This is a genomic window from Streptomyces inusitatus (assembly GCF_014651115.1).
Taxonomy (GTDB): domain Bacteria; phylum Actinomycetota; class Actinomycetes; order Streptomycetales; family Streptomycetaceae; genus Streptomyces; species Streptomyces amakusaensis.
On record NZ_BMWG01000008.1, the window covers coordinates 188594 to 246264 of the forward strand.

Here is a 57671-nt window from a genome sequence, read left to right on the forward strand (position 1 = left end):
CAGGCCGACGACGAAGAGGACGGAGAAGACCAGGATCACGGCCCAGACCTGGACCCAGCTGCCGTCGGCCGGGGCGAGCTCGGCGCGGGGCCAGGCGATGTTGACGGCCTCGAAGAGCAGCCACACCACGGCGAGCACATTGACCACCAGGCCGGCCCTTCCGAGCCTGAGCCGTCCCGCGGCGGGGTTCCAGCGGCCCGTCAGCCGGGCGACGAGCGCCACGACCGCGACGGTGAGGAAGATGAAGTAGAAGCCGCCGGAGCCGAAGGCGATCAGTGTCGCGGCGGCGTTGCCGTTCAGCCCGAGGAGGAGTCCGAGGCTGGCGAGCACGGCCGTCGCGATGAGCGAGACGTAGGGGATCTGGCGCGGCCCTACGGTGGCGAGCTTCGCGGAGAAGGGCAGCTGGCGGTCGCGGGCGAAGGAGAAGACGGCGCGGCCGATGTACGTCTGGATCGAGATGGCGCAGGCGATGAACGCGATCAGGACGAGGAGGATGAAGGGCTTCTCGCTCCAGCCGCCCAGCCCCTCGGTGACGGCGGTGAAGACCGGGTCCGCGAGGGCCCCGGAGACCGCTTCCTCGGGGTCGCGCAGCGCGAGCGTGACGGCGAGCCCGGTCAGCAGGACCGTGAGGGCGACGAAGAGGTAGGCGCGCAGTAGCGCCCTGGGCACATTGCGTCGCGGCTGCTCGGTCTCCTCGGCGACCTGGGTGGTCGCGTCGAAGCCGAGGAACGCCCAGCCGGCGACGGCCAGGGCGGTCAGGAAGCCCGCCAGGGCGGAGCCGCTGGAGGCCGATTCCGCGCCGAGCGTCTCGAAGAGGATCCCGAAGCCGTTGTTGTGCACGAAGAGCAGCAGGAACACGCTCACCGCGATCGAGGCGACGCCCTCGGCGATGATGCCCGCGTTGAGGAAGTGCTTCACCGGGTTGACGCCGAGGAGGTTGATCCCGAGCGCCACCGCGACGAAGACCACGCCCAGGAGCACATGGGCGGCGCTCGACAGAGTGCCTTCGCCGAAGAGCATGTGGAGCCAGGCGGCTCCCAGGTAGGCGACGGTGGTCAGGGATGCCACGGCGGAGGCCAGGTAGATCCAGCCGACCAGCCAGCCGAGCCGTGGCCCGCCCAGCCGGCGCACCCACTGGTAGACCCCGCCCGTGACCGGGAACTGGGACGACAGCTCGGCGTAGACCAGGGCGACCAGCAGCTGGCCGAGGAAGGCGACGACGACCGCCCAGATCCAGGCGGGGCCCGCGAAGACGAAGCCGAGCTGGACGACCGCGTACACCCCGACGACGGGGGAGATCGTCGCGAATCCGATCGCGAACACGGCCCACGCGGACAGGGTCCGTTTCAGCTCTTGCCGGTAGCCGTACTCGGCGAGTTCCCCGGCATCGGTGTGAGTGTCGTGCACGTTGGTCTCCTGTACAGGTGCTGTGCGCCGGTCCGCGTACGTGGGGCTGTGCCCATGCCGTGGGATCGAGGGTCGGCACGGGCACAGCCCCAGGCGCCGGTTACGAGGCGGAGCGGGGATTCGCTCCCCCGGTGTCGGGCGGGATGCCGCCCCGAGCCGCGGTTCTCCGCGACCCCACCCGCTATTGGTCACCTGGCCAATTGCTGATTGGTCACTCACTCAATAACATTCGCTCCATGACGTCAAGGGATTCCGGCACACGAACCCGAAAGGCGCCGACCGAGCGCCGCCAGGAGATCGTCCGCGCCGCCGCGCTGGTCGGGCTCGCCGAAGGACTGGAGTGCATCACGCTGCGGCGGGTCGCCGACGAGCTGGGGGTCCAGCCCGGGCTGGTCAGCCACTACTTCCCGGCCGCCGACGCCCTGGTGGCGGAGGCGTTCACCAGCGCCACCGGGGCCGAGCTCGACGGCCTCCTCCCGGAGGAGCCCGCGGGCCCCGGGCACGAGACCCCGCTGAGCACTCTGCGGCGCTTCTTCGTCCTCATCGCGAGCACCGAGTTCGACAACGTCAGCAAGCTCTGGCTGAACGCACGGCATCTGTCGCGCTATCGCCCCGTGCTCCGCGACCACGTCGTCGAGCAGGAGCTGCTCTGGTGCCGCCGCGTCGAAACCCTCATCGCGGCGGGCACCGGCGCGCGGCTCTTCCACTGCGAGAACCCTTGGGAGGCGGCCGTGCACATCCTCGTCGCGATCGACGGAAGCAGCGCCTACATCAACACCAGCGCCGACGCCCGCACCGCCCCGATAGCGGACCTGGCCCGCACCGTCGCGGAGAGGGAACTCGGACTGCCGCCCGACACCCTGGCCACCCCCTGAGGCTCCGGACGGCGACTCGCACCGCCCGGACCCCCTCCAGGGCTCCCGCCCGGTGGCCGCTCAAGGACTCCCGCCCGGTGGCCCCCGACGGCGGTGAAGGACACTGTCCGTACAAGCGGGGTCACCGCACGGTGGCCCCTCGGTCCGCCTGCGGAGGAGCGGGAAATGGCTGTTGCCTGGCGCGGTGCTGTCTTCTACGCGTTGACCGTGGCCCTCGGGTCCTGGGCGGCCGGGGCGCTGGTCGGTCTCGCCTGGGCGGTCGCCGCGTGGGACGGCTTCGGGTTCTGGGTGTCGTGGTGGGTCACGAACCCGACGGTCCATGTGTTCCTGGCCGTGACCGTCCTCGCCCTGACCCTGGTCCGCCGTCTCACCGCCCCCGCGCCCGTGTGGCGGGTCTCGCTGATCGACGGTGGCGCATACCTGCTGGTTCTGCTGCTGTCGGCCGGTCTCTCCTCCTGGTGGGCAGGGTCCGAGGCACCGGCCGACGACGCGTTCGTCATGGCGGTCTTCGCCATGATCACCCTTCAACTGCCGTCCGCGTGGCTGCTCGTGTATGTGCGCGCGCGGCGTCTCGGCGGCGTCCCCGTTCGGACCGCCGGGCGGTGACGGCCCGTCAGGGGGTGCCGATCGATCGCAGCATGTTCAGCCGGGTCGCCCGGCGGGCCGGCCAGATCGCGGCGAGGATGCCGACGGTGAGGCCGAGGAGGAGGTGGAGGCCGAGCCGGGCCCAGGGGAGGTCGGTCTCGTAGGCCGGGAGGGACGCTCCGGCGAGGCTGCCGCAGGCCCAGGCGAGGAAGACTCCGGTGCCGATGCCGAGGAGGGCGCCGAACAGGGAGATGACGACGGACTCCAGGCAGACCATGTTTCTGACGCCCTTGCCGCCGAGGCCGATCGCGCGCAGGAGACCGATCTCGCGGGTCCGCTCGAAGACCGACATGGCCAGGGTGTTGACGACGCCGAGGCCTCCGATGAGGACGGTCATGGCGAGCAGGCCGTACATCATGCCGAGCATCTCGTCGATCATGCCGGACTCGGCCTCGGTCAGCTGCTCCTGGTCGCGCACCTGGAGGAGGGGGCTGTTGCCGAGGGCCTGGCGGATGTCCTGGTCGAGGCCGCTCGCACGGTGGCCGGGGGCGGCCTTGAGGAGGATGCTGTCGAGTTTCCCGCCGTCGGCGTGCGGAAGGACGTCGTCCATGGCGCCGATGGCGTGGCCGATGGCACGGCTGTACTGGTAGACGCCGACGACGGTCAGCTTCTGCCGGTGGGCGTCGAAGCCCAGGGCCCCGGTGAAGGTGTCGCCCGTCGACAGACGGGTCCGTTCGGCCAGTTCGCCGGAGAGGGCGATCCGGCCCGGGCCGAGGTCGGTGAGTGAGCCGCTGCGGAAGGCCAGGTCGGACACCTCACCGAGGCGTCGCGGGTCGGCGCCCGCCAGGGTGGTGAACTCACCCCGTACATCCAGGACCGAGGAGGCGAGGGGCGTGGTGTCCGTGACGCCCGGGATCCTGGCGACACGGGTGGCCAGGGCGGGGTCGATGCCGCCGGACCCGGCGTTGGACACCTGGTAGTCGGCGGTCAGCCCGCGTACGGCCTCGTCCCTGACGGCGGCCTCGATGGAGCCGCCGGCCACATTCAGACCGGTGATGAGGGTGAGTCCGATCATCAGGGCCGAGGCGGTGGCGGCGGTACGGCGCGGGTTGCGCAGCGCGTTCTCCCTGGCGAGCCGTCCGGTGACGCCGAAGAGCCGGGCGGTGACGGCCCCGATGAGCAGGACCAGGGGGCGGGAGAGCAGCGGCGCGAGCACGACCACGCCCGTCAGGGTGAGCACCGAGCCGAGCGCGGCGATCATGATGTTGGTCTCGCTGCCGTCCTTCTGGGCGGAGAGATACAGCATGATGAGGACGCCCAGGCCGGCGAGCAGCCCTCCGAAGATGTCGCGGAGCAGGGTGCCGGAGGGTGAGGGGGCCTGGTCGACGCCGCGCAGCGCCTCGACCGGCGCGATCCGGGCGGCCTTGCGGGCCGGGAGCCAGGCGGAGAGCACGGTGACGCCGACGCCCACCACGAGCGACCAGACCCATGCGTTCGCGGAGATCACCAGAGGGCCGTCCGGAAGTCCCGCGCCACCCGTGTTGAGGAGCGGTCCGAGGCCGGTCGCGATGCCCAGGCCGAGGGTGAACCCGGCCGCCGAGGCGAGGAGTCCGAGAAGGGCGGCCTCGATCAGCACCGCGCGGACCACCTGCCGCCGGGAGGCCCCGACGGCGCGCAGCAGCGCGGTCTCCCTGCCGCGTTGCGCGATCAGCATGGTGAAGGTGTTGGCGATGATGAAGACGCCCACGAACAGCGCGATCCCCGCGAAGACCAGGAGCATCCGGGTGAGCCCCTTGGTGCCCTCGGCGATCTGCTTCGCCTGCTCGTCCGCGAGCCGGGCGCCGCTGGTCGCCGTGATGCCCTCGGCGGGCAGCAGCGCGCCGACCGCCCGGGTGAGTCGCTCGTCGTCGGTGCCCGGAGCCGAACCGACGGCCAACTCGTCGAACCTGCCCGCCCGCAGGAAGAGCCGCTGCGCGGTCCCGGTGTCGAAGAGCGCCAGGGTCCCCCCGGCGGTGACGCGCGGGTCGTCGGTGTCGACGGTGCCGACCAGCCTCTTGGCGAGGGTGGGGCCGTCGACGGCGAAGCGCACGGTGTCGCCGACGCGGTAGCCGGCCTTCTCGGCGGTACGGCGGTCCAGCGCCATCTCGCCGCCGTTCAGCGGGCCGCGTCCGGCGGCGAGGGGATAGCGGCTGTCCCGGCCGTCGCGCCCGTTGTCCGGTGCGTAGTTGGTCGCCAGATTCTGCCAGCTGTTGTCGGCGTTGAGCGGCCGTCCGTCGCGGGCCGCCAGTGTGGCGGTGCCGTTGACGACGGGGTGCACCGAGGCGACACCGGGTACGGTACGGATCCGGTCGGCGAGATCGCTGGTCAGCGCGGTGGTGCGCCCGCCGCCCGCCTCGCCGTCCGGTGCGGTCCCGGTCTCGGCCCGTTCGGTCTCGGCCTGTACGGATACGGCCACATTCTCCAGGCTCTTCGCCGACGCGCCGCGCAGCGCCTGGACGGTGGTGTCGCCGAAGACGAGCGTGCCGGAGACGAAGGCGACGCCGAGCATGACCGCGAGGGCCGTCATGCTCAATCGGGCTCGGTGCGCGAGAACATTGCGCAGGGCGGTACGGAGCATGGTGGTCCCAGTCCTGGTTCGCGTGACGGAGCTTGTCCGAGCGGTGGCAAGCGGTGGTGGTGAAGGAAACGGGTCAGGAGCCGAAGCGCCGCATCACGTCCAGGACGCTCTCGGCGGTCGGGGCGAGGAGTTCGTCCGTGATCCGGCCGTCGGCGAGGAAGATCACGCGGTCCGCGTAGGAGGCCGCCACCGGGTCGTGGGTGACCATCACGACGGTCTGGCCCAGCTCTCGTACGGAGTCGCGGAGGAAGGCCAGGATCTCGGAGCCCGCGCGGGAGTCCAGGTTGCCGGTGGGCTCGTCCGCGAAGATGATCTCCGGGCTGGAGACGAGGGCGCGGGCCACCGCGACGCGCTGCTGCTGTCCGCCGGAGAGCTGGGCGGGGCGGTGGCCCAGCCGTTCGGAGAGACCGACCTTCGCCACGACCGTGTCCAGCCACCGCCGGTCCGGTTCACGGCCTGCGATGGCCATCGGCAGGGTGATGTTCTCCAGCGCCGTCAGCGTGGGCAGCAGATTGAACGCCTGGAAGACAAAACCGACCCGCTCCCGCCGTACCCGGGTGAGCTGCCGGTCGTTCAGGGCGGACAGTTCGATGTCACCGATGCGCGCGGAGCCCGCGGAGACCGAGTCGAGACCGGCCACGCAGTGCATCAGCGTCGACTTGCCGGAACCGGACGGGCCCATGATGGCGGTGAAACGGGCGCGTTCGAACTCCACCGAGACCGAGTCCAGAGCGACGACCTGGGCCTCGCCCTCGCCGTACACCTTGCTCAGGGCGGTGGCCCCGGCGGCGGACACCGCCGGTGGGCGGGCGGGCACGGACGCGGCTGTCTGCGTCGACATTGCGGCTCCAGCGGTGAGGGGAAGGGGGTGCTTCCATCCTCGGCGCGCCGTGCGTCCGAACCGTCGGCCTCAGGGTGTGAAGGGAGCGTCTGCCGAAAGGCGGGTCGGCGGGCGCGCGTAGCACTTCGGGCGTACGGCCGGCTCTGTCTTTCGGCAGAGCCGAGGCGCGGGGCAAGTGCGCGGGGGCAAGTGCGCGAGGCCGAGGCTCGGGGCCGAGGCTCGGGGCCGGTGCGCGCGGGCCCGCGCCTGGGCTCAGGAGACCAGCCCCGCCCGGTACGCCAGTACCGCCGCCTGTACCCGGCTTTCCGTGGCCGTCTTCTCCAGAATGGCGCTGACGTGGGTCTTCACCGTGCCCACACCGATGCCCAGCCGCCGGCCGATCTCCGCGTTGGCGAGGCCCCCTGCCAGCAGCGCCAGGACATCGCGCTCCCGGTCGGTGAGGGCGGCCAAGCGCTGATCGGCCCCGCCGTCCGACGCCTTCCCGGCCCCGGGCGCACCGGCGGTACCGACGGCACCGGCGGTGCCGTTGAGCATCCGCTCGATGACGGTGCCGGTGACCCCGGGCGAGAGGACCGCGTCACCGACGGCGGCGGCCCGTATCGCGCGGATCAACTCTTCCGGCCCCTCGTCCTTGAGAAGGAAACCGGTGGCACCGGCCCGCAGCGCGCGGGTCACATTCTCGTCGTCGCCGAAGGTGGTGAGCATGACGACCCGGGGGCGGGGCCGGAGGGCCAGGAGCCGTTCGATCGTGGCGAGCCCGTCGAGCACGGGCATCCGGATGTCGACCAGCGCCACATCGGGGCGGGTCTCGGCGGCGACCCGTACGGCCTCCTCGCCGTTCACCGCCTCACCGACCACCTCGATGCCCTCGGCATGGCGCAGAATCAGCCGGACGGCATGCCTGATCAGCTCTTCGTCGTCCGCGAGCAGCACCCTGACGGGGCGGCTCCCGGAAGCGGGAACCTCGGTGGACTCGGTCATGGGGACTCCCACGGTGGTGTCTGCGACACCACCGGCACGGTGAAGTGGTCAATCGCGGCCAATGTGTCGCCGCGGAAACAGTATCGGGTGATCTTGATGTGCCCCGGGCCCTCGGCGGCCCGTCCGGCGGCGGGCCCCATGGACTTCGGCGCGGCGCTCCCGGGCGTGGGCACGAGTACTTCGTCCTTCACCCACGGATAGACGCAACTCGTCACGGACCTCGGGCGGGCCGGCTCGCGGCCCGTGGCCGCCGCGCGGGCCAGCGAATGGTCCCCCTCCCCGACGGCCTCCATCTCCTGGCGGGACATCCCGATCCGGGGCGGCTCGTCGTAATCGACGGGGTCGTCCGTCCGTATCTGGCCGACCAGGATCAGACCGAGGATCATCATCAGCCCCACGCCCGCGAGGCCGAACAGCCCGGTCAGCGCGCTCACAGCCGCACGGAGGACGCCTCGGGCCTCCCGGTCGGGCCCGGGCCCGGGTCCCACTCCGGGCCCGATCGGCGGTTCGGCCTGCGGGGCTTCGCCCGGGGCTTCGATCGCCGTCTCCGGATCCGGTCGATCCGGTCGCACCGGGATGCGGGCCGTGACCGCGAAGCCCCCCACCGACGTCGGGGCCGCCTCCAGGGTGCCGCCGAGCAGCGACACCCGCTCCCTCAGCCCGACGAGTCCGCGCCCTGTGCCCAGACCGGCCGACTCGCCGCCGGTCATGGGCGGCAGCCCGTTCCGTACGAGGATCTCCACCCGGTCGCCGGTGTGCGTGACCGCCACGGCGACATGCGCTCCGGCGGCGTACCGGTGCACATTGGTCAGGGACTCGCGCACCACGCGGTGCACCGCGCGCCGGACCAGGGCGGGGTGATCGCCGAGATCGGGGCCGTCCCAGGTGAGGTCGAGATGGATGCCGCCGAGGCGGGACTCCTCGGCGAGGGTCTCGATGTCGGACCGGGTGCCCGTGGTGTCGGTCAGGGCCCCGGTCCCGGTGTCCCGCCCCAGCGGACCCAGAACGCCGAGCACTTCGCGGAGCTCGCGCATCGCCTCGCCCGCGGCCCGGCGTACCCGCGCCGCCTCGTCGCGCAGCTCGGGGGACTCCTTCCGCAGGGCCATCTCCAGTCCGCCGCTGTGCAGCGACACCAGGCTGAGACGGTGGCCGACCAGGTCGTGCATCTCCGCCGCGATCCGGGTGCGCTCATGGATCCGGGACTCGCTGGCCGTGAGACGGCGGACCGTCTCCGCGGCGACGGCGCGTTCGCGCAGGGCCCGCAGCAGCCTGCTCTGCTGTTCGTTCGCGATGCCGACGAGGGCGGGCACGATCAGTACGGTGGCGGCGAGCATGCCGCCGAGGACGAGCCCGACGGCGTGGCCGACCAGACCGTGGCGCGGGGCGAAGTCGTGGATGCCCACCCCGTACCGCGGCGCGGAGACCGCACAGACCAGCATCGTCAGGGCGGCCGACGCCAGCAGTACGGCGGTCCGGCGGCGGTGCGACACGAGCTGCCTGGCCGTGGTGTACGCGATCACCGCCACCGGCAGCCCCGCGGCAGGCAGCAGACCGAGGACCGCGGCCGCGCCGAGCAGGCTCGCGATCGGGTGGCGGCGGCGGACGGCCAGCAGGGCGAGGACGACCGCCGCCAGAAGGAGCTGCGCCGCCCCGGGGAGCGAACCGCTCAGGTCCCACTCGTTCAGCGGGTCGGGGAGCAGTATCAGCAGCGCGCCGCCGGTCACTTCGGCGAGCGCTCGCCACATGCCCCGGCTCTTCTCGCCGGGAGCCGCGAAGGGGCCGCGTGAGGTGAAGGTCATCAAATAATGATGAAGGGTGATGAAGGACGCCCGACAGCGCCCTTCATCACCTGCCGGTGCCGGTCGGACATCCGCCGGTGCCGGTCGGACACCGGTCAGATGCCGACCGTGGTGAAGGGGCGGCACCGGAACGGCTTGGAGTGCTCGGGGTCGAGCCGGTTCAGGACGAGCTGGGCGACGTTCGGGTCGACGGCCAGACCGAGATGCCCGGCAGAATCAAGCCCGCACTTGTCCTGGAGCACGATGTTGGTGACGCCGTCCCCCGTGAGCAGGCCGTTGGTGTACGGGGTGACGACCCTGTCGTAGCGGGTGACGATGCTGGTGTACGTCGGCCCGGGCACGGCGACGGGACCGTCGTTGAGCTTGGCGAGAAAGGCCGAGCCCGGCAGATAGTCCGTACAGGCCCCGCATCCGACGCCGGTCAGCAGACCCTGGAGTTTCAGCGCGGCGGCCAGGCTCGCGAGGCCGTTCAGCGTGGTGCCGCGGAAGTTGGAGCCGAAGCCGACGAAGTCGTCGACCTTCGCGGCCCCGCCCAGATACTTCATGTAGTACGCGGGGACGGTGGTCCCCTCGGAGTGCCCGACGATGTCGACCTTCGCCGCCCCCGTCGCGGCGCGCACACGGTCGACGAAGCCGCCCACCTCGGCGGCGCTGTCCGCCATCGGGGCGAGCCCGCCGGCGAGTCCGCCCAGCACGGTCTTTCCGTATGTCTCGGAGAAGACGCAGTAGCCGGCCGAGCGCAGAGTGGGCGCCAGGGTCAGGAAGTTGTCCCAGCTGTTGCCGCCGAGCCCGTGGACGAGGACCACCGGCTCCGGGTGGGCGGCGCTGGGCCGGCAGGACCAGTTGTTCCACCCCGACCGGGGCGGGGCGTCGTCGGCCGAGGCCGTCGCGGTCAGGGTGGTCGAGGCGAGTACGGACAGCGCGAGCGCTGCCAGGAACGTGCGGAGCTTTGCCATGGGGCGACTCCTTGTTCAACGAGTGGTTACCCGGCAGTAGAGCACGCACCCTTATTAAGAACAAGGCATCGTTTCCAAAAAAGGACATGCCGATTCGACCCCCCGTCCGGGAAGGATCGGGAGGGGTGTCAGGAGTCGCCGAGTCCGGAGCTGACCACGGTGTAGAAGCGGTCGAGCCCGTCCTGGAGGACCGCGCGATCGGCGGGCCGCGCGGCATCGGCTTCCGTGCTTGCGCCCGTGCCTGCCCCTGCGCCTGCCCCTGTGTCCAGAAGCCAGTCGGCGATGATGTCGAAGAGGCCGCCGATCAGCCCCATGGCCACCGCGTGCGCGTGCGGGCCGGTCGCGATGCCCAGCCGCCGCCAGACCGTCTCGACGAAGGAGGCCGCCCACCGGCGGTTGGTACGGCGGTGGGCCTCGGCCAGCGGTGTCACGGCCCGGCCCTCGCCGAATGTCACGCGCGCCACCCGCACGTCGTCCACGAAGGCGTCCGCGAAGTGGCGGATGAGAGCCCGCGCGGCCCCGCTCTCGTCCCGATCGCCGCGTTCGTCCAGCTCGTCCAGCGCCGAGGTGAGACGTCCGGTCACATCCACGACGATACGGTCGAGCAGCGCCAGATACAGGGCCTCTTTGCCGGTGAAGACCTCGTAGAAGCTCTTGGTCCCGACGAACGCCCGCTTACAGATCTGTTCGATCGAGGTGTCCTGGAACCCCTGGGCGGAGAACAGCTCCAGTCCCGCGTCCAACAGATCCTCACGACGCCTCGCACGCCGCTCCACGGCGTTCAGCCCCCGGATCCGCCGGCCCTTCACACCCTCGTCGTCCCCCGCCTGACCAGCCATCGGCCCAACATACAGGCCCTCCCGCCCCGGCCCGCGCGACCCGTGCCGCCACGTCCACACCCTCACTTCCGACGGGTGGCCGCGGCGGCCAGACCGGAACCGAACAGAAGGAGCGCGGCCGTGGCGGCGAGCGGGGAGCCGCTGGGATGCGCGGGCCACATCCAGAAGTACGGCGATCCGCCCGGGCCGAGCCCGATCAGGCCGCACAGTACGGGGACGGCGGCCACGGTGACCGGCCCGTACCGCGGTTCCGCGCACCGCTGGACCAGCAGCCCCAGCCCCAGATACCCCAGGACGTTGCGGGCGACGGCGAAGCCCAGGGGGAAGTCGATGACCACGGCCTCCAGCAGGGCGATCGCCACCGTCGCGGCACCGGCGAGCGCCAGCGCCGCCGCCCGCAGACGCGGGACGTTCCGCACGGCGGTGACATCCGTCGTACGCGGTGTCCGGCTCATCGCGTACAGCAGTACGCAGACGGGCAGCACCGGCAGGACGAGGGGTACGGGAATGCTCCCGGTCGTCCCGCCGAACAGCGCGAGTGTGGGTATGGAGGAGGTGGCGAGCATCGGCGCGACCACCAGACACGCCACGAGCGTCACCACGCAGGCGACGGCGGCGTGGGCGCGCAGCCACCAGATCATGAACCGGCCCTCGCCGCGCGGGTGTACGAGGAGGGCGACAGCTCGGGCTTCTGCGAGCAGTCCAGTACGGAGCGCAGATTGCGCTGGAACCACGCCTTCTGCGCCTCGGCCGGCATCGCGCGTACCTTCTGGGCCAGTTGGGCGGCCTCGTCCGACCCGCTCGACGCGGCGGGTTCGACGCCCACGACCTGTGCGAGCCACGCGTCGAGGGCCGAGGCGGCTTCCGAGCCGGGGTAGGTCTCCCCGGGCTCAAGCGCGCAGGCGGGCGGCCCGGACGGGAGGAGGCTGGTGGCCGTCACGATCAGGACGGTCTCCCGGTCCGGGACCCGCCAACTGAACTCCACGCGTTCGACCGGGGTGAGGCCAGCCTTTCGGAGCTTGTCTCCGGCCTCTTTCGACCAGCGGACGAAATCGTCTTCGTGCTCGTACTGTTCGGGCCAGAGACAGACCTGCGGAGCGCTGCCGCTGCCGCTGCCGCTACAGCGCAGGAGCGACTGGTCGCGGTTGTGTTCCCCGTCCAGGCCGAGCGGGAACGCGACAGCGATCGACGCGGCGACTCCGGTGACCGCGACCGCCATGGGCAGCACGAGCCGTGCCTTCCCTTGCCGCGCCGCGATCAGGATCAGCGCCACCGTGATCACGGTGGCCGAGAACAGGGCGGTCGCGCCCAGGCTGCGCGGTGCCGGGACCTGGTCCAGGCGGCAGCATTCGCCGATGCCCTGGCCGTTGAGGTGGCGCAGCCAGGCGGGTTCGGCGAGGGCGGCAGGCCAGAAGCCCCAGAAGTAGCCGAGGATCAGCATCAGCGGCGGGCCCAGCAGCCGTGGGAGTACTCCTCCCAGCAGGAATCCGAGGGCGATGTGGGAGAGGACCACCGAGTACCCGACGGCGAGGACCGTCAGGTTCGGCCGGCCCGGGATGTCGAGGAGCGCGGCGTCCGAGAAGATCGCCAGGGAGATCAGCACGCCTGCCAGCCCCAGCAGCGCCATGGGGGCGAGCTGCTCGGCGGCGATCCGCAGCGGGCCCCGGGACGGTGCCCAGGTGCTGACGGCACCCCGTTTGAGCCGTGTCGCCTCCCAGGCCGCACCGGCGCCGCAGACGGCGCTGATGACACCGAGGAGCCCGGTGGACTGCGCGGTCACCGACTCCCAGTACTCAATCCCCCCGCCCGTGTTGCCGGTGCTGAAGAACAGCAGTCCGCCGATGAGCAGCAGCGCCGCCCAGACGGCGGACCCCGAGCGCAGAAGAGTCGCGAGACGCATCGCCGTTCACACCTCCCCTCGGACCAGGCCCCGGTACGCGGCCTCCGCCCGTCGCTCGGCCGCGACCTCCGGCGGGGCGAGCGAGAGGAAGTCGCCGATCGCACCCCGGAAAACCGGCGCGCCCCGGTCCAGGACCACCACCGCCTCGTACACATCCGCCAGATCCTCGGTCTGATGCGTGGAGACGATCACCTGCGCCGTCCCGGACAGCTCCCCCACGAGATCACGGAAGACACCACGCTGTACGGGGTCGAGTCCGGCCGTCGGCTCGTCCAGCAGGATCAGCTCCGCCCGGTGCACCAGCGCCTGGGCGATGCCCAGGCGGCGCAACTGCCCGCCCGACAGCTCATGACTGCGCCGGTCCGCCAGTTCACTCAGCCGGACCCGGTCCAGCGCCCGTACCGCCCGGTCCCACGCCCGGCGCTTCGACAGCCCCTTGAGCCAGCCCGCGTACGCCGCCTGCTCCCGCACGGTCAGCCCGGGCACCGGCTCGATCCGCTGCGGCAGCCAGCCGACCCGGCGTCTGTACTCACCTCTGTCGCGCGACCGCGCACTGTCCAGCGAACCCCAGCCGACCCGGCCGGTCTTGGGGGCGAGGGCCGAGGCCCCGAGGGACAGCAGCGTGGACTTGCCCGCGCCGTTCGGCCCGAGCAGCACCGTATGGCCGGTGGGTAACTCCAGGGTGAGCGAGTCCAGGACGGGGGTACGGGCGCGATAGCCGAAAGTGCAATCCGTATAGCGCAGCGACACAGGCGTTTCCCGGGGGTAGGGGGAGATGGACTGACTGCCACGGCACGGCAGCCACGGCACGGCACGGCGGCGCGGCGCGCGGACCTGGCACGTCGGTCCGGCGGTCCGTGATCCAAGCGGTCGGTGTCGAACGTCGACGGTATGTACGGACACCCCTGGGCCCGGTATCGGTTCCGCCGATACCCGTCTTACGGCGGAGGCGCTGCCATCTGCTCGTAAGCCGCCCAGATCAGCGGCGGGAAGGCGCTGCCCCGCTCGGAGTCGTCGCCGCCCACACCCTGCATGGGCAGAAGGTGGGGCACATCGGGCTTGGTGCGGAACATGGTGATCGAGGTGCTCAGTTCCTCGTTCATACCGATGAACCAGGCTGATTTCATACGGTCGTTCGGGCCCGTCTTGCCGGCCCAGGGCGGGAAGTAGTGCCTCAGGCCCTCCGGGTCCTTCGACGCTCCGACGGTGGTCCAGCCCACCTGGCGGAGCGCCGAGCCGACGATCGAGGCGGTCTCGGAGCTCATCGCGCGGTGCTTCTGGGGAAGTTCGAAGCCTTCCACCGCGACGCCGTCGCGCTCGACCTTGGTCACCGAGTAGGGCTCGGTGGCTTGGCCCTCGTTGATGAAGGTCGTATAGGCGCTGGCCAGCCGGACGGCGCTGGGGGTGGAGGTGCCGATCGAGAAGGTCGGCTCCAGCTTGGCCATGCTCTCCTCACGCAGTCCCGACGCGACCGCGATCTTCTTGACATTGTTCAGCCCGACCTTCTTGCCGGTCTCCACGAACGGTGTGTGGTCCGATTCGACCAGGGAGGCGTGGAGGCTCATGAGCATCGACGGCACCCCCTCCGAGCTGGGCGTCAGGGGGACCGGGCCGGTGCCCCCGCCGGAGCGCTCCCCCTCGGCGATGCCCTGCTCCAGGGCGGCCGCGTAGACGAAGGGTTTGAACGCCGAGGCCGCGGGGACGCCCGAGGTGTCCGCGTTGTTGCTGAAGTGCTCGATCGCGTCGGAGCCTCCGTAGACCGCGACGATCGCTCCGTCCTCGGGGCGCACCGAGGCCGCGCCGACCTGCACATGGCGGTCGTCCGCGCGCTTCTTCGGGTCCAGGTTCTCCCCGCTTACCTTCTCGACGGCCTTGGTCAGCGCGAACACCTTGGCCTTGTCGAAGGTGGTGTGGATGCGGTAGCCGCCGCCTGCGAGATCCTTGCCGGTGAGCCCGCTCCGGCCCCTGACGTACTTGTTGGCGAGGTCGACGAGATAGCCGATCTGCCCGGCCTGGCTGGTCGGCTTGACGGGCGGTTTCGGCTCGGGGAACTTCGTGTACTTCGCGCGTTCTTCCGCGCTCATCGCGCCCGTCTCGACCTGCCGGTCCAGCACCCAGCTCCAGCGGTCCTCGGCCCGCTCGTGATTGGCGGCGCTGAGTGAGGGGTCGAAGCTCTCCGCGCCCTTGAGCACGGTGGCCAGCAGGGCGGCCTGAGCGGGGTCCAGCTCCTTGGCGGGTATGCCGTAGTAGGCGTACGAGGCGGCCTGGATGCCGTAGGCGTCACGGCCGAACCACGAGGTGTTGAGATATCCCTCCAGGACCTCTGTCTTGGGCCGCTGGTTGCTGACCTTCAGGGAGAGGAAGAGTTCCTTGACCTTGCGCTGGACGGTCTGGTCCTGGCTGAGATAGGTGTTCTTCACATATTGCTGGGTGATCGTCGAACCGCCCTGGGTCTCCTTGCCCTTGACGATATTGACGGCCGCGCGGCCGATGCCCGTCACCGAGACGCCCGAGTCGCTGTAGAAGTCCGCGTTCTCCGCCGCGATGACGGCGCGCTGCACGGACCGGGGGACCTGGGAGAGCCTGACATCCTGCCGGTTCACATCACCCACGCTCACCATCCGGCTTCCGTCCGCCCAGTAGTAGACGGTGGCCTGCCTGCGCGCGGAGTCGTGCGGGTTCGGGATCTCCACCTGTATGTATATCGCCGTGAAAAGTCCCACGATGCTGCCGACGAAGAGCAGGAACAGCCCGGAGACCAGCTTCCAGGAGGGCATCCAGCGCCGCCAGCCCCGCCGGCCGCGTCTGGGATAGTCGATACGGAGCCGGCGGGCCGTCCGCACGGCCCTCCTCCGGTGGCTCCCCGCCCTGCCCGAAGAACGCCGCCCGTGCTTCGAGCCTTCCGTCCGTTCCGGGCCTCCGGTGGTGCGCTTCGCGCGCCTCCTGCGGTTCGTGCGGCGATTACGGGTCAGCCTCATGCGGTACGCGGACCTCTCCTCGATCACGAGCCGTCGCTTCGACGCGGTGATGGGCTCGGCCGGAATGATGTTCAGACTATGGCCGTGGTTGAGTCATTCACAAAATCTCCACAGGCGCTGAGGAGTTGATTCCGCTTACTCAAGTCGGACAGGAGACGGCATTCCCGGCAGACCGGCTACGCCTCCGCCTTCTCGTCCGTCCGGACCGGGGCGTCGGGCAGAAGCAGGGCGGTCAGCCAGAACAGGGCGGCGATCGTCAGCGAGCCGGAGGAGGACAGGGGGTGGATGGACCAGGCCCACCTTGCGGCGGCGGCCGCGATGTCGGCGGAGAGTCCGGTGAGCATGGGGAGGGCCGTCAGGGCCGCCGCCACGGGGACTCCGCAGTCGACCAGGTGGCGGAAGTCGGGTAGCCGCATCCGGGTGCCGACGAGCAGCGTGGCGGCGAGGGCCAGCACCAGGGAAACGGCCACCGCGCGCGGCAGGTTCCGGCTGCGGGCGAAGGCGAGGGCCGGGCTCACCGGGGCGGCCGGGGGACGGGACGGCAGTCGCCGACGGCATCGGCGGCGGCGGTGAGCCATCGGCCCTGGGCGGCGGGCGGCGCGGTGAGGACGCGTTCGAGGACTTCGCCGAATTGTTCGCCGTAGTAGTAGGTCGTGGGCGCCTTGGCGCGCGAGTGCGGCACGGCTTCCAGCAGAAAGACATCGGGGTAGCCGCCGGTCTCCGCCAGCACGGGAGGCAGGCACCCGTCCGTCCGCCGCGGAATCGCGGCGGCCGGCACCAGCGGGGTCCACACCCGTTCGGCGGCCTCCCTGACCGCGGGCGGACGGCCAAACCGGTCGCAGCCCTGGCGGTCTCTGGGGCAAGGGGGCATGGGCTTCGATATAGCCGACCCAGCGGTTCCCCTCCGTCTCCGCGAGGTACATCGGCCCTTCAAAGCCGGAGTGGTCCTCCTGGCGCAGGGGCATGATCTGGATCTCGACATCGCGGAGACGGCCCTTGGCCAGCAGGTCGTCCAGCAGGCCCCTGGTCGCCTCGGGTCCGCCCAAGCCGCGTTCCAGTAGCGCCTGCTCCTCGATCCCCGCCCACTGCTGGAACCATGACACCAGCCCCTTCTTCCGCGTCAGGCTTCGTGCCGCCGCCGCGAGGACCCGTGCCGCCGGAGGTCCGGGGGGTTACAAATGGAGCCGTCCGGCGGTGAGCACGGACAGGAGGTCGTCACGCTTCGTATAGCCGGGGTCCCACTGGCGCTTGACCTCCTGGGGCGTGGAGTCGAGCCTCGCCCGGCCTATCGTGTCGATGGCTGAGAAGGTGGCTGAGAACATCATTTCCCCCTAGCTCGGTTCTGCGTTAACAATTCACCCGTGGCGCTTTACGTAGCGGCCCGATCAGCCCTACTCGACGCCCATCTCGGTCCGAATCGACCGGATGCAGTCTGTTCAGTGGGCAGTTCGCCATGCCCGCACAGACACAGCGAAACCCTTGGCGATGCGGTGATGACGCCTGTCGCCGCGAGGGCGGTGGGCCACAGGGGCCGGACCGCGCGAATCGCCCTCCGAGCAGCCGGAGTTGGCCCCGCTGGATCGCCCCTTTAATCTCAGCTAATCTGGCACGGCCGCTGTTACAGAGTCAAGCCCAGGTCAATCGCAGAAGGGAGGCTGCCATGGCGGAAGACGGGTTCAACCTGCGCCTGAACAGGCTCTTCGAAACGATTCATCCACCAGGTCGTGGTCCGTACACGAACCAGGAAGTCGCCACGCTGCTCCGCGAACGCGGTGGCCCTTCCCTTTCCCATGTCTACTTGTGGCAGTTGCGGACCGGTCGGCGGGACAACCCCACGAGACGGCATCTGGAGGCGCTGGCGTCGTTCTTCGGCGTCCCCGTGACGTACTTCTTCGACGACGACGTCGCGGAGAAGGTCGGGGCCGAGCTGCGGTTCGTCCGGCAGCTGCGGGAGAGCGGTGTGCAGCGGGTGGCGACCCGGGTCGCCGGGCTGTCGCCCCAGAGCATGGAGGAGATCCTCGCCGCCATCGACCACATCCGGGAGAGAGAGGGCAGACCGGCTCTCGCCGACGACGAGAGCCCGGGCGAAGAACTGTGAGGAGCGGTGAGGAGCGGTGAGGAGGCGCTGTGAGACGGCGGGACCAGTTACAGCGCGACTGTCGTCGCTTCGTCCGTGACCTGGAGCTGCCGCCGAAAGAGAGCGTCCGGGATCTGATCCCCTTCGTCGAGGAGTTGTCGGGGTACCCGATCCGTCTCCTGCCCGCCCCCTCGGACGGCGGGCGGGAGGGGCTGTGCGGCATGTGGTTGAGGACCGCGGAAGGCATCGACTACATATTCGTCAACGAGGGAACCAGCCGGGCCCACCAGGACCACATCCTCGCGCACGAGATGGCGCACATCCTGCGCGACCACCAGGGAAGCCTGCCCCTGTCACCCCTGTCACCCCTCTCACCCCTGCCACCGCCCGCCACCCTGCCCGAGCGGAATCCGGTGGCCGACCGGCTCGTGACCGCCATCGACCCGGCGGTGGTGAAGATGATGCTGGGACGCACCAGCTACGAGTACCGGGACGAGCGGGAGGCCGAACTGATCGGCTCCTATCTCCAGCGCCATGTCCACGGCTCCGGCCGGAGCGCCGCAGGCCACGGCCGGGTGGCGGAGACCTTGCTCCGAGGGAAGAGGTAGCGCCCGTGCAGCAGTTGCTCCACCCCCTGTGTCTCGCCCTGGCCGTCGGCGGATTCCTCCTTCTGCTCTGCCCGCCGAGACATCTGCGGCGGGACCCCGCGCTGGCCGCGCTCGCCGGGGTCTACGGCTTCTCCGCCGTCTCCTTCCTCGTCTCCATGGAGCCGGTGTGGAGACTGCTGGACGAACTGACCGGCCGCCCCTCCACCGGCATCCTCGCCGCGTTCTGCTCCGTGGTGGCGCTGCTGGCCCTCCAGCCGGTCGTCCTCGCCCACTGGGCGCTGCCGCCGGACAGGGCCCGTAAACACACCCGGGTGTCCCTGGCCGCGGGCGCGCTCGTCGTCCTGGCGCTGACGGTGCTCTTCTTCCAGCTCGACCCCGCCGGCCGGACCACCCCGCAGGGCTTCACCGCCAACTACATCCACACCGGCGCCTATCAGGCGTATCTCGCCCTCTACGCCGTCGTCTACCTGATCGGCGAAACCGTCCTCGCCGTGGGCTGCTGGAAGGCCGCCCGCCGGACGGACCAGGTGTGGATCGCCCGCGGGCTGCGCGTCGTCGCGGCCGGCGCGGTGCTGACCTTCGGCTACAGCGCCGTCCGGCTCGCCGGGGTCGGGGCCGCGCTGTTCGACCTCACCCCGCCCCCGCCCGCGGCCGAGAGTTTCGCCTGGCTCTGCGCCGACGGCGGCACCACACTCGCCCTGACCGGGTTCTTCGTCCCGACCCTGGCCGTGCACGCCGTCCCGCAGGCACGGGCCTGGCGGCGCGCGCGCCGCGACCACCGGATCCTGACGCCGCTGTGGGACGCCCTGCACCAGGCCGTGCCCACCATCGCGCTCCAGCCCGCCCGCCCCGCCGCCCTCCCGCTCGTCCGGAACACCGGCTGGCATCTGTACCGCCGGGGTGTGGAGATCCGGGACGCCCAATGGGCGCTGCGGCACCGTCTGGAGGAGTCGGTACGTCACACCTCCGAGCAGCGCCATCGCGCGGCCGGTCTCGGCGGGGAGGAGCTGGTCGCCGCCGTCACCGCGGACCAGCTCCGCGCGGCGCTGACCGTCCACCGCCGCGACGGAACCCCCCGTACCCCGACCGAGTACGCCGACGCGGACAGCCGTGAGAGTCTGCGTACCCCGGACGACGATCTGCGCGCGCTGCTGCGCATCGCCGCCCACTTCCCCACCGCACCCGCCGAACAGGAGGCCGTTCGCTCATGAACCCGACCCACCTCTCCGCCGGCGAGCAACTGAGAGCCCTGGAGGCGGGCGAGATCTCCAGCCGGGAGCTGACCGCCGCGCATCTGGAACGCATCGCCGCGCACCCGGAGTACAACGCGGTGGTCACCCTCGACGGCGACAGAGCGCTGGCGGCGGCGGAGGCGGCGGACGAGCGGCGGGCGCGGGAACGCGGACGCGGACAGGAGCACGGACGGGAGCACGGACGGGACGGCGAGCGGGCGGGCGGGGCGCTGCTCGGGCTCCCGGTCACCGTCAAGGACTCGCTGGAGACCGAGGGACTGCGCACCGCCTGCGGATCGGCGGAGCTGGCCGACCATGTGCCCGGCCGGGACGCCGACGCCGTGGCGCGGCTGCGCGCGGCCGGCGCGATCGTCCTCGGCAAGACCAACACCCCGCCGATGTGCCAGGACATCCAGACCGGCAATCCGCTCTTCGGCACCACGCCCAATCCGCACGACCCGACCCGTACGGCGGGCGGCTCCTCGGGCGGCTCGGCCGCCGCGGTGGCCGCGTATCTGAGCCCGCTGGCCATCGGCAGCGACCTCGCCGGGTCGCTGCGGCTGCCGGGGCACTACTGCGGCGTCCACTCCCTCCGCACCAGCCAGGGCATCGTGCCGGCCCGGGGCCACATCCCCCGCCCGCCCGGCTGGCTCACGACCTCGGACATGCTGGTGCTCGGTCCCCTCGCCCGCAGCGCGGCCGATCTCGATCTCGCCCTCGACGTCCTCGCCGGTCCCTCCCCCGAGGACAGCCCCGCCTGGCGGCTGAATCTGCCCGCCCCCCGTCGGCGGCGGCTGCGCGAGTACCGCGTCGGCGTCTGGGCCGACGACCCGTACTGCCGGGTCGACGCCGAGACCCTGGCCCTGCTGGAGCGCGTCGCCAAGACCCTCCACGACCTCGGCTCCCCCGTCGACGACACCACCCGGCCCACCGACATGGCCTCCTCCGACCGTCTCTTCCAGTCCCTGATGTACGCCGGCTCCTCCGCGAGCGCCTCCCCCGAGGCCTTCGCCGCCGAGACCACCGCCGCCGCACATCTGACCCCCGACGACCGCTCCCCCGGGGCCGCCTTCCTCCGGGCCCGCACCATGCGCCACCGCGACTGGATGCTCGCCCACGAGGAACGCCGCAAGCTGCGCGAGCGATGGACCGGCTACTTCACCGACCTCGACGTCCTCATCACCCCCTCCGCCCCGACGGCCGCCGTCCCGGACCAGACCTTCCTCCCCCTCCCCGACCGCCACATCACCGTCGACGGCGAACGCCGCGGCTACTGGGACCAGACCACCTGGCTCAACCTCGTCGGCCCCGTCGGCCTCCCCGCCGCCACCCTCCCCATCGGCACCACCTCCGACGGCCTCCCCCTCAGCATCCAGATCATCGGCCCCCACCTCCACGACCGGACCGTCACCCACGTCGCCGCACTGCTGGACGCGGCCCTGAACTGACAGCCCGGCCGGGGAGCCGGGTACTCCTCGGCTCCCCGGCCGCTGCCCCGGGCCCGTCCCGGCTACGGCTACGGCTACGGCTACGGCTACGGCTGAGCTTCGCGCTGCGAAGATCGATGTCCCAAACCGCCCACCGGCCGGCCTCGTCTGCGCTATACCGATTCCGTGACCACGCCAAGAGATGTGGAAGAAGCGCTCGAAGAGCTGCGTGCGGTGCTGGACCGGAGTGTGCTGTGGCTGGACTCCGCGTCCTCCGCCCCCGAGACGCCGGAGGGGTGGGCGGAGGAGCTGGCGGAGGACATCGGCACGGTGAAGCGGTTGAGGACGCGAACCGCCTCGGCCCTGATCAATGTGGGGCTCTTCGGGGCCTTCTCGTCCGGGAAGAGTTTTCTGCTGAGTGGTTTGCAGGGCGGACTGGAACTGGTCGAGGTGCTCACCCCGGAGGGCGAGCCGGGGGACAAGTTCGTGGGGCTGCTGCCTTCCTCGCCCGTCCCGACCACCGCCTGTCCGGCGAGTGTGGTGCCGGTGGACGGATCAGTCGCCGTCGACGCCTCGGGGACCGGATTTCTGCGGGCGTCCTTCACCGATTCGAACGAGGGTGAGTGGGAGGACGTCGGGAACTCACCGGCGCCTTCGGTGATCGCCGCGTACGCCATGGAGGGGGCGGACATCACCGACCGGCTCAGGGCGCATCGCGGGCGGGATGTGGCGCAGCTGGAGATCCTGCTGGCCGGGGCCGTGCTGCCGGCGAAGCTCTACGATCTTCCCGGCTATGGCTCCCCGAATCCGATTCACGAGCAGATCGTCAGGCTGGCGATGGCCGAGTCGGACTGTTTCATATACGTCTCGCACGCGGGCCGTACGCTCTCGGAGCAGGATCTGACGCTGATCCGGGTGCTCTACGACCATTACAAGCTGTCCGGGAAGCGGGTGGTGTGGGTCGTCACCGCCATCGACGCTGCGTCGAATCTCGACCTTCGGAATGTTCCGGAGTGGAAGGCGACGGTAGCCCGCAACAACACCTATCTCAGGGAGAATTTCGCGCTGCCGGACGGGCAGCCGGATCTGGGTTTCATCGGGAGGGGATTCATTCCGGTGTCCCCGGCGCTTGAAGCGCGCGCGGCGAAGCTCAGTCTGGAGGGGGCGGAGACGGCGGCGCGGCGGCAGCGCGCGGAGAGCCGGATGGACACCTTGCGGCAGGAGATCGAGGGTCTGATCAGCACGGGGACCGGTACCCGGCACATCTCGGCCGTGGCGATCGAGGCGGAGGCCCTGTTGAGCCCTCGGCACCAGTTGCTGGAGGAGCGGCTGCGGACCGAGCGCCTTCAGCTCGATGAGCTCAGGAAACTGCTGAAGAGCCAGCAGCGTCAGCTGGAGCTGCTGGACACGGCCCTGCCACGGGTGCGGGAGGATCTTGAGCGGAAGCTTCAGAATCGCATCGGGCGGACGGTCCGGCCGTTCAACCGGCTCGCGGGGCATCTGCACGACTCGCTGGACACGGCGATCAGGGAGACCGATCTCAACAAGCCGGTCAGGGCGAACCAGATCCAGGTCTCGAAGGCTCAGCTGCTGCACAGCTGGCTGGAGTCCCCGGCCGGTCCCGCGACGATATGGATCGAGCAGTTCAACGCCTTCAAGCAGGATGTGGCCCAGGCGGTGGACCAGACCTTCGGGGACAAGGAACTCGCGGGGCGGCTGCCGGAGTTCACCTTCGATGTGAACTCCCTCTCGGTGCCCCAGCACTCGCGGCGGTCGACCACCCGGCACGATGTGGTCGCGCGGGCGGCGGCGCTGGTCGGCATCATCACTCCGGTGGCGGCGAGCGGCGGCTGGCTGTACGGCCTGGCGGCGGCGGGCACCCTGTTCCCGCCCGCCGGTTTCGTCGCGGGGGTGGCCGCCCTGGTCTTTCTCGGTATGCAGCGGCGCAGGGGCAGGGCCAGCGCGCTGGAAGTCCTCCAGGAGGAGTGGGTCAGCGGGATCGACTCCGAGGCGGCGGCGATCCAGGAGCAGTTCACCCTGACGGCCAGTGTGCAGGGAACCGATGTCATCGATCATCTGACGGACAATCTGGCGCAGTACCGGGAGCAGCTCGAACAGTCGCGTGATCTCGTCCGGGAGCGGATCGCGAATCCGGAGAACCAGTTCCGGCAGGGGATCATCGACCGGCTTGAGCCGCTCTGCGCCGAGGGCCGGGGGCTCATGGAGGCGGTTCGGCGGCTGAGGGCGTCCTGACGCCCTCGCGGAGTCTCAGCCCGCTGCCCGCGTCCGCGGGCAGCGCCACCGCCGCGATGTACGGGTCGGGCAGGGCGAGGTCGTGGACGTGCCAGGAGGTCGGGGGGCCCTGGACGGTGGTGGTGAGGTGGGCCGGGGAGGGGGTGGCGGGGTGGGAGTCGAGGGCGGAGAGGTCGGTGGCGATGCCGATGCCGACGGCTTTGAGGGTGGCTTCCTTGCGGGTCCAGCAGGTGAGGAAGGCGCGGTCGTAATGGGCCGGGTCGGGGGCGTGGGAGAGGTGGGCGCGTTCTGAGGGGGTGAGGACGCGGGCGGCGAGGTCGGGGGAGCGCAGGGGGCGCTGTTTTTCGACGTCCACGCCGATCTCGTGGGGGGCGACGGCGAGCATGACGCAGCCGGTGGTGTGGGAGATGCTGATCCAGAGGGAGTTGTCCGGGTGGGTGACCCGGGGCGGCCCGTGGTCGGGGTCGCCGCACTCGGGGCAGGGGCGGCGGCCGAAGGCCAGGCTCGCGGGGGATGCGCCGAGGAGATGGCCGAGGGTGTGGCGTACGGCGGAGCGGTAGGCGATGTACTCCGCGGCGCGGTGCGGCGGGAGCCGGGCGGCGGTGGCGTGCTCGGCGGGGCCGAGGACCGAGGGATCGGCGGGGCGGTCGGGGCCGTCGGGGCCCGAGGTGAGCCACCACCAGATGTCCACGGTGGCGGGCATCTCGGGCATCGCGGATGATTCTACTGTCGTGATCATGCCATCCACTTCCATTGCCGCCCGCAAAGGGCCGTGAGGGCGCGCGGCAAGCCTAGCCATGACGGTTGAGCGGGTGAAGCGTGTGGCACCTGCCTGCCAATGGGGCGGGACGAGACGGGACAGGACATCACGAGGTGTCACGGCGCGCCGAGTTGACACTCGATCCCATGACCATGAGTGACGATCGGGCCGTGCGCGGGCGATGCCACCGCGAGCCGGCGGCAGTTTCCTGCGAAATATTCACGCCTGGTGGCGCGGGCCCATAAATTGAGGGTTGCCCTGTGTCCGGGTGGCAGGTGTCACCTCACCCCGCCGCCGCGACCGTCGCGAAATGCTTCACTCCGCTTTGCAGCGAGAGCACACAAGCCTCAAAGTATACATTTCAGGCAGCACAAAGACGATATCGCACTTATGGAAATACCTTTACCCGGCGGATCCGGATAGGCAATAGCGGGCCCCTTGTTGACACTTCGCCAAACAATCCTCATTGACCCTGGTCAGCATGAGGAGTTAGCCTCCATACGACGTTCAAACGTTCGAAACAACGGGCGGGGGACAGTGGTTAATCGGGAGTCCAAGTCGCTGCCGGGGCCTCCGGAAAGGAACCCGGTCGACGATGAAGTCAGCCGGGCTTTATTACGGTTGCAAGAGCTGATGAAGTCCACCCAGGGCGACGGCGAGGAAGTCTCGGGGGCCGTTCGCGTCCTGGATTCCGGGGAGAGCGCGGTCGATGTCTCCGGCCAGCTGATCGACTCGGCCCGGTCCGATGTGGGGATCATCGTCCAGGCCGCCGGCTCCGAGGTGGAGGCCATCGCGCTGGAGCTGCTGAGCCGTTCGGGACATCAGGCGCGGATGCGGCTGCTGTGCGCCGCGCACGTGGTGCACTCAAGGGCGTTCCGGGCGGCCCTCGCCGACTCGGCCCTCTCGCAGACGATCCGGGTGGCCGACGCCTGTCTGAGCGAGACCGTGGTGGTCGACTCCCGCGCGGCCGTGCTCTGGACGGACCGCCCGGGCGGCGGGCGGCAGGCGTCGCTCATCTCGGACGCGGCCTCCGCCGGGGCGCTCTCCTCGCTGTTCGCCACGGGGTGGCTGAGCGCCGCGCCCGCGAAGCCCGGGGCGGAGGCCGGCCGGGCGCGCAGCGAGACGGGCCGGCGGATCCTGGAGTCCCTCCGTGACGGCCGCACCGATGAAGCGGCGGCCCGGGAGCTGGCCATCCCGCTGCGGACGTACCGGCGCTATGTCGCCGAGATCATGCGGGAGATCGACGCGAGTTCCCGCTTTCAGGCCGGGGCGCGGGCCGTGCAGCTGGGCCTGTTGCCTCAGGAGAGTGACGGAGCGAATCGCGGGACCACGAATGCGTAGGTCCAATCCGGCCGCACCGCCGGCCGGCGCGAGTGACTTGGGGGAAGAACCGTGGGGGAAGATTTCGATGCGGCACTTGGGGAAGTTCGCGATCTCATCGACACGGCCGTGTCCAAATACCGGGAATGGGCTCGGCGCAGCAGATTGGTGGTGCCCGTCGGCCCCGGTGCGGATGTGGTGAGACAGGCGATCGGACAGCTGATCAACAGCGCCCGGCACACCATCGACGTGGTGATCGCCTCCGAGATGGAGGAGACGGTACGGCTGCTGGCCGCGCTCCGGAATCTGCTCGACACGGAGGGCAGCGCGGTGCGCGCCCGGGTGGTGTGCACCCACGCGGCGCTCGAACAGGGCGCGTTCCGTGAATTCCTGGGCCAGGACGACAGGCTCCAGATCCGGGTGGCCCGGGTGCCCTATCTGGAGACGATCATCGTGGACGGGGAGGTCGTGCTGGTGCGCACCGAGCCCGGCTGGCACGCCTCGCTGGTGCACGCGCGGCCCGTTCTGGAGGCACTCCAGGGGCTGTTCCTGAGCGCCTGGCGGCACGGCACGGTGCCGCGCGACCGGATCGACCTCGGCAGCGCGGACCGTCCGGACCTGGCCGCGGCCATCCTGGAGCGGCTGAACGCGGGCGGCACCGACGAGGCCGCGGCGCGCGAGCTGGGCGTCTCGGTGCGGACCTACCGCCGCTATGTCGCGGGGATCCTGGACGTCCTGGGGACCAAGTCCCGTTTCCAGGCGGGCGTCCTCGCGGCCGAGGCCGGGCTGCTCCAGCCCTCGCACCGCAAGGCGGCGGCGACCGAGCCCCGGCTGTCGCCCTCCTCGTCCCACCGCCCGGCGCACTCCGACGCGGCGGTGCTCCAGCTGACGCACGGCGGTACGAAAGGGGCGGTCCGCCGGCCCCTGACCGGGGGCGCGCGCGGAGGGCTCACCCGGCTGACCCCCGGCGCCGCCTCCTGCCAGTGAGAACGACCCGCCTCTGAGCGCCGGGAGCACCAGGCCGCCCGAAGGGATTCAGGTTCCCGTCGGGCGGCCTTCCGCATGCCCGGAGCGGAGACGCCCGGAGCAGGGGCGCCGGGAGCAGGGACGCCCGGGGCGGAGCACCGGTAACGGAAGGGGGCCGCAGCGGTTCCCCATGGTCGAACACCTCCGGCGGCCGGAAAGTGTCAGCACCGGCCGCCCATCGGGCCCGCACCCCCCGCCTCTGGCAGCAAACGGTCACGGCCTTGAGCCTCTTTCCCCCGTCTGAATAGCATCGGAATCGTTCATTGAATTCCGACAAGGAAGCGGGAAACGACATGTCGTCGACCATCACGGAACGCCGCGAGACCATCAAGGAAATCGTCTGCGACATTCTGGAGATCGAGCCCTCCGACGTCACGGCGACGAGCCTTTTCAAGGAGGACCACGACGCGGACTCGCTGCGCGCCATCGAAATCCTCGCCTCCCTCGAAAAGACCTACAACGTCGTCATCAACCAGAGCGAACTGGGCCGCATGGTGAATCTGGACGGCGTGTACGAGGTCGTCGCGGAAGCCGCCGACTGGAAGTAGGCCGGACGGCGCGAGCGCCACGGACACGCAACCTCAGGAATGGCCGGTTCGCCGGCCTGCCAGATAACGGGATGAACATGTCTGACATACCGGCGAACAGAGTTGTCATCACAGGTCTCGGCGCGGTCTCCAGCATCGGCCTGGGAGCCACCGAATTCCTCTCCGGTCTGCGATCCGGACAGAGCGCCGCGAAGCCGATCACCTCGTTCGACACCACCGGCTACGAGCACTCCAACGCCTGCGAGATCGAGGGCTTCGACGCCCGGCAGTGGATCAAGAACCTGGAAGTCGAGACCCTCGGCCGCGCCAGTCAGTTCTCGGTGACCGCGGCGCGCATGGCGGTCGAGGACGCGGCGCTCTCGGAGGCCGAACTGCGCTCCGCGCGCTGTCTGATCTCCATCGGCACCACCGACGGGGAGTCCCGCGATCTCGACCAGCTCGTCGAGACCGAGGTGCGCCACGGCCCCGAGCGGATGGACCCCGTGGTCACCGCGCGGGTGCCGGCCGGGCGGCTGTCGGCGGCCATCGCGCACGAGTTCGGCATGACCCAGGTCGAGGCGGTCACCCTGCCCACCGCCTGCGCGGCGGGCAACTACGCCATCGGCTACGGCTATGACGCGGTGCGCACCGGCGAGATCGACTACGCCCTCGTCGGCGGGGCCGACGCGCTCTGCCGGAAGACCTTCACCGGCTTCTACCGCCTCGGCACCATCGCGCCGGAGATGTGCCAGCCCTTCGACATCGACCGCAAGGGGATCCTCACCGGCGAGGGGGCCGGTGTACTCCTCCTGGAGAGCCTGGAGTCCGCCCTCGCCCGGGGCGCGACCATCCACGCCGAGGTGCTCGGATACGGCCTCAACTGCGACGCGCACCACCCCGTCGCGCCCAACCAGGACAGCATCGCGCAGTGCATGAAGCTGGCGCTCGACAGCGCCGGCGTCACCCCGGAGGACGTGGACTTCATCTCCGCCCACGGCACCGGCACCAAGGCCAACGATGTGACCGAGGCCCGGGCGATCCGGCAGGTCTTCGGGGACCGCACCCCGAAGACGATCTCCATCAAGTCGATGCTCGGGCACAGCATGGGGGCCGCCAGCGCCCTCGCCTCGATCGGCTGCGCCCTCGCCCTCACCGAGGGCTTCATCCCGCCGACCATCAACCATGTCGAGACCGACCCCGAGTGCAATGTGGACTGCGTGCCCAACCACGCGGTCCAGGCGGATCTGCGGGTCGTCCAGAACAACGGGCTGGCCTTCGGCGGCAACAACTCGGTCGTGATCTTCGGCAAGTACCAGGCGGAGCAGGCAGAGCGGGCAGAGCAGGCGGAACGGGTATGAGCACACACTCCCCCGCCGAGGACCGGCCGGAGCTGGTCTTCACCGGCATCGGCGCGGTCGCCAGCGTCGGCGGCTCGGCCGACGAGATCTTCAGCGCCCTGTGCGCGGGCCGCAGCGGACTGGCCGAGCTGCGCTCCTTCGACCGCGACCGCTACCGGGTCCGGCACGCCTACGAGATCGACGACCGCCCGCCGTCCGGCGAGGACGAGCCGGGCCGGGCGACCCGCTGGCTGCTCGCGGCGATCGAGGAGGCCGTCCGGGACGCGGGGCTCGGCGAGGAGCTGGCCGAGGTGCCGATCCTCATCGGCACCGGGCTGCGCGAACTCCGCTCGGCCGAACTGGGCTGGCGCGACGGCGCGGACTTCGACGCCGGGCGCCTGCACTTCGGCACCGCGCTGCGCGAGCGCTTCGGAGCGGTGCGCACACACACCTTCTCCAACGCCTGCTCCGCCTCCCTGTACGCGCTCGCCATGGGCAGTGATCTGCTGCTCTCCGGCGAGACGGACACCGTTGTCGTGGCGGGCGTCGACACGCTCACCGAGAGCATGTACGGGTTGCTGGACCGCGTCCACATGGAACCGCCGGAGCAGCTGCGCCCGTTCGACCGGGACCGCCGGGGTGTGCTGATGGGCGAGGGCGCGGCGGCCGTCGTCCTGCGCCGTGCGGACGCCGCCACCGATTCCGGCACCGGCACCGGCAGCGCCGCCCCCGTACGCGGCAGGCTCCGCTCGGTCGCGGTGAACTGCGACGCGTACCACGTGACCGCGCCCGACCCGGGCGGCATCGCGGAGGCGGTGCGCGCCGCGCACCGGGAGGCCGGGGTCAAGCCCGAGGACATCGACCTGGTGATGCTCCACGGCACCGGCACCCTGCTCAACGACGAGGCCGAGGCCACGGCGGTGGGAGAGGTCTTCGGACCGCATGTCTCCCGCCCCCTGATGACGGCGGTCAAATCGATGACCGGTCACACCTCGGGCGGCTCCGGGCTGCTCAGTCTGATCGTGGCGCTCCAGGCGCTGGAGGGCGGGCGCGTCCCGCCGGTGGTGGGGCTGCGGCAGCCGGTGCCGGAGGCCGAGAAGTTCCGGCTGGTCAGAGACGAACAGCAGCTCGCCGAGCCGGCCCTGGCCCAGGTGGACGCGTTCGGGTTCGGCGGCGTCAACGCGGTCGCCGTGGTGGAGAGGGCAGCACTGTGAGCGGTACGAGCACCACCGGCACCACTGGCACCACCGGCATTCTGATCACCGGGATCGGCACGGCGCTGCCCGGCGTCGAAGGCCCCTCCGACCTGCTTCGGGCGGCCGGTCTGCCCCGGGACCCGGCGGCCCCCGCCGTCGATCCCGCCGCCCTCATCGGCAAGCGCGGACTGCGGTACAAGGACCGCGCCTCCCAGCTCGCCCTGTGCGCCGCCCGGGCCGCGCTGCTGGACGCCGGGCTGCTGGACGGCGAGGCGGCGGCGGACGGCGCGCTCACCGTCCCCGGGACCTCCGTCGCCGTGGTGGTCAGCTCCAACCTCGGCAATCTCGACACGGTCTGCGAGGTCGCCGACGGCATCAGGGCGGAAGGCGTCACCGGCATCAGCCCCATGGGCCTGCCGAACGCCTCCAGCAATGTCATCGCCTCGTCCGTCGCCATCCGGCACGGACTGCGCGGCCCCAATCTGATGGTCTGCAACGGGGCCACCTCCGGTGTGGACGCCGTGCACTGGGGAGCCGCCATGCTCCGGGCCGGCCGCGCCCAGCGGGCCCTGGTCATCGGGGTGGAGACCCACAACCGCCAGGTGGAGTGGCTGCTCGGCCGCCCCGCCGGAGAACTCCTCGACGGGGCCGTCGCCCTGCTGCTGGAGCGGGCCCCGGCCGCCGCCGGGCGCGGGGCCGCCGGGATCGCGGCGCTGGGACCGTACGCCCGGGAGGCCGGGGTCGAGGAGTGCGTACGACGGCTGCTGACCGCCTCGGGTGGACGGCCGGGCTCGTGGTACGTCCCCGAGGGCCACCGCGACGCGTCCCCGGCGGCGCTGTCCGGGGTGGCGCGCACCGATCTCACCGAGCGGTTCGGCAGCGCGTCCGGGGCGCTCGGCGTGCTCCAGTGCGCCACGGCGGCCCGCGGGCTGGCGCTCCCCCCGGCGGGAGAGCCGGGCACGGCCCTGGTGACCTCGGGCACCGACCGCGACGACGCCTCCGCCGGGATGGTGCTCCTGGCCGTGGAGGCGTCCGCGTGATGCCGTCGTCCGCTCCCCCGGTCTCCGTGCGCAGAAGAGGTACGGCGGCACCCGGCCGGCCCCGGGTGCTGCTGCTGCACGGCCTCGCCAGCGGCGGCAATGTCTGGGACGCGTATCTGGAGCGGACGGACAGCACGGACGACACGAACAGCACCGACGGCGCGGACAGCGCGGAGCAGGAGAGCTGGATCGCCGAACTCCCCTGGCGGGGAACGGAGTCGACCGGCTGGACCGATCGCTCCCCCGCCCACTGGGCGCGGCGGGCGCTGGAGCTGGTGCCCGGCGGCGCGGATGTGGTGATCGCCCACTCCTTCGGCGCGAACGCCCTGCTCTCGCTGCTCGCCGACGGCTCCGGCCCGCCCCCGGGCGTACGGATGCCGAGCGCCGTGGTGCTGGTCTCGCCGTTCTACCGGGCGCGGGCCGAAGAGTTCGGCTGGGACTCGATCGCGTACTACCTCAATGACTTCGACCGCATCCTCGCCGACGGTCTGCGGGTCCGCTCCGGCGGCCGGCTCTCCGACGAGCTGCGCCACGACATGGCGCTCAAGGTCCGCGACCGGATCGGCCCGTACGGCTGGATGAGTTTCTTCGACACCTATCTCCACACCCCCCGGCTGCGCTGCGACCGGCTGACCGTGCCGGTCCTGATCGTCGGCGGGGAGCGGGACTTCGCGGCCTTCCCCGGCGACAGCCGCGCCCTGGGCGCGGCGCTGCCGAGCGCGACCGTACGCATCCTTCCCGGGGCCGGCCATTTCGCGATGGACGAGCGGGCGGCCGAGTTCGCCGCCCTCACCCGGGACTTCATCAGCACCGCCGTCGGGCCCCTTCCGGCCCCGGACGGCGACCGCACCGACCCACACCGACCGACGAAAAGGGAGCACCACCGATGACCCTGGCGACCGGTACGGGCCTCAAGGCCCTCCTGGAGACCGAGACCACCGTTCATGTACGTCCCCGTTACGAGGGGTCGAACATCAATACGTGGATCGGCTTCAAGCACGTCAACTACATGGTCGAGGAAGCGGTCCTGGAGCACTTCCGCTCCGCCGGGCTGCCCTCCCGGGAGCTGTTCGAGGAGCTGGGCCTCGGTCTCGACCTGGTCGATCTCGACACCCGCATCCTGCACGCCTTCCACCAGGACGATGTGGCCCGCGCGACCGTCCGCCCGGTCACCGAGGGCGGCGACACCCTGATCGGGCTCGCCGTCACCCTCTTCGTCGAGCGGGACGGCAAGGAGGTCAAGGCGGTCACCTCCAAGGTGCGGGTCTCCCTGCGGATCGACAGCTACCTCCCCGCCGAGGGGATCCCGGCGGAGCTGGAGCGGTTCGCCGTACCCCGGATCAGCGATTCGGCCGGGCGGAGCGAGCACGACGGCCGCGAGGTCTCGGCGCTGCCCGCCGCCCCGCTCTCCGACGGGCGCGGCACCACCGGCGACGACCCGGTGCTGGAGCTGCTGACCTCGGGCGCGAACGCCTTCGGCTGGAAGTGGCGGATCCCCTACCCGTACTGCCACTTCAACGAGCGCCTCCAGCTCTCCGGCTATCTGCGCCAGGTGGAGGAGGTCGTGGACCTCTTCCTCGCCGACCGGGGCATCTCCATCAAGACGCTGCTGGACGACCGCCGGTGGATCCCGGTGGTCCCGCACTCCCGGGTGCGGCTGCTCGACGAGGCGCTGATGGAGGAGGACCTGTACACGGTCTTCACCGTGGAGGAGGTCTTCAAGGACTTCACCTACACCGCGCGCACCGACTTCTACGTGGTGCGGGACGGCCGTCTCGTCCAGACCGCCACCGGCCGGATCACCCACGGCTACGCGGTGTTCGAGAACCGCCGCGACTGGAGCCTGGTCAGCTTCGACGAGCGGGTGCTGAACGCGCTGGGCGGCACGTCCTAGCCAGCCCCCGGCCGGCCGCCGAGCCGGGGCCCGGCCGGGCCCCGCACCCCCTCATCCCCTGCGCACCGGAGACGATCGATGCAAGAAGTGCTGATCACTGGAGTGGGCGCGATCTCGCACCTGGGCCATGGCGCGGACGCGTTCTGGCACGGACTGCTGCGTGCCGAGAGCAGCCCCGGCGAGGTCGCCGATCCCCACGCCCGTATGTCCGTCCCGCTGATGTACTCCGTACCGGAACAGCCGCTCCCGGAGATCTCGTCCGACGGGGACTTCGACGGGGGCGGGGTCCCGCCGGGGCTCGCCTCCCGGTACGCGATCGAGGGCGCCCGGCAGGCGCTCGCGGACGCCGGTCTCGGCGAGGTGCCCGCCGAGCGTACGGCGGTGGTCATCGGGACCGGGATGGGCGACTCCGGGCTGCATGAGCGGTGGCGCACGGACGGCCGCCCCGACGCGGACGGCGAGTGGGCCCCGGTCTTCTCGGTGGCCTCGGCGCTGGGCGCGTGGCTGGGGGCCGAGGGGCCGGTGAGCAGCATCAGCAACGCCTGTGCGGCGAGCGGGTTCGGGCTGTCGGCGGCGGCGGACCTGATCCGTACGGGGGTCGCGGACGTCGTGGTCGCGGGCGGCGCGGAGGCGTACTCCCGGGTGGCGCTGGCCTGCTTCAACCGGCTGGGGGCGATCGACCCGGAGCGGTGCCGTCCGTTCGACGCCCGGCGCGCGGGGACGGTGTTCGGCGAGGGCGCGGGGATCATGATCCTGGAGTCGGCCGAGCACGCCCGGGCCCGTAGCGCTCCGCGTGTCTACGCCGAGCTGGCGGGCGAGGGGTGGAGCTGCGACGCCCACCACGCGACCGCGCCGGAGCCCGCCGGGACGCAGATCGTCCGGGCCATGCGGGCGGCGCTGGAGCAGGCCGGCGCGAGCGCCGAGGAGGTCGGGTGCGTGGTGCCGCACGGCACCGGCACCGAGCTGAACGACGTGGTCGAGAGCGGGGCGCTGCACACGGTGCTCGGCGAGCGGGCCGCGCGGACCCCGCTCTACAGCCTGAAAGCCCTGGTGGGACACACCGGCGGGGCCGCGGCGGCGCTGGGCACGGTGGCCGCGGCGCTGATGCTGCACCACCGGAAGGTGCCGCCGAACCGTCCGGTCGCGGAGCTGGATCCCCAGTGCCGGGTGCGGCTCCCGGAGTCCGAAGTCCCGCTGGAGGGCCGCTTCGCCCTCGTCAACGCCTACGCGTTCGGCGGCAACAACGTATCGCTCGTTCTGAAGGAGGCCCGCGCATGACCGCCCGCCCGTACGACAGCGGTGAACTGGTGGTCTCGGGCATCGGGGTGGTGACCCCCTGGACCGACCAGCCGGAGAAGGCGGCCCTCGCGGACCGGCCGGCGGTGCCGGGCCAGTGGTTCGACCACCGCACCCGGCTGGGGCCGCGCGGCTACAAGTATCTGCCGCCCGCCTCGCAGTTCTTCCTCGCGGCGGCGAAGTACGCGCTGGCCGACTCCGACGACGACCCGGCCCGGCACGCGGCCGAGCGGCGCGGGGCGGCGGTGGGCACCAACAGCTCGGCGGTGGCCCTGCACGACTCCATGGACCGGACGGTGTTGGAGGAGAGCGCCGCCGCGCTGAGCCCCGCGTCGGCCCCGTACTTCTCGATCAATCTGTTCGGCAGCCGACTGGCCACCGAGCACGGGCTGAAGGGGTTCAATCTCACCCTCACCACCCCCCGGGTCGCGGGGCTCGAATCGCTGGAGACCGGGGCTCGCGCGGTGGCCGCCGGGCGGGCGTCCTGGCTGCTCGCGGGGGCGACGGAGGAGGCGCTGCCGGAGGGGCTGCCCGGCCATGAGCGCTCCGAGCGCGGTGCGGCGGCCCTGGTGCTGGAGCCCGCCGGAGCGGTGCGGGCGCGCGGGGGGCGGGTGTACGGCGGCTGCCGGGTCAGCAGCCACTTCCTCGCGCCCGCCGTCGCGGCGTCCGCCGAGGGGCCCGAGCGGGCCCGGCGGCTGATCGCGCGGGGCGTGGCGGGGGCGGGCTTCGACGGCACCGGCACCGGTTCCGGCTCCGGTGCGGCGGGCGTGCTCCGGGTGATCGCCGTGGTCGACGAGTCGGCGGTCGGTCGGGCGGTGGCGAGCGCCGCCGGTCCCGGTGCCACCCTCGTGGCGGCGGGCGCGGGCGCGCTGGAACCGCTCCTCCAGGTCGCGGGAGCGCTGGCGGAGCTGACCGCCCCCGTGCTGGTGGTGGCCACCGCCCCCGGTGGAAACCTCTCCCTCGCCCTGCTCACCCCGCCCGCGGGCCAAGACGGCCGCTGACCGGCGCGCCATCACTGTCCATCGGATACGAAGCGAGACTTGCCATGACCACCACACCACTCAAGGACACCTGGGCCCTGATCCTCGGGTCCTCCAGCGGCATCGGGCTGGCGAACGCCCGGGCGCTGGCCCGGGAGGGCGTCCATGTCCTCGGGGTGCACTTCGACACCGCCGAGGGACAGGAGAAGGCCGAGGCCGCCGTCGAGGAGCTGCGCTCCGCCGGGGTGCGGGCGCACTTCTTCAACGCCAACGCCGCCAGCCCGAACACCCGCGCCGAACTGGTGCCGAAGTTCGCCGAGCTGACCGGCGGCGAGCCGCTGCGCGTGCTGCTGCACTCGCTCGCCTTCGGCACGCTGCTGCCGTACCTCCCGGTGGACGGCGGGCCTGCCATCACCTCGCGCCAGATGAACATGACGCTCGATGTGATGGCCCACTCGCTCGTCTACTGGGCGCAGTCCCTCACCGAGGCCGGTCTCCTCGGCCGGGGCTCCAAGGTCTTCGCGATGACGAGCGCGGGCGATCAGAAGGTCACCGCCGCCTACGGCGCGGTCTCCGCCGCCAAGTGCGCGCTCGAATCGCATGTGCGGCAGCTCGCGCTGGAGCTGGCCCCGCGCGGTGTCGCCGTCAACTCGCTCCGGGCGGGGGTGACGGTGACCCCCTCGCTGGAGCGGATCCCCGGCCACCGCGAGCTGATCGAACTGGCGGACCGCAGCAATCCGCACGGCCGGCTGACCCTTCCGGAGGATGTCGCCGAGGCCGTCGTCACCCTGGCCCGCTCCGACTCGTCGTGGATCACCGGCAATGTCATCGGGGTCGACGGCGGCGAGGCGCTGACCTCGTGACGGGTACGGGTACGGGTACGGGAGCGAGTACGGGTACGGGTACGAAGGCGGGGAGGCCCGCCGCCGGGAGCCGGGCCGAGCGGGTGCTGCGCACGGCGCTGCGCACGGCGGTGGGTACGCTCGCCACGGTCGGCGCCGGGGCGTCGCTGGCCGCCCGCCACGCGTTCGAGCTGTACCACCCGCAGGCCGCGCCCCCGGGCCGCACCCCCGCCGAGAAGGGGCTGCCGGTGCGCGATCTGCGGATCACCACCACCCGCGACCGGGTGACGCTCAAAGCGTGGGCGGTGCCCGCCGACGGCCCGCACACGGTGGTGCTCTGCCACGGCATGGGCCGTACCCGCTCCATGGTGCTGGGCCACATCAAGCTGCTGCACGAGGCCGGTCACCATGTCGTCGCCTACGACATGCGCAACCACGGCGAGAGCGGACGCGAGCGGAAGTACGGGAGCATGTCCGACCGCTACACCGGCGATCTCGCGGATGTGATCGCGGCGGTGCGCGCGGACCCGGAGCTGAACCGGGGCGAGCTGGCCGTGATCAGCTTCTCCTTCTCCACCTGGGTCGCGCTGCATGTCCTGGACCGGCTCCCGGTCCCGCTCGCGGCGGTGATCTGCGACAGCGGCCCGATGGACGACACCGCGGGCGGGCTGCGGCACTTCGCGCGGCTGCGCCGCTCCACCCTGCCCGAGCGGCTGCGGGAGGGGGTGGGCTTCGCGGTCTACCGCGATCTCTTCGCCCGGATCTGTCTGCACATGCTCGCCGTGCGGAACTGGCCGCCGAGGCTGGACGGCGTACCCACCCGGCTGATGTTCATCGCGGGCGGCGAGGACCCCGTCGTCCCCGCCGAACAGGTCCTCGCGGTGGCCGCCCGCTACCCGCGCGCGGAGCGCTGGACGGCCCCGAACGCACTGCATATGAACGCGGTCCGCTTTGACGCGGAGGAGTACCGCACCCGGGTGCTCGGCTTTCTGGCGGAGGCCTTCGACGCCGCCGCTGACGCCGGGAACACGAAGGAGGCATCGGGCCATGGCTGAGTATCTGCTCGTCGAGTCCCAGGGCCGGTACGCCGGCCCCGGCTCGCGGGACTTCCTCGGCGACGCCGAACGGCTGGCCGCGTCCGGTCACACCGTGACCGTGCTGCTGATCGAGAACGGGGTGACCGACGGCGTCGGAACAGGCGCCGGAACAGGCGCCGGAACCGGCTCGGACGCCGTCGAACGGCTGCTGGAGGCGGGTGTACGGGTCTGGGCGGACGGCTTCTCGCTGGAGCAGCGGGCCCTGGCGGCGCTGCTGCGGCCCGGGGTCCGGCGGGTGGGGATGGACGAGGTGGCGGAGCAGCTGCTGAGGCCCGCCGTACAGGGAGTGTGGCACTGATGGGCGGCGGAACGGGCAGGGAACTGCCGCGCGCGGACATGCTGATCGCCATCATGGGCGCGCCCCACACCGGCGATCTGGTGACCTCCGCGTTCCGGCTGGCCCAGGCGCTGCTGGAGCGCGGGGCCTCGGTCCATCTGTGGACCTGCGGCCACGCGACCGGGCTGACGCGGACGTCGCTGGGGGACGAGAAGCCGCGCAATGTCGTGGACTGGGCCCGCGCCTATCCGACGACCGCGGCCCTGGCCGCCGAGCTGCTGGCGGCCCACCCGGCGAAGCTGCACTGGTTCGCCTGCCGCTTCTGCAGCCAGGAGCGGGGGGCGGACGCGCACATCCCGGGCATCAGACTGCGCGCGCCGTTCAAGTTCACCGAACATCTGGAGGCCGCCGACAAGTCGTTCTTCCTGGGGGTGTGCTGACCATGGCCGACACCGGACGCCGTCTGCTGATCATCGAGCGGGCCTACCGGGGCGGGGTGGAGACCCAGTTCGCCGACGTGCTGTATTTCGCGCGGGAACTCAACCGCCAGCAGGGCGGTCTGGACATCCTGCTGCGCGGTCTCGCGGTCACCTTCGCGGCGGCCGACCCGGCTCCGACGCCCGTGCTCCATCTCGCCGGGCGGGAGCTGGACACCCTGCCCGACCCGAGGGCGGCCGTGCGCACCCTCCTCGCGGAGGGGGCCGGGATCTGGGCCCAGGACGGTGAACTGGAGCGGTTCGGAGCGGGTCCCGGATGGCTGCTGGAGGGCGTACGGCCGACGAGCGACGCCGCCTTCCCCGACTGGCCCGGCTATCGGAGCGTGCACTTCCTCTGACCGCCGAACCGACTCAGCGCCGAACCGACTCAGCGCTGAACCGATGAACCGATGAACCTGTGAAGCAACCGAGAGGAGCACCGCGTCCCATGGCCACCGCCACCACCGCCGTCCGAGGACCGCTCATCACCGCCTGGTCCGTCGTCTCGCCCTACGGTCTGGAGAGCGCCCAGTTCGCGGCCGGGCTGAGCAGCGGCAGGACCACCGCGGCCCCCCTCGACCAGGCCATCTGGTCGGCCCCCGTGGACACCGCCTGTCTGGTCCCCGACTTCAGCCCCGCCGCCGTCCTCGGCCGCAAGGGCACCCGCTCCATGGACCGGGTCACCGGTCTCGCGGTGACCGCCGTGGGGCAGCTGCTGCGCGACCGGGACGGGGAGCGCATCGCCGGTGTCGGCGAGGACGCCGCCCTGGTGCTCGGCACCAACACCGGCAGCGCGCAGAGCATGATGGACTTCACCCGCGACTCGCTGGTGCAGGAGAAGCCGTTCTTCGTCGACCCGATGCGCTTCCCCAACACGGTGATGAACTGCGCGGCCGGCCAGTGCGCCATCTGGCACCGGCTCAAGGGCCCCAACACCACCGTCGCCGGGGGCAGGGCCTCCGGTCTGCTGGCGCTCAACTACGCGCTGCGGCTGCGGAGGTCGGGGCGGGCCAGGACCGTGCTGTGCGGGGCGGTCGAGGAGTTCTCGGCGGCCCGCGCCTGGCTGGAGGTGCACACCCGGCGCGCGGACGAGAGCGAGTCCGTGCTGGGCGAGGGCGCCGCCGTACTGCTGCTGGAGTCCGCCGAGGACGCGGCGGAGCACGGCCGCTCCGGGCTCGCCGAGGTGCTGGCCCTGGAGTTCGGCGTCTTCCACTCGGACGACCAGGTCGCCACGGTCCTCGCGGACAGCGTCCGCCGGGCGCTGGCGCGCTCCGGGGTGCGGGTGGACGAGATCGCGCTGGCCGCCGACTCCCAGGCGCACGGCGTCCGGGGGCTCGGCGAGCGCGCCGCGCTGCGGGACGTCCTGGGCGGCCACTGCCCCGAGCGCATCGCCTGCGCCGAGCCGATCGGCGACACCCACGCGGCCTCCGCGACCTTCCAGACAGCGGCGCTGCTGACGGCCGCCCGCGCGGCCGGCGGGATGACCGGCTCGGTGGGTCTGGTCACCTCCGTCGACCGGGACGGGGTCGTGGGCTGTGCCGTGCTCCGGCTGGGCTGAGCGGCCGGCCGAGGCCGGGCGGAGAGACAAGAGGAAGGCAGGGACATGAGCACGGAAGCACCCCGGGTGGGACTGCTCTTCCCCGGGCAGGGCGCGCAGCGTCCCGGCATGGGCGGGGCCTGGCGCGACTGCGCCTCCTGGGACCTCGTCGCGGCGGTCTCCGAGATCTCCGGCACCGATGTGGCGGAGCTGCTGCTGACCGCCGACGAGCAGACGCTGCGCCGTACCGATCTGGCCCAGCTGGCGATCTTCACCACCTCGCTGATGGCGTACCGGGAGGCCGTCGCGCTGGGCGTGCTGGGCGAGGTCGTCGCGTACGCCGGGCACAGTCTCGGCGAGTACGTCGCCCTGACGGCCTCGGGCGCGCTGCCGTACGAGGACGCGGTACGCCTGGTGGCGGCCCGCGGCCGGGGGATGCGGGAGGCTGCCGGGGCGCGGCCGGGCACCATGGCCGTGCTGCTGGGCGTGGAGCTCGCGGCGGTCGAGGAGGAGACGGCCGCGATCCGCGCGGACGGCGGTCCCGGGGTGTGGGTCGCCAATCTCAACTGCCCCGGTCAGGTCGTGTGCTCCGGTGTCCCCGAGGGGCTGGAGCGGCTCTCGGCGCGGATCGCGGTCCCCGGTGTGAAGGTGATCGCCATCCCGGTCGGCGGCGCGTTCCACAGTCCGCTGATGGGCCCGGCGGCCGACGATCTCGCCAAGGCTCTGACGGAGGCCCGGTTCGCCGCCGAGCACGGGACGGTCATCGCCAATGTGGACGCCCGGCCGTACACGAAGGACGCCGACTGGGCAGACTTGATGACCCGTCAGCTCACTTCCCCGGTCCGCTGGGAGGAGAGCGTACGGACGCTGACCGGCGAACTCGGCTGCGCCCGGCTGCTGGAGCTGGGGCCCGGCACCACCTTGACCTCGCTGATGCGCCGTATCGACAAGAGCGTCGGGGCGGCCGCGCTGAACAGCGCCTCCGCCGTCGCCGCGCTCGCCTGAACCACATCCGAACCACCACTGAATCACTCATCGAACATCGAACATCGAACGTCGAAGGAGACAACCCATGTCCGACAACGCCAACACCGCCGTCCTCGACAAGGAAGACCTGCGGGAGACCGTCGCCGAAGTGCTCGACGTCGACGAGGCGAAGCTGACCGACGAGGCCCACTTCGTCAACGACCTCGGTGTGGACTCCCTGATGGCCCTTGAGGTGATGGTCGTCCTGGAGAAGAAGTACGGCGTCAAGCTCGGCGAGTCCGAGCTGAAGGAGGTCACCTCCCTCCAGAAGGCCCACGACCTGCTCGACGCCAAGCTGAAGGCCCTCTGATGGCCGTGCTCGACGCCGGCCCGGTGCGGGCCGTGCCCGAGATCGCGTCCGGGCCGGGCGAACCGCCGCGCACCGTCGTCCAGGTCGACGCGGACGAGCGGGTCTTCCCCGGCCACTACCCCGGGTTCCCGATCTTCCCGGGGGTCTGTGTGGTCGAGCAGGTGCGCCGCAGCGCGCTGGCGACCGTACCCGCCGAGGCGGGGAAGGTGATCGTGCGGGCCGTCGAGTCCACCCGGTTCCTCTCCCCCGTCTTCCCCGGCGACCGGCTGACCGTGGAGCTGAAGTGGTCGCCCCGGAACGGGGCCTGGCGCTGCGAGGCGGTCGCGTCGACCGAACGCGGCCGTGCGGCGACCGTACGGCTGCGGCTCGTCGCGGCGGCGGAGGAGCCCGGACCCGCGGCCGGACCCGCGGCCGGGGACGCACCGCGTCCGGGTGAGGGCGTCGGCGCGCTGACCATCGGCGAGATCAAGAAGGTGCTGCCGCACCGCTATCCGATGCTGCTGGTGGACCGGGTCGATGAACTCGTCCCCGCCGAACGGCTGACCGCGGTCAAGGCCGTGACCTGCAACGAGCCCTGGTACCAGGATCTGGCCGAGGAGGCCGGGGACGAGGAGCACGCCTATCCGCAGGCGCTGCTGGTCGAGTCCTGGTGCCAGGCGGCCGGGGTGCTGGCCGCCTGGGACAGGCCCAACCCGGATGTGCTCTCGGGCCAGGTGATGCTTTTCGGCAGCATCTCGGACGTCGTCCTCGCCCGGCCGGTGCTCCCGGGCGAGGTGCTGGAGCACCGCGTACGGCTGGTCCGCGCCCTCAGCGACACCGTGATCTTCGAGGGCGAGTCTCTGTCGGCCGGCGAGATCGTGATGGAGGTCGGCCGCGTCGTCATGGCGATGCGCCCGGCCGGGGAACTCACCGGCGCGCTGCCGGGCGCCCCCGCGGCCGTCGCCGCCGGGGCTCACTAGGGATGGGGTCGGGATGAACGAGACATCGGCGGGCGAGCGCGGGGTCGCGCTGATCACGGGCGGCACCCGGGGCATCGGCCGGGCCACCGTGCTCAGGCTGGCCCGCGACGGGCACGACGTCGCCTTCTGTTACGCCTCGCGGCCGGACGCCGCCGTCGAGCTGGAGAAGGAGGTGTCCGAACTCGGCGTCCGCGTCTACTCCCGGCAGACGGATGTGTCGGACCCGGACGCGGTGCGCGCCCTGGTCGCCGAGACCGAGGAGCGGCTCGGCACCGTCGGCACGGTGGTCACCTCCGCGGGCATCGTGCGGGACCAGCCGCTGCTGATGATGTCGGACGACGACTGGCAGCGGGTCCAGCGGGTGAATCTGGACGGCACGTACCATCTGTGCCGTTCGGTGGTCTTCGAGATGATGAAGCGCAAGAGCGGCTGCATCGTCAACATCTCGTCGGTCGCCGGGGTCTACGGCCATGCCACCCAGAGCAACTATTCGGCGTCCAAGGCGGGCATCATCGGCTTCACCAAGGCGCTCGCCAAGGAGGTGGGCCGCTACGGCATCCGGGCCAACGCGATCGCCCCCGGCTTCATCGACACCGACATGACCTCCGCCCTGCCCGACAAGGTCAGGGAGCAGGCGGTCAAGACCATTCCGCTGCGCCGGCTCGGCCGTCCCGAGGAGGTCGCGGACATGGTGTCGTACCTGGTCGGAGCGGAGTATGTGACGGGCGCGGTGCTCCAGATCGACGGAGGACTCGTTGTCTGACACGGCTGACACGGTCGGCACAACCCGCCGGTCCGGGGCGCGCAGGCCGCCGCCCCGGTTCTACTTCTCACTGCGCAGCCCGTACTCCTGGATCGCCTACCGGGATCTGACGGCGGACCATCCGGATCTCGCGGCGGCCGTGGAGTGGCGGCCGTTCTGGGAGCCCGACGAGAGCAGCGCCGGGGCCCTGGCCGAGGCGGGCGGGGGTTTCCCGTATGTGGCGATGTCCCGGGAGAAGCATCTGTACATCCTCCAGGACGTACGGCGGCTGACCCGGGCGCGGAAGCTGGAGATGAGCTGGCCCCTGGACCGGGAGCCCGTCTGGGAGGTGCCGCATCTGGCCTGGTTCGTCGCGGCGGACGCGGGGCTCGGCCGGGAGTATGTGGAGCTGGCCTACCGGGCGCGCTGGCAGGAGGGGCGCGACATCTGCGATCCGGCGGTCGTCGGGGAGCTGGGGTCCGCGCTCGGGCTGCCCGCCGACCGGATGGCGGGCGCGGCGCTGGACGCCGGGCTGCGCGCCCGGGGGGTCTCGGCGCTGCTGGACGTCCACCGCGACGGTGTCTTCGGGGTGCCCTTCTTCGTCCACCGGTACGACAAGTTCTGGGGGGCGGACCGGCTCACGGAGTTCGCCGAGGCGGTGGGAAACTCCGCGGAGAGGCGTCCAGCGGCAGGTCAAGGGGCCGACGGCGCAAAGGAGTTCGAGAGTAGGGTGAAGGGGTCGGCCGACGGGGGACACGCCGGCGGCTGCGGCTGAGACCGACTCGCGGACCGTGCGCGCACCGCGACACCCAGAGGGGGAGACGAATGCCGAACGACCCTGCCGGACAGCGGGACAGAGGGAATCCGGAGGCCCCGGACACTTCGGAGACAGGGGGGAAGCGGCCGGCGGCCCGCCGGGGCTCCCTTCCGCAACGGATACTGGCGGTGCCTGCGCTGCCCGCCGCGCCGGTCTACGGCGCGCTGCTCTCGTATCTCGTCTACCACCCGCCCCGGCGGCCCCATCACAAGCATCCCGCGAAGGATTTCGGGCTGCCGGTGGAGGAGTTGTGGGTACGGCTGCCCGGCGGGCGGCGGAAGCTGCACATCTGGCTCTGCCGGGGCGGCGCCGACCGGGTGGTGGTCGTCGGCCACGGCATAGGTCTGAGCAAGTCGGCAAGCCTGGCGCAGGCGGCCTTCCTCCACGAGGCGGGTTACACGGTCGCCCTGTTCGACCACCGCAATCACGGTCTGAGCGACTCGGACAAGGCGTTCTGGGGGCTGAGCGAGCGCCACACCGACGATGTGGTGGCGGTCGTGGACACGCTGCGGGCGATGCCCGAGTACGCCGAAGCGCGGTACGCGGTCTACGGGTTCTCCTTCTCCACCTTCCCCTCGCTCTATCTGCTGAAGCGGGCGGGCTGCCAGGTGGAGGCGATCGTCTGCGACAGCGGACCGGCCCTTGAGCTGCTCCCGCTGTTCCAGAACTTCCTGCGCGCCAAGGGGCTTCCGGTGCCGCCGCCGCTGCGTCACCGGCCCTCCTGGCCGGTGCTGACCGCCGTCTTCTCCCGGCTGGGCACCGCGATGCTCCAGGCGGAATGGCCGCCGCCGGTCACCGACGCCTATCTGCGCACACCGGTGCTGATCCTGGCGGGCGAGGAGGACTCGATCATCCCCGTGGAGAGCGCCCGGGCGCTGGCCGCCCGCTATCCCGGGGCCGAGTTCGAGGTGCTGCCCGGCACCGAGCACCTCCAGGGCATGAAGACCGACCCGGAGCACTACCGGGGCACGGTCCTCGCCTTCCTGAAGCGGGCGCTGGGCGGATGAGGGACTCGGGATCGCCCCGTGTGTGGGGCGCGCGACCGGCGGAGCTGGCCGACTCCTACCCCTGCGACGATCTGCTGGGGCCGGACGCCGAGCCCTGGATCCGGGCGGTGACCGTACGCGCGGACGCCGCGACCGTCTTCCGCTGGCTCTGCCAGCTCAAGGTCGCGCCGTACAGCTACGACAGTCTGGACAACTTCGGCCGCCGCAGCCCCAGAAGGCTCACCCCCGGGGCGGAGGTGCTGGAGAAGGGCCAGCGGGTGATGACCATCTTCGAGCTGGTCTCCTTCGAGAGGGACCGGCATCTGACGCTGCTGCTGACGAGGGCCTGGGCGATACGGGCCTTCGGGCGGTTCGCCCTCACCTACGCCGTGGTCCCCGAGGGCGAGGAAAGCTGCCGGCTGCTGGTGAAGATGGTCGTCGGCCGTCGGCCCGGGGCGCTGGGCGGCCCCCGGCTGAAGATGATGGCCTGGGGCGATCTGCTGATGATGCGCCGTCAGCTGCTGACGCTGCGCGATCTCGCGGAGGGCCGTGGGCAGGTCAAGGGGGTACGTCCACCCACGGGCGGTGGCAACTAACTGCCAGCTCTCCGAGGGAAGTTGACCACGCTTCGGCGCTCCGTGAACGATCAGTCGACAGCGTGCGACATCCACAGCGAGAGGCCTTCCCGTGGTTCAGCCGATTGCAGGAGAGAACCCGGGCCGGGTCGGGGCCGAGCCATCGGCACAGACCCCGAGCGGTCGCCGCTGGCTCGCCCTCGCCGTACTGGTCCTCGCCCAGCTGACGGTCTGGCTCGACAACACGATCCTCAATGTCGCGCTGAACACCCTCGCCGATCCCGGCGAGGGGCTCGGGGCCACCACCAATGAGCTCCAGTGGAGCATCAGCTCCTACACGCTGATCTTCGCCGTGATGCTCTTCAGCGGCGGGGTGCTCGGCGACCGCTACGGCCACCGCAGACTGCTGCTGGCGGGCACGCTGATCTTCGCCGCCGCCTCCTTCTGGGCGGGGGCGAGCGACAGTCCGGCCGAACTGATCGTGGCCCGGGGCGCGATGGGCGTCGGCAGCGCCCTGATCATGCCGGCGACGCTCTCCCTGATCGCCGCCGTGTTCGACGCCCGCGAGCGGGCCATGGCCATCGCGATCTGGTCCGGCTCCAGCGGGCTGGCCATCGCGGCCGGCCCGCTCGTCGGCGGCGCTCTGCTGGAGCGCTTCTGGTGGGGCTCGGTCTTCATGGTCAACGTCCCGCTGGCCGCGATCACCGTGATCGGTGCGCTTCTGCTGCTGCCCGCCGCCCGGGGCACGGTCCGCACCTCGCTGGACCCGCTCGGGGTGCTGCTCTCCACCGTCGGCCTGGGCGCGGTGGTCTACGGGCTGATCGAGGGCGGCCACCTCGGCGAGTGGACCAGCCCTGGTGTGCTGTGGCCGATCGTCGGCGGACTGGCGGTGCTCGCCGTCTTCGTCCTGGTGGAGCTGAAGGTGGCCACCCCCAGCCTTGATGTGCGGCTCTTCGGCAACGCCCGGTTCACCGGCGCCACGCTCTCGGTGATGCTGACCTTCTTCAGCCTCTCCGGGTCCATGTTCTACACCTCCTTCTATCTCCAGGGCGTACGCGAGCAGAGCCCCTTCGAGGCCGGACTCAATCTGCTGCCGGTGGCGATCGGGGTGCTGGTGGGCGCTCCCGCCTCGGCGGCGCTGGTCCGCAGATTCGGGCTGGGCCCGGTGGTGAGCGTGGCCATGACCGTCGCGGCGGGGACCTTCCTCGCCTATGCCTGGCTCGACGAATCCACCCCGATGACGTACTTCTGGCTGCTCCTGGTGGTGCAGGGGGCCTCGATGGGCGCGGCGATGGCCCCCACCACCGAGGCGGTGATGTCGGTCCTGCCCGAGGAGCGGACGGGCGCGGGCTCGGCGGTGAACAACTCGATGCGGCAGATCGGCGGAGTGCTGGGGGTGGCCGTCCTCGGCTCGCTGCTCACCAGCGTCTACGGCTCGGACGTCGAACCCCGGCTGGCGGGGCTCCCGGAGCCGGCCGCCGAGGCGGCGAAGGAGTCGGCCGAGGCCGCGCGGCAGATCAGTCTGGAGCTGAAGCTGCCGGAGCTGGTCGCGGCGGCCGACGAGAGCTTTCTCCACGCGATGCATGTGACGGCGGTCGTCGGCGGAATCGTGGCGGCGCTGGGCGCGGTCGTCGTACTGGTGGCGTTCCGTAAACCACGCTGACCAATAATTCTCCATCAGAAGATCGGTTAGGTGTATCTCACCTCCCGGCCAGCGGGAAACACCGCCCTGGACAGCCGACACAGGTGGATAGTCATATCTATCTGCTTTTATCGGCCATTGACGGTCTGTTCGATATTCGGCGAATAGGTCCGCGTGCTCAACTGTCTCTCGCTTCCCCGTCCCCCGAAGCGTTCCCGTACGGCCATGGGCCGCCCCGCCCATCGCTCCGCCGTGCCCGGACGCCGTGTGAACAGGAGTGACGACGACGATGACCACCGACCGCAGTCTGTCGAAGATCTACAGCGACCGGACCTACACCCACACCACGATGGTCCGCCACCAGGGAACCGCCCTCGCCTTCGCCCTCGACAACCGGCGCCGCGTTCTCTACACCGTGCTCGACCTCTCCGTGTACGACGAGAAGCGCGGCGAACTGGACGCCGCCTACTGGTCCGAGAACCCCGCCGAGCTGCCGTTCCCCGACGAGATCGTCAAAGTCGGCTACGCCCTGGTGGGCGCGGTGGCGATGCCCGTGGTCAAGAAGGGCGGCCGGACCGAGGCGGCGGAGGGCCAGGAGCTCTCCCCGGAGGAGACCGACGCCTTTCTGTCGAGCACCGCGCGGCTGACCGCCCCGGCCCCCTTCCAGGTGACCTCGGACGGCACCCATGTGGTGGTGCTGCGCCAGGCGATCGGCGCGACCCACACCGACGCGGTGTTCACCCTGGCCGGAGGCGGCTCCTCCGGCGACACCACCCGTACCGACTTCGTCACCGCCACCGGCGGGGCGAAGGTGCCGGTGGTCGCCGACACCCTGCTGGTCGACCGCTTCCTGCTGGTCGACGGCCGGCTGAAGCCGGTTTCGGAGGTGCGCTTCCGGCGCAGCAGGCACAAGAGCGAGCCGCAGTCCTCGAAGGACAGCCTCGGCGCGACCGACATGGACGGCAAGCCGTTCCACGAGCCGACGCAGGAGCTGGCGTTCATCAGGAATCTCACCGAGGGCCGGTTCGCCGCGCTGCTGACGCCGACCACGGTGCAGGGGCATCAGCGCTGGCAGTTCTTCGCCCACAACGGGGTGACCCGGCGCGTCGACTCCTTCAATGTCGAACAGGGCGAGGACGGGCTCTTCAACACCCAGGGCAGCCGCTACTGGACCAGCCCCAGCGCCGACTACAAGGGCTCGGTCTTCGAACGCGCCCCGGGAACCTGCCCGTTCACCGGCCTTCCGCTGGTCCCGGTCAGCCCGGAGAACAGACTCGCCGAGACGGCGCTCCAGCTCAACGGCACGAACGCGTACGTGGATCTCGGGGCCGCCGCCGCGCTCAAGTTCCAGGGCAAGCCGTACGCGGTGGAGGCCTGGGTCAGGCCCCAGACGGCGGGCGGTCCGGTCATCGCCCGCTGGGCGGGCTCGGGCCAGGGCGGATTCCAGCTCCGGATCACCAACACCGGCCAGGTGGTGCTGGATCACAGCACCGGCTCCGTGACCTCCAGCCAGACCATTCCCGCGGGCACCTACGCGCACATCGCGGCCTCCTTCGACGGCTCGACGGCCACCCTGTATGTCAACGGCGCGTTCAGCGCGAGCGCGGCGCTCGCCTACCCCACCGACGGCAACGCCTCGCTGCGGATCGGCTCGGCACAGTCCGGCGGCTTCTTCAGCGGGACCGTGGACGAGGTACGGATCTGGAACCGGGCCCGCTCGCGGAGCGAGCTGACGGAGGAGCGCTCGTACCGGCTGATCGGCAATGAGCCGGGGCTGATCGCCTACTACCGGCTCGACGAGGGCGCGGGGACGGCGGTGTACGACCAGACCGACACGGCCGCCCTCGGCACGGTCACCGGCACCGCCACCTGGGTCACCTCCGAGGCCCAGGTGAGCGACCACCCGGGGGTGCGCAGGGACAGTTTCACCGTCGCCGGGCGCGATGTGGTCTCCGGTCTCGCGGCCTCCCTCTACTACCAGCAGGAACAACTGGCCTCCGGCTACGAGGACTCCGCCAAGCCCGCCAAGCGGCAGGCCCGGGTGCTGCTGGCCTTCGCCACCCGCCCCACCGGGAACGCGACCGCCGACGCGCACATCGCCGCCCTCGACTTCGGGGTCGGCGCGGACGGACGGCTCGCCGCCGTGCCGGATGTGCTGACCCTCGCGGACATCGACCGCCAGACGACGGCGACCAGCGAGCAGATCACGGCCAAGTCGAACGCGGTCACCCAGCTGGAGGCCCAGGCCGCGACCATCCAGACCGAGATCCTGAATCTGGAGACCGAGAAGGCGGGCCTGGAGTCGGAGATCTCCTGGGCGACCCTGGCGGCGGCCAACGATCCCACCAAGTGGTCGGTGGAACTCCGCACCGCCACCGGTGCGGTCTACGACGCCGAGACCTCCACCTGCCTGTCGAGCCAGAGCGCGGCCGACGGTCAGGCACTGGCGCTGCTGCGGACCCCGGCCGCGCAGTGGCAGCTGCGGCCCATCTCCGGCAACCAGGTCGGACACGGGAACCCCATCTGCGCGCTGGTCAGGATCGGCGCGGACAATCTGGTCGCCGAGCCCGCGACCACCGCCTCCGGCGCGGTGGTCAAGCTGGTGAGCCGTACGCTCACCGGGACACTGCCCGCCTCCTCCCGATGGCTCATCAGAGGGAACATCGGCTCCGACATCGAGCTCCAGAACGACGGCAGCGGCTTCTGGCTCGGCGCGGGCGTCCAGGGGAATGAGCAGCAGGCGAAGCGCTTCCGCGTCGTGAAGATCGCGCTGCTGCCCGACGCGGCCCTTCAGACCAAGATCTCCCGGGTCGCCACGATCAATACGACCCTGGAGCAGCGCGGCCGGGACTTCGCCGCCAAATGGGCGGAGATCAGGGCGGGCCGTGAGGAGCTGGCGCGGCTCACCAACGGCCTGAGCGGCGCGGGCGACCTGGTGCTGCCCGTACCGCACATCGGCATCGACGCCAGCGGGCTGAGCAGCGCGGGCGGGCTGCTGAAGTTCGCCCGGGGCTCGTCCACCCCCTTCCTGATGGACAGCGCGACCGGCCGGGTGGTGCTCTACTTCCAGGGCTCCAACAGCCAGTTCTTCGCCGCCTATCTGGACACCACCGCCGTGCGCGGCGTTCAGCAGCTCGTCGGCGGGGGTCTCACCACCCTCTTCACGGCCCGCGACCCCGGGGTCGATCTCAGCACCACCCAGATCAGGATCACCGACGCCACGGTGAACAACGCGGCCGTGCCCGGACTCTGCGATCTGACCCTCACCCGGGGGACGGAGACGGAGACCTTCCTGCGGCTGCCGCGCCGCGCCCGCGATCTCGCCGCCGCCGTCAACGGCGACTCCGAGGAACCGGTGCAGGTCGGCACGGTCGCCAGCGTCTCCGGCGATGTGGTGACCCTGACCCAGGCGAGCCGGCTCGCCGTGCCCGCCCCCTCCTACGTCCGCATCGGGACCAGCAACTATCTGGTGAACACGGCCGCCGCCGTGGGGTCGACCACCTTACGGGTGGTGCCCGCGCCGCCCGGCGGGGTCACGGCGGGCACCCCCGTCTCGCTCATCCGCTACGACGCCGACCGCGCCGCCACCTCCCGGCCGGGGGCCTCCCTGGCCGAGGGCTCGCGCTGGATCACGGTCAGCGCCGACAAGGGCGACCTCCCCGTGCCCAACGGCACCGCGACCCCGCAGGCCGCCGGGTACGGAAGCCGCTGGCGCGGCGACTCCCCCGGCCGCGCGTTCGCCCTCGACGGCTACTCCCACCGGCTGTCGCTGCCGGCCGACCGCCTCGACCGGGTCACCGTCACCGGGGATCTCACCGTCGAGGCCTGGGTCAACTCCACCACCGAGTCGGTCGGCAACGCGAGGGTCCTCCATCTGAACCGCGGGAGCACCAGGGCCGGGCTCGCCCTGAGCACCGAGACGGTCCCCGGCGGCATCGCCCTCAACGGCACCGACATCGCCATGGCGATCCCGAACGCGGACCCCACCGGCACCGACTTCACCATCGAGTGCTGGCTCAGGCGCACCACCGGGCGCACGGTGGCCGACACCATCGTCGCCATCGGGACCAACGGGCTGAGCGTCGGCTTCACCAATACCGGCGCGTTCCGCTTCGCCTTCACCGGACAGGACCTCACCACCACCGCGACCTACACGGACGGGGACTGGCACCACTGGGCGGTCACCTTCGACCGGACCACCCGCGTCCAGACCATTCTGCGCGACGGGGTCGAGGTGGCCCGCCGCACGGCGACCGGCGTCCCGAGCGGCACCAATCAGCTCATCGTGGGCCGCACCGACAGCGGGACCTTTACGCACTTCTCGGGCCGGCTCGCCGAGCTGCGCACCTGGAGCGTGGCCCGGTCCGCCGCCGACATCCTCGCCGACCGGAACCGCCGGGTCTCCCCCAGGGAGCCCGGGCTCACCGGGGCCTGGATCTACGACAGCACCCGTCCCCAGCTGAGCCAGTTCCCCGACCTCGGCCCCCTGGGACGGCACGGCGGGGTCTGGGGCACGACCACGTCGGCGAGGGCCGACTCCGCACTCAAGGGCCACCGGGTGGTCGTGGGCGTGGGCGACAAGTTCCGCAAGAGCAAGGAAACCTATCTGAACGGCGAGTGGGCCCATCTCGCGGCGGTCCACGAGCAGTCCTGGGCACTGGCCTTCAACGGCTCCTCCTGGGCCGAGACCCCGGACGCCGACGCCCTCGACGTACCGGGGGATCTGACGATCGAGGTGTTCGCCACCGTCGACGCCATCGGCGGCCGGCAGGGCCTCATCTCCAAGGGGCGGCTCGGCGACGGCTCCGGCGGCAGCGTCCCGTACCAGCTCGCGGTACGCCCGGACGGAAAGCTGGAGTTCGCGTTCGAGGAGCCCGGCCCCACCGTGAAGCGCTTCACCTCCACCTCGGCGATCGCCGCCGGTTTCCGCCGGATCGCGGTCGTCCGCAAGGCCGGCCGGTCCACCGAGGAGATCAAGGGCACCCGCGCGATCACCTACACCGACACCAACGGCCAGACCCAGAGCAAGAACGTCGACGTCGTGGAGCGGGTCGACGCCAAGGCCTGGGACGACATCCGCTTCGTCGTGGACGGCGCCGAACTCGGCACCAGCCGCTACACGGGCCCGGGACCGCGCGGCAACGACGGCGCGCTGGAGATCGGCCGGGCCAGGGAGGGCACCGCCGTCCACGGGCTGAAGGGCACGATCGGCGAGGTGCGGATCTGGGGCAAGGCCCGGGAGACCAACCAGCTGGGCACCGCGATCCAGCCCCGTGACGAGGGGCTGCTCGCCCGCTGGACCTTCGAGGAGAACGAGGGCAGCACCAGCGCCGACACCGCAGGCGGATACGACCTCAAGCTGCACGGGGCGACCTGGGCAGCCGACCCCAACCCGGCCGCCAGCTCCCTGCTGGTCTACCGCAACGGCCAGGCCATCCCCTGCGACTCCACCACCGACAACCTGCTGAACGACTGGGGCGACGAACAACTCACCCTCGGATCGTCCTCCAGGAACGGAACCTTCGGCGATCTCCTGGGCGGCACCCTGGAGGAGGTACGGCTCTGGCGCACCGCCCGCACCCCCGAGCAGCTTCTCGACAATCTCTTCACCCGGGTCAAGGGCGACAAACAGGATCTGCTGGCCTACTGGCCCTTCGACGCCGACACCGTCACCACGGCCACCGACCTCGTCCGGGACCACTCCCTGCGCGGGAACGACCTCGCGATCGGCACCGCCAACACCCGCCCCCAGATCGTCCTGTCCACCGCCCCTGTCTCCGCCGACACCGCCGCCGTGCGCTCCGCGCTCGCCGGGGTGCGCACCGCGTTCCACGAGCAGATCTCCGCGCCGCCCGCCGCCGCCGAGTACGCCGATCTCCAGTACACCCGCGCCGGTGAGGCGTACGGGGTGCTCAAGCGCGCCTACTCCCAGCTGGTGAACGGCGCCTGGCGGCTCACCACCGGCTACAAGGTCGGCGATCTGATCAGCGAGTGGGTCAGCCAGGTGCAGTTCGACCCCCAGCTCATCGGCTACATCGAGGGCGCGCCGCCCGTACCCTCGGAGAATCTCACCGGCGGCACCGACCCCACCGGCTGCGCCAGCGTCACCTTCCAGCAGGCCGACGAGGTCACCTCCACCCTCTCCTCCGCCCGTGAGCGCAGCGTCGACACCGCGTTCAGCGTCTCGGCGGGGAACGAGGTGGACGAAAGCCTGCTGCTGATCATCGCCCCGCTCGGGATCGGCACCGCCGCGCCCGCGGTGTCGGCCTCGCTCAAGGGCCGGATCGGCGGCAGCTTCGAGTTCTCCAACGGATGGACGGACGAGACCTCCGTCTCCCAGGGCACCAGCACCGCCCGGGACACCTCCGCCACCCTCACCGGCAGCTGGGAGGATCCCAGCAGGCCCCTCAACAGCGACATCGGCCGCCGTTTCGTACCGGCGAACAACGGCTACGCGCTGGTGCAGTCGGAGACGGCGGACGTGTACGCGCTGCGGCTGGCGCACTCGGGGGCGCTGGTGGCGTATCGGATGCTGCCCAATCCGGACATCCCCAAGGACTGGAACATCATCTCGTTCCCGATCAACCCCCAGTACACCAAGCAGGGCACGCTGGACGGGGCGGTGGGCTTCAACGCCCAGGGCAAGGTGCTGGATCCCGCCTATGCCAACGCCTCGCAGCGCGGTGAGCACAGCTACTTCAAACCGCGTGAGGCGTACGCGCTGAAGCGGCGGATCCTGCGGGAGCGGCAGCAGCTGGAGAACTACTACGACAGCGTCTCCACCGAGACCCATGACTCGGACCCGACCTCGGAGCGGGCCGCGAAGGTGCTGGAGTCGGTCGTCGGGTCGACGCCGGGGGTTCCGGAGAAGAGCGCGCCGACCGAGTCCTCGGGGTCGTTCGCCAACCGGAACATCGTCAACACCTATGTGTGGACGGCCGACGGCGGCTTCTTCGCCGAGACCACCGGGACCGTGGACGTCGTCAGCGAGACCACCGGCGGTTCCTACAGCTTCTCCGGCGCGGTGACCGGGTCGCTGGAGGGCTCCTTCGAGGTGGCGGGCATCGGCATCGGCTTCCAACTGGACGGCTCGGTGGGCGGCGGGCTCACCGTCACCCGTCAGCGCGCCAAGGAGGCGACCCGCTCGCACAGCCTGGCGGTGGAGTGCAACCCGACCCGGGACCTCCAGAAGTACGAGAACGGCCAGCCCAAGTACGACACGGCGGGCAGGCCGGTCCGGGTCCCCGGCAAGGTGGACGCCTACCGCTTCATGACGCTCTATCTGGGCCAGGACACCACCCACTTCGACGACTTCTACAACAAGGTCGCCGATCCGGTCTGGCTCGCCAACAGCACCGACTCCAACGCGGCGGCCCTGCGCCAGGCGCGGCACAGCGACCGGAAGCCGCCCTGCTGGCGGGTGCTGCACCGGGTCACCTATGTCTCCCGCATCCTGCCCGCGGTGCCGCCGCCTGGAGCGCCCCCGGTGGAGGGGACGCTGCGCGGCGTGGACATCCAGAGCAATTACGAGCTGATCCGCCGGCTCGACCCCTACATCCGTACCGCGACCGACTCCTCCGCCGATCTGGCCGATGCCACCCGTACCGCGCTCGCCGCGCATCTGCCGCAGCTCCTGCCGTACGCGACGGAGATCATCGGCTTCTTCGCGGACTACTACGGGGTGATCGACTGACCGTCCCGGGCGTGCCGCGCCCCCGCCGTCCGGTCCTCTCGGGCCGGACGGCGGGGGCGCGCCGGTGTGCTCACTTCAGATGGAGGAGGTTTCCGGTGACGAGGCGGCCCTGCTCGGAGGCGAGGAAGGCGATCACCTCGGCGACCTCCTCGGGGAGGGCCACCCGTCCCACCTGGCCGCGCACCTCGTCCGAGACCCAGCCGGTGTCCGTGACGGGCGGGTGCACGGCGTTGGCGGTGATGCCGTACGGGGCCAGCTCGGTCGCGGCGGCGAGCGTGTAGTCGACCAGCGCGGCCTTGGCGGCTCCGTAGGAGACCTCCTCGGGGAATCCGCCGCCCGCGCCGGAGGTCAGGGAGACGATCCGGCCCCAGCCGGCCTTCCGCGCCACCGAGCGGCGGGCGAACTCGGCGATCATGAGTGCGCCGCCCCGGGCGTCGACCGCGAACTGGCGGTCGAAGCTCTCGGCAGTGACCGGGAGCAGCGATCTGCCGAAGCGGTCGGTCGCGCCGGGCTTGAAGGTGTCGGCGAGCCAGCCGCTGGCGTTGTTGACCAGGATGTCCACCCCGCCGATCCGCTCCTCGGCGGTGTCGAACAGCCGGGCGGGCGTCAGCGGATCGGCGAGGTCCGCCTCCACGGCCTCGGCCGTGCCGCCCGCGCCCCGGATCGCCTCGACGACGTCGGCGGCGGCCCGGGCCCGGTTGTGGCGATAGGCGTCCGGGGTGGCGGGGTCGGGTGCGTCCTCCAGCCGCAGATAGGTGAGGAGCACCCGGGCGCCCCGGGCGGCCAGCGCCATCGCGGTGGCCGCGCCGATCCCGTGGTTGGCTCCCGACACCAGCGCGACCCGCCCGTGCAGAGTGGCGGAGGCGTCGGCCGGTGTGACGTTCTCCGGGACGAACTCAGACATGTGCGGTCGACACCCTTGAGGTCGTGGGGACGGAACGGCGTCGGCCGGTCCGATGGGGGATCATCATCGGACCGGCCTTCGTGGAGCGTCAACGCGTTTTGCGAACGGGTCGGTCAGGCGTGTACGAGACGCCCGCCGTCCTGGTCGCGGATGATTTCGCACACGGCGCGCAGCGCCCGGCGTATCCGCTCGATCTCCTCGTCGTCGAGATGGATCGACGGCTCCATGCGGAGGGTGTTGACGGAGCTGCCGGTGGGGAAGACCCGGATCCGGTGCTCGTTGAGGAGATGGCCGGAGATCACATAGCCGAGGAAGCCGGCCTCGGCGACGGCGCGGATCTCGGGTGAGGCCGTCCCGGCCTGGTCGTGGAACTCGATGCCGAGCATGAGTCCGCGGCCCCGCACGTCCTTGACGACCTCGGGGAAGTCGGCCCGGATCAGCTCCAGGACGCTCAGCAGTTTCTCGCCCTTCTCGCGGGCGAGACGGTAGGCGCGGCCGTCGTCGGCCTCCAGCAGCTGAAGGGTCTTGAGGGCGATCTGGCTGGAGAAGCCGTCCTTGGCGAAGGTCGAGCTGTGCACCAGCTCGAACTCCTTGCGATAGCGGTCCTGCCTGATCAGCGCCACCGAGGTCTTGGCGACTCCGCCGCCCAGGCTCTTGGCGAGGGTGTAGTAGTCGGCGCGCAGTCCGATGAGGGAGCTGGCGAGGAACGCGCCGGAGCGGCCCATGCCGCTCTGGATCTCGTCGACCACGACGGGGCAGTCGATCTCCTGGCAGACCCGCTGGACCTCGCGGGCGAACTCCTCGCCGATGACCTTGATGCCGCCCTCGCCCTGGATGGGTTCGAGGACGAAGGCGCAGAAGAGCGGGAAGGGGCGCTCGGTCAGCCGGACCGTGCCGTCCTCGGTGACCAGGTCGAGGATGACGGCCCGCTCCTCGCGGACGGTCTTCGCGAGGGCGTCGGGCTGGTCGACGGGGATGAAGCGGGTCTGGGCGGCGAGCGCGGAGAAGGGGAGGCGGAAGGCCTCGTTGTGGGTGAGCTGGACGCTGCCCATGAGCTTGCCGTGGAAGGCTCCCTCGGGGGCGAGGAAGAGCGGCGGGCGGGCGAGCTGCCGGTCGTTGCTCCGCTCCACGGCCTCGATGAGCCCCTCGATGCCGTCCTCGGGGGCGGTGCCCGCGCTCTCGAAGGCGGCGGCCTCGACCCTCGCGCCGGCGGCGACGGCCTCGCGGGCGCTGTCGCGGTGCGCGGCGAGTTCTTCGGCGAGTGCGGCCAGCCGGAGGCCGCGGTCGAGTTCGGCGTGTTTGACGGCGGCCTCGACGGCCTCCGCGCCGCTGTTGGCGAAGACGGCGAAGTAGGGCTCGGTGTCGCCGGTCTCCCGGTGGATGACACGATTCAGTTCGGCGGCGACCCGGTTCGCGTGGGGGTGCGGGGAGAACTGCGCGTGGATCGGCGTCCCGGCCGCGAGGAGTTCCCTGGCGTGGGCCACGATCTCGGGGTCGTTGTGGCCGAGGATCAGCGAGCCGAAGCCGCCGACCAGGTCGAGGACGGGGACCTCCTGGCCGTCCTGGTCCCGGTAGTAGAGCGTGTTGCGCTCGGCGCGGGTGTACTCGACGTTGATCCCGGCCGAGGACAGCACGTCTTCGAGATGGGGTTCGGCGAGCTTGATCCCGGTGGTGCCAGTGGTGCCAGTGGTGCTGGTGATGCTGGCGGTGTTGGCGGAATTCATTCCGTTCCTCTCACTGCTCGGGGCGCGGCGGTCTTCTCCCCGACCGGTCTCTTCGGGGAGCTCCAGCGCCTCATGGCGGGGTTCTCGACGTAGTTGTGCAGCACCCAGGCGCAGAACAGGGTGACCGCGTAGGTGATCACGATGAACAGGGCGGCGCCCGCGACCCCCCAGGACTGCTCGGTGCCGACCAGCTTCCTGGCTCCCACCAGCACGGACAGATGCACCAGATAGAAGGCGAAGGAGAGGTCGCCCAGCCAGACCAGGAAACGGCTCCGCAGCGGGGAGCGGATTCCCTCGACGTCGTCCCTGATCGCCGCGCCGACGATCAGCACGACGGGTACGAAGGTCGCCGCGGCGAAGGCGTAGACCTCGGGCAGGGCGCGCGCGACGACGCAGGACGCCAGGAGGATGAGTGCGGCGGGGCCCATGCCCAGCCTGATCCAGCGACCGCTGATGATCAGCCGGGCGAGGATGATCCCGGCGATGAACTCCAGGATGCGGACCGGCGGGAACACATAGCTGAACCAGACCTGATGGGCGGCCGAGAGCGTCAGATGGCTGAAGACGGTGACCGCGAGGAGGACGACTCCGGTGCCGATGAGCCAGAGCAGGAGACGGTTCTCCCTGATCTTCATGATCCAGGCGAGCAGCAGCGGGAACATGGCGTAGAAGAAGAGTTCCGCCGAGATCGACCAGCTCGGCCCGTTGGCGCTGAAGATGACCCGCAGATCGGGTGTCCAGTTCTGCACCAGGAAGACGGCGGGGATGTCGGCGGCCGAGCTCATGGACCCGGTCAGCACGACGAGACCGATGGCGTACGTCACCAGATGCAGCGGGAAGATCTTGAAGAGGCGCCGCCGCCAGAAGCGGGCGCGGGTGTCCTTGGCCCGCTGGGCCCAGGTGAGGATGAAACCGCTGGTGACGAAGAAGAACGACACACAGGTGTAGCCGATGAACCCGACGGCGTACCGGTAGTTCTCACGGAGTTCGGCGTCCTCGAATATATGGAGGATGTCGATGTCGTAGGGCAGATCGCCGGCCAGGATCATGATGTGGCAGAGGAATACGATCACGGAGGCGACGCCGCGCATTCCCGTGAGCGACGGCAGCGGCGGCCGTCTGCCCTCTGTCCCCACCAGCGGCTGCTGCTGCTGCTCGGAGCGTGTCTCGGTCATCAGTTGGTCTCTCCATGGGTCCATGGGCCGGTCGGTCGGAACTCCTGGAAGGCCAGGGGTCCCGGGGGCGAGCGGCGCCCGCCCCCGGGACCCGTGCCGCTCGTTTCTAGGCGGTGGTCTCCAGCGCCACCGGGCGGT

General features: G+C 71.3%; 51 protein-coding genes and 1 pseudogene (2 of these 52 running past the window's edge). 32 read left to right on the forward strand and 20 right to left on the reverse strand.

The window, feature by feature from the left end; all coding sequences use genetic code 11:
* Nucleotides 1-1407, reverse strand: partial view of an APC family permease gene (locus IE247_RS15905; RefSeq protein WP_190123766.1) — the 5' portion only. Its footprint begins 96 nt before the window's first position; the window shows 1407 of its 1503 coding nt (coding positions 1-1407); its start codon is at nucleotides 1405-1407; the stop codon falls past the left edge of the window.
* A gap of 236 nt (nucleotides 1408-1643) precedes the next feature.
* Here IE247_RS15905 and IE247_RS15910 point away from each other — a divergent pair, with 236 nt between their 5' ends.
* Nucleotides 1644-2282 (forward strand): TetR/AcrR family transcriptional regulator, encoded by a 639-nt coding sequence (locus IE247_RS15910; RefSeq protein ID WP_190123767.1) that lies wholly within the window; start codon nucleotides 1644-1646, stop codon nucleotides 2280-2282.
* Nucleotides 2283-2447: 165 nt separating this feature from the next.
* Nucleotides 2448-2888 carry a hypothetical protein gene (locus IE247_RS15915; RefSeq protein ID WP_190123768.1) on the forward strand — a complete coding sequence of 147 codons (441 nt, stop codon included), beginning with the start codon at nucleotides 2448-2450 and terminating at the stop codon, nucleotides 2886-2888.
* A 7-nt stretch (nucleotides 2889-2895) separates the two neighbouring features.
* On the opposite strand, the gene IE247_RS15920 is transcribed toward IE247_RS15915, so the two are convergent.
* The 14 genes and pseudogenes from IE247_RS15920 to IE247_RS15980 form a co-directional block, all read right to left on the reverse strand.
* Nucleotides 2896-5484 carry an ABC transporter permease gene (locus IE247_RS15920; RefSeq protein WP_190123769.1) on the reverse strand — a complete coding sequence of 863 codons (2589 nt, stop codon included), beginning with the start codon at nucleotides 5482-5484 and terminating at the stop codon, nucleotides 2896-2898.
* Nucleotides 5485-5557: 73 nt separating this feature from the next.
* A complete protein-coding gene (locus IE247_RS15925; protein WP_190123770.1) occupies nucleotides 5558-6325 on the reverse strand; it encodes an ABC transporter ATP-binding protein in 768 nt (255 codons plus the stop codon).
* A 252-nt stretch (nucleotides 6326-6577) separates the two neighbouring features.
* Nucleotides 6578-7306, reverse strand: coding sequence for a response regulator (locus IE247_RS15930; protein WP_190123771.1), 729 nt, complete (start codon nucleotides 7304-7306; stop codon nucleotides 6578-6580).
* On the reverse strand, nucleotides 7303-9105 hold the full coding sequence (locus IE247_RS15935) for a histidine kinase (RefSeq protein ID WP_190123772.1): 1803 nt from the start codon (nucleotides 9103-9105) through the stop codon (nucleotides 7303-7305). The genes IE247_RS15930 and IE247_RS15935 overlap by 4 nt, the downstream gene beginning before the upstream one ends.
* A gap of 95 nt (nucleotides 9106-9200) precedes the next feature.
* Entirely contained in the window at nucleotides 9201-10061 is an 861-nt protein-coding gene (locus tag IE247_RS15940) for a lipase family alpha/beta hydrolase (RefSeq protein ID WP_190123773.1), read from the reverse strand.
* Nucleotides 10062-10189: 128 nt separating this feature from the next.
* Entirely contained in the window at nucleotides 10190-10900 is a 711-nt protein-coding gene (locus IE247_RS15945; protein ID WP_190123774.1) for a TetR/AcrR family transcriptional regulator, read from the reverse strand.
* Between the two features lie 62 nt (nucleotides 10901-10962).
* Nucleotides 10963-11541 carry a hypothetical protein gene (locus IE247_RS15950; protein ID WP_190123775.1) on the reverse strand — a complete coding sequence of 193 codons (579 nt, stop codon included), beginning with the start codon at nucleotides 11539-11541 and terminating at the stop codon, nucleotides 10963-10965.
* Nucleotides 11538-12800 carry a DUF7224 domain-containing protein gene (locus IE247_RS15955; RefSeq protein ID WP_190123776.1) on the reverse strand — a complete coding sequence of 421 codons (1263 nt, stop codon included), beginning with the start codon at nucleotides 12798-12800 and terminating at the stop codon, nucleotides 11538-11540. The genes IE247_RS15950 and IE247_RS15955 overlap by 4 nt, the downstream gene beginning before the upstream one ends.
* Nucleotides 12801-12806: 6 nt before the next feature.
* Nucleotides 12807-13550 carry an ATP-binding cassette domain-containing protein gene (locus tag IE247_RS15960; protein ID WP_190123777.1) on the reverse strand — a complete coding sequence of 248 codons (744 nt, stop codon included), beginning with the start codon at nucleotides 13548-13550 and terminating at the stop codon, nucleotides 12807-12809.
* A gap of 188 nt (nucleotides 13551-13738) precedes the next feature.
* On the reverse strand, nucleotides 13739-15577 hold the full coding sequence (locus IE247_RS15965; protein ID WP_229869150.1) for a transglycosylase domain-containing protein: 1839 nt from the start codon (nucleotides 15575-15577) through the stop codon (nucleotides 13739-13741).
* 377 nt (nucleotides 15578-15954) lie between these two features.
* Nucleotides 15955-16296, reverse strand: coding sequence for a hypothetical protein (locus IE247_RS15970; RefSeq protein ID WP_190123779.1), 342 nt, complete (start codon nucleotides 16294-16296; stop codon nucleotides 15955-15957).
* Nucleotides 16293-16508: a hypothetical protein gene (locus tag IE247_RS15975; RefSeq protein WP_190123780.1), complete on the reverse strand. Its 216-nt coding sequence runs from the start codon at nucleotides 16506-16508 to the stop codon at nucleotides 16293-16295. Before IE247_RS15975 ends, IE247_RS15970 begins: the two co-directional genes overlap by 4 nt.
* A gap of 145 nt (nucleotides 16509-16653) precedes the next feature.
* Nucleotides 16654-16944 (reverse strand): annotated as a pseudogene (locus IE247_RS34300) (Scr1 family TA system antitoxin-like transcriptional regulator); the annotation flags it as partial.
* A 6-nt stretch (nucleotides 16945-16950) separates the two neighbouring features.
* The gene (locus IE247_RS15980) at nucleotides 16951-17100 is read right to left on the reverse strand and encodes a hypothetical protein (protein WP_190123781.1); all 150 of its coding nucleotides are present in this window, start codon (nucleotides 17098-17100) and stop codon (nucleotides 16951-16953) included.
* 338 nt (nucleotides 17101-17438) lie between these two features.
* Here IE247_RS15980 and IE247_RS15985 point away from each other — a divergent pair, with 338 nt between their 5' ends.
* The 5 genes from IE247_RS15985 to IE247_RS16005 all read left to right on the forward strand — a co-directional run bounded on the left by IE247_RS15985 (nucleotide 17439) and on the right by IE247_RS16005 (nucleotide 23375).
* Entirely contained in the window at nucleotides 17439-17876 is a 438-nt protein-coding gene (locus IE247_RS15985) for an XRE family transcriptional regulator (RefSeq protein ID WP_190123782.1), read from the forward strand.
* A 29-nt stretch (nucleotides 17877-17905) separates the two neighbouring features.
* Nucleotides 17906-18463, forward strand: coding sequence for a hypothetical protein (locus tag IE247_RS15990; RefSeq protein WP_190123783.1), 558 nt, complete (start codon nucleotides 17906-17908; stop codon nucleotides 18461-18463).
* Nucleotides 18464-18468: 5 nt separating this feature from the next.
* Nucleotides 18469-19674: an MAB_1171c family putative transporter gene (locus tag IE247_RS15995; RefSeq protein WP_190123784.1), complete on the forward strand. Its 1206-nt coding sequence runs from the start codon at nucleotides 18469-18471 to the stop codon at nucleotides 19672-19674.
* Nucleotides 19671-21143, forward strand: a complete 1473-nt coding sequence (locus tag IE247_RS16000) for an amidase (RefSeq protein ID WP_190123785.1) — start codon at nucleotides 19671-19673, stop codon at nucleotides 21141-21143. Before IE247_RS15995 ends, IE247_RS16000 begins: the two co-directional genes overlap by 4 nt.
* A gap of 165 nt (nucleotides 21144-21308) precedes the next feature.
* Complete coding sequence (locus IE247_RS16005; protein WP_190123786.1) at nucleotides 21309-23375, forward strand: hypothetical protein; 2067 nt, start codon at nucleotides 21309-21311, stop codon at nucleotides 23373-23375.
* Here IE247_RS16005 and IE247_RS16010 read toward each other — a convergent pair.
* Nucleotides 23341-24087, reverse strand: coding sequence for a 4'-phosphopantetheinyl transferase family protein (locus IE247_RS16010; protein ID WP_190123787.1), 747 nt, complete (start codon nucleotides 24085-24087; stop codon nucleotides 23341-23343). The genes IE247_RS16005 and IE247_RS16010 overlap by 35 nt on opposite strands.
* 681 nt (nucleotides 24088-24768) lie before the next feature.
* Between IE247_RS16010 and IE247_RS16015 the strand changes: the two genes are divergently transcribed.
* The 25 genes from IE247_RS16015 (at nucleotide 24769) to IE247_RS16140 (ending at nucleotide 53730) form a co-directional block, all read left to right on the forward strand.
* On the forward strand, nucleotides 24769-25476 hold the full coding sequence (locus IE247_RS16015; protein ID WP_190123788.1) for a helix-turn-helix transcriptional regulator: 708 nt from the start codon (nucleotides 24769-24771) through the stop codon (nucleotides 25474-25476).
* Nucleotides 25477-25653: 177 nt separating this feature from the next.
* Nucleotides 25654-26442, forward strand: a complete 789-nt coding sequence (locus tag IE247_RS16020; RefSeq protein ID WP_190123789.1) for a helix-turn-helix transcriptional regulator — start codon at nucleotides 25654-25656, stop codon at nucleotides 26440-26442.
* Nucleotides 26443-26774: 332 nt separating this feature from the next.
* The gene (locus tag IE247_RS16025) at nucleotides 26775-27029 is read left to right on the forward strand and encodes an acyl carrier protein (RefSeq protein ID WP_190123790.1); all 255 of its coding nucleotides are present in this window, start codon (nucleotides 26775-26777) and stop codon (nucleotides 27027-27029) included.
* A gap of 77 nt (nucleotides 27030-27106) precedes the next feature.
* Entirely contained in the window at nucleotides 27107-28366 is a 1260-nt protein-coding gene (locus IE247_RS16030; RefSeq protein WP_190123791.1) for a beta-ketoacyl-[acyl-carrier-protein] synthase family protein, read from the forward strand.
* Nucleotides 28363-29559: a beta-ketoacyl-[acyl-carrier-protein] synthase family protein gene (locus tag IE247_RS16035; RefSeq protein ID WP_190123792.1), complete on the forward strand. Its 1197-nt coding sequence runs from the start codon at nucleotides 28363-28365 to the stop codon at nucleotides 29557-29559. Before IE247_RS16030 ends, IE247_RS16035 begins: the two co-directional genes overlap by 4 nt.
* The gene (locus IE247_RS16040) at nucleotides 29556-30581 is read left to right on the forward strand and encodes a beta-ketoacyl synthase N-terminal-like domain-containing protein (RefSeq protein WP_190123793.1); all 1026 of its coding nucleotides are present in this window, start codon (nucleotides 29556-29558) and stop codon (nucleotides 30579-30581) included. The genes IE247_RS16035 and IE247_RS16040 overlap by 4 nt, the downstream gene beginning before the upstream one ends.
* Complete coding sequence (locus IE247_RS16045) at nucleotides 30581-31471, forward strand: alpha/beta fold hydrolase (RefSeq protein WP_190123794.1); 891 nt, start codon at nucleotides 30581-30583, stop codon at nucleotides 31469-31471. Before IE247_RS16040 ends, IE247_RS16045 begins: the two co-directional genes overlap by 1 nt.
* Nucleotides 31468-32475 (forward strand): thioesterase family protein, encoded by a 1008-nt coding sequence (locus IE247_RS16050; RefSeq protein WP_190123795.1) that lies wholly within the window; start codon nucleotides 31468-31470, stop codon nucleotides 32473-32475. The genes IE247_RS16045 and IE247_RS16050 overlap by 4 nt, the downstream gene beginning before the upstream one ends.
* Before the next feature lie 78 nt (nucleotides 32476-32553).
* On the forward strand, nucleotides 32554-33753 hold the full coding sequence (locus tag IE247_RS16055; protein ID WP_190123796.1) for a beta-ketoacyl-[acyl-carrier-protein] synthase family protein: 1200 nt from the start codon (nucleotides 32554-32556) through the stop codon (nucleotides 33751-33753).
* Nucleotides 33750-34772, forward strand: coding sequence for a beta-ketoacyl synthase N-terminal-like domain-containing protein (locus IE247_RS16060; RefSeq protein ID WP_190123797.1), 1023 nt, complete (start codon nucleotides 33750-33752; stop codon nucleotides 34770-34772). The genes IE247_RS16055 and IE247_RS16060 overlap by 4 nt, the downstream gene beginning before the upstream one ends.
* A gap of 44 nt (nucleotides 34773-34816) precedes the next feature.
* A complete protein-coding gene (locus IE247_RS16065) occupies nucleotides 34817-35614 on the forward strand; it encodes an SDR family oxidoreductase (protein ID WP_190123798.1) in 798 nt (265 codons plus the stop codon).
* Nucleotides 35611-36648: an alpha/beta hydrolase gene (locus tag IE247_RS16070; RefSeq protein ID WP_229869140.1), complete on the forward strand. Its 1038-nt coding sequence runs from the start codon at nucleotides 35611-35613 to the stop codon at nucleotides 36646-36648. The genes IE247_RS16065 and IE247_RS16070 overlap by 4 nt, the downstream gene beginning before the upstream one ends.
* Nucleotides 36641-36988 (forward strand): DsrE family protein, encoded by a 348-nt coding sequence (locus IE247_RS16075; protein WP_190123799.1) that lies wholly within the window; start codon nucleotides 36641-36643, stop codon nucleotides 36986-36988. Before IE247_RS16070 ends, IE247_RS16075 begins: the two co-directional genes overlap by 8 nt.
* Nucleotides 36988-37407, forward strand: coding sequence for a hypothetical protein (locus IE247_RS16080; protein WP_190123800.1), 420 nt, complete (start codon nucleotides 36988-36990; stop codon nucleotides 37405-37407). The genes IE247_RS16075 and IE247_RS16080 overlap by 1 nt, the downstream gene beginning before the upstream one ends.
* Before the next feature lie 2 nt (nucleotides 37408-37409).
* A complete protein-coding gene (locus tag IE247_RS16085) occupies nucleotides 37410-37802 on the forward strand; it encodes a hypothetical protein (protein WP_190123801.1) in 393 nt (130 codons plus the stop codon).
* Between the two features lie 89 nt (nucleotides 37803-37891).
* Nucleotides 37892-39001: a beta-ketoacyl synthase N-terminal-like domain-containing protein gene (locus IE247_RS16090; protein ID WP_190123802.1), complete on the forward strand. Its 1110-nt coding sequence runs from the start codon at nucleotides 37892-37894 to the stop codon at nucleotides 38999-39001.
* A 45-nt stretch (nucleotides 39002-39046) separates the two neighbouring features.
* A complete protein-coding gene (locus IE247_RS16095) occupies nucleotides 39047-39985 on the forward strand; it encodes an ACP S-malonyltransferase (protein ID WP_190123803.1) in 939 nt (312 codons plus the stop codon).
* A gap of 67 nt (nucleotides 39986-40052) precedes the next feature.
* The gene (locus IE247_RS16100; protein ID WP_190123804.1) at nucleotides 40053-40316 is read left to right on the forward strand and encodes an acyl carrier protein; all 264 of its coding nucleotides are present in this window, start codon (nucleotides 40053-40055) and stop codon (nucleotides 40314-40316) included.
* Nucleotides 40316-41275: a 3-hydroxyacyl-ACP dehydratase FabZ family protein gene (locus tag IE247_RS34880; RefSeq protein ID WP_308433238.1), complete on the forward strand. Its 960-nt coding sequence runs from the start codon at nucleotides 40316-40318 to the stop codon at nucleotides 41273-41275. The genes IE247_RS16100 and IE247_RS34880 overlap by 1 nt, the downstream gene beginning before the upstream one ends.
* Before the next feature lie 13 nt (nucleotides 41276-41288).
* Nucleotides 41289-42038, forward strand: a complete 750-nt coding sequence (gene fabG, locus IE247_RS16115) for a 3-oxoacyl-ACP reductase FabG (protein ID WP_190123805.1) — start codon at nucleotides 41289-41291, stop codon at nucleotides 42036-42038.
* Complete coding sequence (locus IE247_RS16120; RefSeq protein WP_190123806.1) at nucleotides 42031-42792, forward strand: 2-hydroxychromene-2-carboxylate isomerase; 762 nt, start codon at nucleotides 42031-42033, stop codon at nucleotides 42790-42792. Before fabG ends, IE247_RS16120 begins: the two co-directional genes overlap by 8 nt.
* A gap of 170 nt (nucleotides 42793-42962) precedes the next feature.
* Nucleotides 42963-43841 carry an alpha/beta hydrolase gene (locus IE247_RS16125; protein ID WP_229869141.1) on the forward strand — a complete coding sequence of 293 codons (879 nt, stop codon included), beginning with the start codon at nucleotides 42963-42965 and terminating at the stop codon, nucleotides 43839-43841.
* Between the two features lie 20 nt (nucleotides 43842-43861).
* Entirely contained in the window at nucleotides 43862-44416 is a 555-nt protein-coding gene (locus IE247_RS16130) for a hypothetical protein (RefSeq protein WP_229869142.1), read from the forward strand.
* Between the two features lie 91 nt (nucleotides 44417-44507).
* Nucleotides 44508-46058 carry a DHA2 family efflux MFS transporter permease subunit gene (locus IE247_RS16135; RefSeq protein WP_229869143.1) on the forward strand — a complete coding sequence of 517 codons (1551 nt, stop codon included), beginning with the start codon at nucleotides 44508-44510 and terminating at the stop codon, nucleotides 46056-46058.
* Nucleotides 46059-46326: 268 nt separating this feature from the next.
* Entirely contained in the window at nucleotides 46327-53730 is a 7404-nt protein-coding gene (locus tag IE247_RS16140; RefSeq protein WP_229869144.1) for a LamG domain-containing protein, read from the forward strand.
* Between the two features lie 70 nt (nucleotides 53731-53800).
* Here the strand turns inward: IE247_RS16140 and IE247_RS16145 are convergent, their stop codons facing one another.
* The 4 genes from IE247_RS16145 to IE247_RS16160 form a co-directional block, all read right to left on the reverse strand.
* Nucleotides 53801-54634, reverse strand: coding sequence for an SDR family NAD(P)-dependent oxidoreductase (locus tag IE247_RS16145; RefSeq protein ID WP_190123809.1), 834 nt, complete (start codon nucleotides 54632-54634; stop codon nucleotides 53801-53803).
* A 113-nt stretch (nucleotides 54635-54747) separates the two neighbouring features.
* Entirely contained in the window at nucleotides 54748-56358 is a 1611-nt protein-coding gene (locus tag IE247_RS16150; protein WP_190123810.1) for an aspartate aminotransferase family protein, read from the reverse strand.
* Nucleotides 56355-57533: an acyltransferase family protein gene (locus IE247_RS16155; RefSeq protein ID WP_190123811.1), complete on the reverse strand. Its 1179-nt coding sequence runs from the start codon at nucleotides 57531-57533 to the stop codon at nucleotides 56355-56357. Before IE247_RS16155 ends, IE247_RS16150 begins: the two co-directional genes overlap by 4 nt.
* A 106-nt stretch (nucleotides 57534-57639) precedes the next feature.
* A protein-coding gene (locus IE247_RS16160; protein WP_190123812.1) for a YybH family protein crosses the window boundary here: on the reverse strand, nucleotides 57640-57671 show its end. 382 nt of this gene lie beyond the right edge of the window; 32 of the gene's 414 nt are visible here — the last part of the coding sequence; its start codon lies off the right edge, out of view; its stop codon occupies nucleotides 57640-57642.

Bases quoted from the DNA above. Each gene is read 5' to 3' on its own strand.
- IE247_RS15910 (WP_190123767.1), top strand. From the start codon at position 1,644: ATGACGTCAAGGGATTCCGGCACACGAACCCGAAAGGCGCCGACCGAG.
- IE247_RS15915 (WP_190123768.1), top strand. From the start codon at position 2,448: ATGGCTGTTGCCTGGCGCGGTGCTGTCTTCTACGCGTTGACCGTGGCC.
- IE247_RS15920 (WP_190123769.1), bottom strand. From the start codon at position 5,484: ATGCTCCGTACCGCCCTGCGCAATGTTCTCGCGCACCGAGCCCGATTG.
- IE247_RS15925 (WP_190123770.1), bottom strand. From the start codon at position 6,325: ATGTCGACGCAGACAGCCGCGTCCGTGCCCGCCCGCCCACCGGCGGTG.
- IE247_RS15930 (WP_190123771.1), bottom strand. From the start codon at position 7,306: ATGACCGAGTCCACCGAGGTTCCCGCTTCCGGGAGCCGCCCCGTCAGG.
- IE247_RS15935 (WP_190123772.1), bottom strand. From the start codon at position 9,105: ATGACCTTCACCTCACGCGGCCCCTTCGCGGCTCCCGGCGAGAAGAGC.
- IE247_RS15940 (WP_190123773.1), bottom strand. From the start codon at position 10,061: ATGGCAAAGCTCCGCACGTTCCTGGCAGCGCTCGCGCTGTCCGTACTC.
- IE247_RS15945 (WP_190123774.1), bottom strand. From the start codon at position 10,900: ATGGCTGGTCAGGCGGGGGACGACGAGGGTGTGAAGGGCCGGCGGATC.
- IE247_RS15950 (WP_190123775.1), bottom strand. From the start codon at position 11,541: ATGATCTGGTGGCTGCGCGCCCACGCCGCCGTCGCCTGCGTGGTGACG.
- IE247_RS15955 (WP_190123776.1), bottom strand. From the start codon at position 12,800: ATGCGTCTCGCGACTCTTCTGCGCTCGGGGTCCGCCGTCTGGGCGGCG.
- IE247_RS15965 (WP_229869150.1), bottom strand. From the start codon at position 15,577: ATGCCCTCCTGGAAGCTGGTCTCCGGGCTGTTCCTGCTCTTCGTCGGC.
- IE247_RS15980 (WP_190123781.1), bottom strand. From the start codon at position 17,100: ATGTTCTCAGCCACCTTCTCAGCCATCGACACGATAGGCCGGGCGAGG.
- IE247_RS15985 (WP_190123782.1), top strand. From the start codon at position 17,439: ATGGCGGAAGACGGGTTCAACCTGCGCCTGAACAGGCTCTTCGAAACG.
- IE247_RS16000 (WP_190123785.1), top strand. From the start codon at position 19,671: ATGAACCCGACCCACCTCTCCGCCGGCGAGCAACTGAGAGCCCTGGAG.
- IE247_RS16010 (WP_190123787.1), bottom strand. From the start codon at position 24,087: ATGCCCGAGATGCCCGCCACCGTGGACATCTGGTGGTGGCTCACCTCG.
- IE247_RS16015 (WP_190123788.1), top strand. From the start codon at position 24,769: ATGAAGTCCACCCAGGGCGACGGCGAGGAAGTCTCGGGGGCCGTTCGC.
- IE247_RS16025 (WP_190123790.1), top strand. From the start codon at position 26,775: ATGTCGTCGACCATCACGGAACGCCGCGAGACCATCAAGGAAATCGTC.
- IE247_RS16030 (WP_190123791.1), top strand. From the start codon at position 27,107: ATGTCTGACATACCGGCGAACAGAGTTGTCATCACAGGTCTCGGCGCG.
- IE247_RS16035 (WP_190123792.1), top strand. From the start codon at position 28,363: ATGAGCACACACTCCCCCGCCGAGGACCGGCCGGAGCTGGTCTTCACC.
- IE247_RS16045 (WP_190123794.1), top strand. From the start codon at position 30,581: ATGCCGTCGTCCGCTCCCCCGGTCTCCGTGCGCAGAAGAGGTACGGCG.
- IE247_RS16050 (WP_190123795.1), top strand. From the start codon at position 31,468: ATGACCCTGGCGACCGGTACGGGCCTCAAGGCCCTCCTGGAGACCGAG.
- IE247_RS16055 (WP_190123796.1), top strand. From the start codon at position 32,554: ATGCAAGAAGTGCTGATCACTGGAGTGGGCGCGATCTCGCACCTGGGC.
- IE247_RS16060 (WP_190123797.1), top strand. From the start codon at position 33,750: ATGACCGCCCGCCCGTACGACAGCGGTGAACTGGTGGTCTCGGGCATC.
- IE247_RS16065 (WP_190123798.1), top strand. From the start codon at position 34,817: ATGACCACCACACCACTCAAGGACACCTGGGCCCTGATCCTCGGGTCC.
- IE247_RS16075 (WP_190123799.1), top strand. From the start codon at position 36,641: ATGGCTGAGTATCTGCTCGTCGAGTCCCAGGGCCGGTACGCCGGCCCC.
- IE247_RS16080 (WP_190123800.1), top strand. From the start codon at position 36,988: ATGGGCGGCGGAACGGGCAGGGAACTGCCGCGCGCGGACATGCTGATC.
- IE247_RS16085 (WP_190123801.1), top strand. From the start codon at position 37,410: ATGGCCGACACCGGACGCCGTCTGCTGATCATCGAGCGGGCCTACCGG.
- IE247_RS16090 (WP_190123802.1), top strand. From the start codon at position 37,892: ATGGCCACCGCCACCACCGCCGTCCGAGGACCGCTCATCACCGCCTGG.
- IE247_RS16095 (WP_190123803.1), top strand. From the start codon at position 39,047: ATGAGCACGGAAGCACCCCGGGTGGGACTGCTCTTCCCCGGGCAGGGC.
- IE247_RS16100 (WP_190123804.1), top strand. From the start codon at position 40,053: ATGTCCGACAACGCCAACACCGCCGTCCTCGACAAGGAAGACCTGCGG.
- IE247_RS34880 (WP_308433238.1), top strand. From the start codon at position 40,316: ATGGCCGTGCTCGACGCCGGCCCGGTGCGGGCCGTGCCCGAGATCGCG.
- fabG (WP_190123805.1), top strand. From the start codon at position 41,289: ATGAACGAGACATCGGCGGGCGAGCGCGGGGTCGCGCTGATCACGGGC.
- IE247_RS16140 (WP_229869144.1), top strand. From the start codon at position 46,327: ATGACCACCGACCGCAGTCTGTCGAAGATCTACAGCGACCGGACCTAC.
- IE247_RS16145 (WP_190123809.1), bottom strand. From the start codon at position 54,634: ATGTCTGAGTTCGTCCCGGAGAACGTCACACCGGCCGACGCCTCCGCC.
- IE247_RS16150 (WP_190123810.1), bottom strand. From the start codon at position 56,358: ATGAATTCCGCCAACACCGCCAGCATCACCAGCACCACTGGCACCACT.
- IE247_RS16155 (WP_190123811.1), bottom strand. From the start codon at position 57,533: ATGACCGAGACACGCTCCGAGCAGCAGCAGCAGCCGCTGGTGGGGACA.